This is a genomic window from Streptomyces sp. NPDC020898 (assembly GCF_044333925.1).
Classification (GTDB): domain Bacteria; phylum Actinomycetota; class Actinomycetes; order Streptomycetales; family Streptomycetaceae; genus Streptomyces.
Genome location: NZ_JBIRRV010000017.1, coordinates 57,672 through 115,342 on the forward strand (window position 1 = coordinate 57,672; position 57,671 = coordinate 115,342).

The following is a 57,671-nucleotide window of genomic DNA, read 5'->3' on the forward strand; positions in this document are numbered from 1 at the left end:
GGAGACGATCAGGGCGACGATGACGCCGGTCCACACGTTCATCGACAGCTGGAAGCTGAGGATCGCCGCCGTGAGCGCCGAGGTGGTGACCGCGACACCGGCGGACAGGTCGAACTCGCCGCCGATCATCAGCAGAGCCACCGGCAGCGCCATGATGCCCATGACGGACGCCTGGTAGAGGACGGTGGACATCGCGCTGGTCTCGCGGAAGGCGGGAGCCGCCGCGAAGAAGAACAGGTACACGCCGATCGCCGCGATGAGCGCACCGACCTCGGGGCGGGCCAGCAGCCTGCGCCCCAGGGACCGCTGGTTGGTGCGGCCGTCCTTCTGAGCGACCGGCGGAGCCGGCGGCGAGGAACTCGCCGCCGGTGCCGTTGTCTGACTCATCGACATCACCGAGTGCCCTTCGCGGCGAACTCGGCGATCTTCTCGACGTTGGACTTGTCGACGAACGCCGGACCGGTCAGCACGGGCTGCTCACCGCCACCGCTGTAGTTGCCGTTGCTGTTGAAGAGCCACAGGGAATCCACCGAGAGGTAGCCCTGGAGGTAGGGCTGCTGGTCGACCGCGAACTGGATGTCGCCCGACTCGATGGCGGAGATCAGGTCCTTGTTGAGGTCGAACGTCGCGACCTTCGCCTTGCTCCCGGCCTCGGACACGGCCTGCACCGCGGTGAGCGCGAACGGGGCGCCGAGCGTGACGACTTCGTCGATGGACTTGTCCTGGTTGAGCTTCGCGGTGATCGTCGACTTCACGGACGGCATGTCGGTGCCGTTGACGTTGAGGATCTCCGTCTTGCCGCTGAAGTTCTTCTTCACGCCGGCGCAGCGCTCTTCGAGGTTGACGTCGCCCTGGGTCTGGATGACGCACACGACATGCTTGGCGCCGGTGGAGTTGAGCTGGCTGCCGAGTGCCTGGCCGGAGACGGACTCGTCCTGGCCGAAGAAGGACAGCAGGCCCTGCTCCTTCCACACGCCCAGACCTGCGTTGAAGCCGACGACGGGGATACCGGCCGCCACCGCCTTGGCGACGACGTCCTTCATGGCGTCCTGCTTGGCGAGGGTGACCGCGATGCCGTCGACCTTCTGGTCGATCGCGTTCTGCACCAGGTTGGCCTGGTCACCGGCGTTCTCGTCGTTCGAGTAGATGAGTTCGACGTTGTCCTTGGCCGCGGCGGCCTGGGCTCCCTTGCGGATGGTGTCCCAGAAGGTGTCGCCGGAGGGCGCGTGGGTGACCATCGCGATCTTCATACGAGGGGTACTGGCCTTGCCCGCCGAGGCCTCGGCGGCGCCCTCCTCGGACTTCTTGCCGCCGGAGCCGCTGGAACAGCCGGCGAGAACCAGGGCGGCTGCCGCGGCGGTGGCGACGACCGGAGCGATTCTGCGGGAGCGGGGAAGGAACGTGCGGTTCATGGTTCATGCACCTCGCTGTGCAATGGGAGAAAAGGGGCGGGGGAAGACGAATTGGGGGGAGGTGGGGGATGGGAGGAGAGAGCGATCCGCGGCTGCTGGATGGGGCCGGGTCACCGCGACGGCCCGGGTCAGGATCGCGGTGAGAACATCAGGACAATTTAAAGCGCTTTAAGTCCTGGTAATATCGGCTTGTTTCGCGAACGTGTCAAGGGCGTGGCGCAAGGAGATCCGACGGGAGTCGCAAGTGGACGAGGCTGGTTCCGTGCGGGGCGGGGACGGTGCGAGCAGGCGCCGCCCCCGCCTGGAGGACGTGGCCGCCCGGGTGGGTGTGTCCACCGCGTCCGTCTCCCTGGTGCTGCGCGGTGTGGCCGGCCCCAGCGAGCGCACCCGTCGGCGCGTCCTGAAGGCCGCCGCCGACCTCGGCTACCAGGTCGACCGCACCGCCAGCATGCTGGCCAGCAGGCGGACCCGGCTGCTCGGCGTCATGGTCGACATCCACAGCCCGTTCCACGCCGAGCTGGTCGAGCATCTGCACACGGCGGCCGAGGATGTGGGCTACGACCTGGTCCTCAGCACCCAGACCCGCACCCGCGACGAGCACACCGCCGTCGAGACCCTGCTCGCCTTCCGGAGCGAGGCCCTGATCCTGCTCGGTCCGACCGCCCCCGCCGACACCCTTGCCGCCCTCGACCGCAAGGCCCCCGTCATCGCCGTCGGCCGCCGGATCGCCGACGCCGACCTGGACGTCGTACGCACCGCCGACGAGGACGGAGTCGGCCAGATAGTCGACCACCTGGTGTCACTCGGCCACCGCGCCATCACGTACGTCGACGGCGGCAAGGGCGTGATCGCCACCGACCGGCGCCGCGGCTATCGCACCGCCATGCGCCGCCATGGCCTGGACGCGCACATCGCGATCCTGCGCGGCGACCACACCGAAGCGGCGGGTGAACGCGCGGCCCGTCACCTCATCGACGGCGGTGATCTGCCCACCGCCGTCGTCGCCTTCAACGACCAGGCCGCCATCGGCGTCCTGGCCGCCCTCTCCCGCGCGGGTGTCGACGTCCCGGGCGAGGTGTCGGTGGTCGGCTACGACGACGACGTCCTCTCCCGGCTGAGCTGCTTCAATCTGACCACCGTCAGCCAGAGCGCCCGAGAACAGGCCCGGCACGCGGTGACCGCGGCCGTCGAACGCCTCGACCAGGGCCGTACCGAGTCCCGCGAGGTCGTCCTGACCCCACGGCTCGTCCTGCGGGGGACCACCGCCGAACGCGGATGACATGTTCGGGACCTGGCACTTCCTGCGGGACCTCGACCGCGGGGGCGACGAAGAGGTGACGTAGTGGGTGGGGGACGGGGATCCGGCACGCCTTGCCCGCGCTCCGCGCCTGACGCACGCTGGTCCCATGGGTGCGGACGAAGGTCCCACGCTCATCACCTCCGTCCAGCGGGCCTTTCGCCTGCTGGAGGCGGTGAGCGCGCACGAGAACGGCGCGCCGGCCAAGCAGCTGGCACGGGAGACCGGGCTGCCTCTGGCCACCGCCTATCACCTGCTGCGGACCCTGGTCCACGACGGTTACCTGCGGAAACTGGACGACGGCGGGTTCATCCTCGGGGACAAGGTCCAGGCCCTGCGGACCACTGGCCGGGGGCAGGAGCTGCTCAGCCGGGTCCGGCCGACGCTCGCCGCGCTGCGGGACGAACTGGCGACCGCCGCCTACCTCACCTTCTACGAGGAGGGCGAGATCCGGGTGGCCGAGATCGTCGACGGCCCCCGGGCGCCCCGCGTCGACCTCTGGGTGGGATTCGAGGACGCGGGACACGCCACCGCGCTGGGCAAGTCCGTGCTGCGTGAACTGGACGAGGGCGCCCGCAGCGACTACCTCTCCCGCCACCACCTGAACGACCTCACGCCGAGGACGATCACCAGCCGGCTGGAACTGCTCCGGCGTATCGATTCCTCACCGGTGGCCCCGGCCGTCACGGACCTGGAGGAGTACGCCCTCGGCACGGTCTGTGTCGCCGTCCCCGTCTACCGGGGCGACACGCTCGGCTCGCTCGGCGTGTCCATGCCGGTGGACCGCCGCTCCCGACTGCCGGAGATCCGGGAACGGCTGATCCCGATCGCCGACCGCGTGACCAGGAGCCTCTCGCTCACTATCTGAAAATCTTCTTCTTGTTGCCGACCCGTCCGATCCCGTTTCCTGGATACCAGGATCAAACAGGCATTTCGGGGGCTCCCCCCCCATACACAGGTGAGGACTGCGGACAGAACATGAGTCAGGCCCGACACCATGGTGGCGACCACTCGCCGATACGGCCGTTCAGGAACCGCGTGGCCGTGCTGCCCGTCCTGCCCGTGCTGGTCGTCGCGGTCGTCGTGCTCGTCGACCTCTCCGGCGGAGCCGGGATCAGCTGGCTGCCGCTGCTCGCCGTCGGCCCCGCGCTGGCCGCCACCACCAACGGGCCGCGCGGCGTCCTCTGCGTCGGCCTCCTCGCCGTGGCGCTCGGCGCGACCCTCGGCGTCCACGACGGCGTGCCGGGCCGCGAGCTGGCAGCCGTACTGGCCGCCCTGGTGGCCGTCGCCCTGGCGGGCGGCCTGGCCAGCGCGCTGCGCGGGCGCCGGGAACGGGTCCTCGCCGCCGTCCGCTCGGTCGCGGAGACCGCTCAGCACGCGCTGCTCAAGCCCGTACCGGCGACGGTGGGCCCCTTCCAGGTGGCCGTCCGCTACAGCGCCGCGGCGGCCGAGGCCCGGATAGGAGGGGATCTGTACGCGCTGATCCCCACGCCGTACGGGGTGCGGCTGATCGTCGGCGATGTGCGCGGCAAGGGGTTGCCGGCCGTGGGGACCGCCGCGCTGGTGCTCGGGGTGTTCCGGGAGGCCGCCTACGACGAGCCCGACCTCCTCTCCGTCGTCGACCGGATCGAGCGCAGCCTGGCCCGCAACCTCGGCCCCGACGACTTCGTCACCGCCGTGGTCGCCGGGTACCCGCGGACAGGGCACCTGGAGATGGTGAACTGCGGACACGCGCCCCCGCTGCTCGTCCGCGCGGCCGGCGGTGTCGTGCCGGTGGAGCCCGCGCACCCGGCCCCGCCCCTCGGGCTGCGCACCCTCACCGGGCACACCCCCGACCTCCAGGTGCTGCCCTTCGGCGACGGGGACCAGCTCCTGCTGTACACCGACGGGGTCACCGAGGCCCGCGACCGGGGCCGCGCCTTCTACCCGCTCGACGAGGGACTCGCCCGCCATGTCTGCGACGAGCCGTCCCGCACCCTCGGGGCGCTCCACGACGAACTGCTGTCCCATGTCGGCGGCCGGCTGCACGACGACGCGGCGCTGCTCCTGATCCGCAAACCGACGGTCCGGGAAGTGGTGGTTCCCGAACCGGCGGTCTGCGGAGCGGCCGGTACCCGCCCGGCTACTCGCCCGACGGCGCGGTCAGTGTGACGCCGAGGGCCACCGGGGTGCCGAAGTTCGGGGTGCCGTCGGCGTTCCAGGTGAACTTCTGCGCCCTGGTGGAGCGGTTCATGTCGCAGCCGCCGGAGGCGGAGTTGTTGGCGTGGTAGACGATCCAGTCCTCCGTCCCGTCGGGCGACTTGAAGAAGCCGTTGTGGCCCGGTCCGTACACACCGTTGGCGTTGGACCGCTGGAAGACCGGGTTCGGGGACTTGACCCAGGACGCGGAGTTGAGCGGATCGCCCCCGTTGTACGTCAGCATCCCCAGCTTGTAGTCGGGCGTGGAGCAGTGGCTCGCCGAGTAGACGATGAACGTCTTCCCGCCCCGTTGCAGAACCTCGCCGCCCTCGTTGACCGCGCCGCCGACCGTCTCCCAGCTGTAGGTCGGCGTGGACAGCACCCTGCGCGTGCCGCTCGCCGTCCACGGGTTGGACAGCGGCCGGATGAACATGGGCTGCGAGCCGTTGTAGAACGTGCCCAGCAGGTACAGCTGGCCGTTCAACTGGAGGATGCCCGGGTCCAGTTCCCAGGTGTTGTCCTGGGTCGGGTCGAGCAGGTCGGCCTTGAAGCTGTAGGGGCCCATGGGGTCGAGGCCCGCGCTCTCCAGCACATGGATGCGCTGGGTGCCCAGGTCGTACGGCTCCCGTCCGGCCGTGTAGTAGAAGTACCACCGCTTCCCGCTGGGCCCGTCGAGCAGATGGAACTCCGGGGCCCACATCGTGCCCGCCCCGTTGGGCCGCGTCAGGTTGAAGATCACCTGGTCGGTGGCCGTGGCGAGCCCGGCGAGGGTGCTCGCCTTGCGCATGGTGACCGTCGAGTTCCAGGTGGTCGTGGCGAGGTAGTAGGAGCCGTCGTGGTACGTCAGCCAGGGGTCCGGGCCGCGCTGGGAGAGCGGGTTGGTGAAGGTGCGCGTGCCCGTGCCGTCGCTGACGAAGCCGGGCAGCCGCCACACCCTGCCGTTCGCGGTGGCGCACGGCAGTTGCACCAGGCCGGTGTTCGAGGCCGACGAACCGCCGCTCGGCGTCACGCACTTGCCCGAGCTGACGGAGACCAGGTTGAAGGTCTTGTCGGTTCCGGAGACCGTCGCCGGAACGAGCCGCCACTGCTGGTTCGTCCCGCTGTGGCAGGGCCACTGGATGATCGTGGCGTTGTCGGCCGTGGACGCCCCGAAGACGTCGACGCACTGCCCGGACTGCGTGGTGATCGTGTACGTGTCGGACGTCCCGGCGACCGGGGTGTAGCCGAAGTTCTGGTTGGAGCCCGAGCTGCACGTGAACGCGCGGAGCTGCGTGGCGTTGGTCGTCGAACCGCCGGGCAGGTCAAGGCAGTTGCCGCCGTTCTGGTTCACCCCCGTCGACGAGAAGGTGACGGCGGCGGACGCGGGCGGCGCCACCAGGAGGGCGACCACCATGGCGAGCACGGCGACGAGTACGGCCGTACATCTGGAGCGGGTCACTTCGGGCACATCCCTTCAGGGTCCGTACGCCTTGACTTCGAGGAGTCCGACGGAGCTGCTGCCGGTGCCGGTGAGCAGCACCCGTAGCCGGGTGGTGCTGGTGGCGGTGAAGGAGACGGGGTTGTACTGGTTCTTGGCCAGCGAGTAGGCGCCGGCGCCCGGTACGTCCACGTAGGCGCTGCCGTTCCAGTACTGGAGCTTCCACGAGGCGGGCATGTCGATGCCCTGGTCGTCGTCGAAGAAGTACACATCGGCCTTGTTGAGGGTCTTCGCGGTCGGCCAGGTCAGCTCGGCCCACTGCTGGCCCGTCTCCGGCCAGGTCCCCCAGCGCGGGTTCACCGTGTCGTTGGACGAGGGCGGGTCGACGCCGTCGTTGACCGCGGCGGCGCTCTCCCACGGGGAGGTGTAGGAGGCGGAGGCGGTCGCGGAGGACGCCTGGTTGACGGGTGGCTGCGGAGGCTGCACACCGCCCCGGTTGAAGACCTTCACCTCGGTGAGACCCGTCTTCGCGCCGGAGGTATTGGTGGCCAGGACGCGGACGCGCTGGGCGGTGATCGCCGGGAACTGCACGACGTTGTAGTTGGCCCGTGGTGCCGCCGGGTTCTTGGTCTGGCTCGGGGCGTCCACCCACGAACTGCCGTTGTGGTACTGGATGGTGTACGCCGACGGCGCCCTGTACGTCGTACTGGCCGGGCGGCTGTCCTTGAAGTGCAGGCGCACCTCGTTGAGTGTGCGGGGGGCGCCGAAGTTCAGCTCGTACCAGTCCTGGCTGTTGGCGGAGCCGCCGGCGCCCCAGAACGGTTCGTTGGTCGGGTGGCCGTCGACCGCGCCCGACACCGAGCTGCCGGCCCCCGTGTGGGAGGCCGAGACCGTCGCCCCGGAGGCGATGTTGGCCAGGTCGGCGGTGAGGTCGACGCCGGCCTTGGCGAGCATGTCGACCATACGCGGGCTGCTCTGGACCACCTGGTTCGGTGCCTGGAGTCCGGCGACCGCCACGTGGTGGGTGACCGTGCCGCTCGTCGTCACCTCACCGGTGGCCGGGTCCCAGGTGAAGGGCACCAGGGAGTTGACGGTGGCGGCCCGGTTGCCGTTGACGTAGATCGAGTAGCCCTCCGGGACACCCGGGTAACGCACCACGCCGTCGGCGGGGTCGTCCCAGACGACGCTCAGATCGGCGTTGCGGTAGCGGAGGTTGTTGACGGTGAAGTGGCTCCAGCCGATGTCGATCGGGGAGAGCTCGACCTTGGCGTCGCTGCGCGGACGCAGACCGGCGACGTCCTCGATCACCGTCCAGTTGCTGCTGCCCAGGATGTTGTGGTGGATCCAGGAACGGTAGTTGATGCTGCTGCCGTTCCAGTCGGCCCAGAACTCGTTGGCGTCCGGCCACTGGGTGTTGCCGCCGACGTACTGCGCCCAGGTGTTCCAGTAGAGGAGCTTCTTGTAGTCGGTCGCGGTCATCCAGGAGTTGGAGTAGTTGCGCAACACCGAGGAGTACAGCCGGAGCTGGACTGTCGAGTTGATCGTCGAGAAGTTGTTGGAGCCTGGCTCCCCGGCGTCGGCCGCCGCCTTCTTGTCGACCTGGTTGGCCGTGTAGAAGGGGAAGATCGGATACTGGGCCGGGTCGTCGTACAGGCGCAACGCCTGCTTGTAGGCAGTGGTGTTGGGGACGGCTCCGACGGAGAACGGGTAGTAGTTGTTGATCTCCTTCCAGGGCACCCACTCGTTCGTCGACTTCAACCGGTGTTCGAACAACTGCCGGTTGGGGTTCCACAGCACATTGACGATGGCGTCCTTGATCTGCGTCGCGAGCGTGCGCATCTCGGTCGCCTTGGCCGTGTTGCCGGTCGCCTCGTAGGCCTGCGCGGCGGCCAGCGCACCGCTGTACTGGTAGGCGGACTCGGCGCGGTCCATGGTGCCGGGCTTCCAGTGGAAGGAGACCGCGTCGGCGTCGTTGCCGGTCAGCGCGCCCCAGTCGTACTCGATGAGCTTGTTGTTGTCGTGGTCGTAGTGGGCGAGTTGACCCTTGACGTCGCCCTCCGCGTAGCGTGCCAGGCTGGCGGCGATGCCCGGCTGGCCGCCATGGAGCTGGTAGCTCTTCCAGGCCGCCTCGGCGATGTACTGGGTGTAGCTGTTGGACCAGTTCTCCGGGTCACCCGGGTTGTCGAGGAAGCGTCCGCCCTTGGAGGTCTGGCCGACGCTGAGCCAATCCCCGTACGCGTAGGCCGGGTTGCGCAGATACTTCAGGTCGTCGATGTGCATGGGCTGGGTGAGCGCGATCGCGTTGTTGTAGCCGAGGACGCCCTCGGTCGACGTCGGGAACTGGAAGGTCTGCCCGGGGATGTCGGCGTCCAGGTTGTTGAAGCGCATCAGCCACCAGCGGTAGTAGACGCTCTTCTTGATCGCCGGTTCGGGTACGTCGATGTAGGGCACGTTCTGCGCCCACCACAGGTTGTAGGCCCTGACGTGCGTCGCGAAGGCGGTCGCGTTCGAGTAGCCCGCGTAGGCGTTGTACTCGGTGAGCGACTGGGGGATCTCGTCGGTGACGAAGCCCATCACCACCTTGGCGGTCACGGTGGCCCCGGCCGCGACTGTCACCGAGCGGTTGAGGCCGCCGCCGGACACCGTGAAACCGTCGCCGGTGAGGCGGGGGCGAAGGGTCGTGAGGTTGTTGTACGCGTTCACCTGGCCGGTCAGTTCGCTGCCGGTGCCTGTGGTGGCGTACGGCGAAGTCGCCCGTAGTTGCAGGGTGGTTGAGCTGCTGCCGTTGTTCCTGATCGACAGGTTGGTCACGGCCACGTTGTTGTCGGTGATGAACTTGGTCTGGTTCACCGTGACCGCGCCGCCGGTGTGCACGCTGTTCCAGTGGCTGGGCATCTGCCGGCGCTGGGAGACCTGCTCGGTGAAGGTGCCCGGGGTGATCGCGACCGTGTAGGCGTTGTTGTTGCTGATGCTCTCCCAGTAGGCGGCCTGGCCGCCGAAACCGAGCACCGCCGGGTCGTGGGTCTTCATGAAGAGCGCACGGCCACGGCTCATCAGCCAGGGGCCGGCCGGGTCGTCGCCGGAGCGGGCGAGGAGACGGTCCATCCAGAAGTCGGTCCCCGAACTCTCCGCGTCGTAGATGCTCCGCATCATGTCGCCGGGTGTGTACGCGACGGGCGGGGCCGGGATCGCGGGGCCGCTGAAGGTGGGGAACCCGATGGTCTGCGCGGCGGCGGCCGGCGGCGCGGTGACGACGGAACAGACGCTGAGCAGCAGGGCGACGAGGAGATACCTCGTACGCAGGTGGCGTAACAGTTGGGCGTGCGGTCTTCTCATCGGTTGCTCCTTGTCCCGTTGACAACAAGCGTTCGCTCACGATGGCGCCGACGTGCATGGATCCGAAGCGCATGATCCGGCGTGCGCTGAAAACGACCTGAAAGGTTTTCGCAACGTAGAAGCGAGCTGATGAAGTGTCAAGAGAGGTGGATGAGAGCCCAGTTGACCGACCGAGTGGTTCAGGACAGCGGTTCAGGACGACGGCGCCGTCGATCCCCTGAGCACCACCCGGCAGCGCACCGTCTCGATCCCCGAGCGCCGGGCCCCGCCGATCGCGGTGAACAGGGCGTGTGCCGCCGCCCGCCCGACCTGCTCCAGATTCATGTCGACGCTCGTCAGCGGTGGGCGCGAGGAGGTGGTCAGCACCTGCCAGTTGTCGAACCCCAGCACCGCCACGTCCTCCGGCACCCGGTGGCCGCGTTCGCGCAGTCCGTCCATGACACCGCGGGCGATCTGATCGCTGCCGCACAGCACCGCGTCGACGTCCGGGTGCCGGTCGAGCAGCAGCGCGGTGGCCGCCCGCCCCCAGCCCTCCGACCAGGCCCCGAACCGCGGTTCCCCGACCGGGGCGAGACCGGCGTCGGTGAGCGCGGCCAGCGCCCCCTCGGCCCTCTCCCGCGCCGCGAGATACCCCGGGTCGCCGGTGATGTGCGCGATCCGGGTACGGCCGCACGCGATCAGGTGCTCCACGGCGATCCGGCCGGCGTCGACGCTGTCCGGGACGATGGACAGATCGGCCGGATCGTCCGACGGCGCGTACGCGTACACCACCGGGACCGGTAGCTCACGGCCCAGGGACGGACGCGGATCGGTCCGGCTGCCCACCACGATCAGACCGTCGACCCGGCGCCCGAGCAGCGCGCGGACATGGTGCTGTTCGCGGATCGCGTCACCGCGCGCGTCACACAGGAAGACCGCGACCTCGCCCGCGCCGAAGGCGTCCTCGGCGCCCATGAGTATCGGGATGCTGAACCGGCCCTCCAGGTCGCTGGTGAGCAGCCCGACGGTGCCCGTGCGCCCGGCGAGCAGGCCACGGGCCAGCTGGTTGGGCCTGAACGACAGCCGCTCGGCCGCGTCGACCACTCGCTGCCGTGTCTCGGCGCGCACCTGGCTGCGGCCGTTGAGCGCCTTGGACGCGGTGGCGATGGACACACCGGCCAGCCGGGCGACGTCGCTGAGGGTGGCGGGTCGCGAACGAGAGGGGCCGGTGGCCTGTGCCATGGGTGTACTCCTGTCTCGCCTTGCGTGCGTAAACCGTACGCGAGTTGTTTCGGTCGAGGTGGGTCCTGCGTCTTTTCACAGGTTGCGGTGAGTCTCCCATCGGCTCTCCGACTTCCCTTCTGTGCAAGGGGATTGACGGACAGTGAGCCGCGTCCTAGCTTTCAGAAAGCCTTTTCGGTTTCTTTCCGGCGCAGAACCCACACGAGGGGGATCGTTATGGGGAGCACGACCGGACCACGTGGACACCGACGCCGACTTGCCACCGGCGCCGTCGCGCTCCTGACCACCGCGAGCCTGATCACGGCCTGCGGCTCCGGGAACGACGGCTCGGGCGGCGGAGGCGGTGGGGGAGCGGTGGGCGTCACGGGCGCCGACGACGGCGCCACGCTGACGATGTGGACGCGCGCGGCGACCAGACCCCAGAGCGAGGCGCTGGTCAAGGCGTACAACGCGAGCCACAAGAACAAGATCGAGCTGACCGTCGTCCCCACCGACGACTACCAGGCCAAGGTCGGCGCGGCAGCAGGCTCCAAGGACCTGCCCGACCTCTTCGCCTCCGACGTGGTGTTCGTCCCGAACTACACCTCCAGCGGGCTGTTCGCCGACCTCACCGAACGCATCGACGCCCTGCCCTTCGCAGCGAGCCTCGCCCAGTCCCACATCAAGGCCGGCACGTACGAGGACAAGAAGTACGTCGTGCCGCACACCCTCGACCTGTCGGTGCTCTTCTACAACAAGGAGCTGTACCGGCGCGCCAAGCTCGACCCGGAGAAGCCGCCCACCACCCTCGGCGAGTGGGACCGGCAGGCACGCGCCGTGGACGCGCTGGGCGGAGGCGTCAACGGCACCTTCTTCGGCGGCAACTGCGGCGGCTGCGGTGTCTTCACCTGGTGGCCGTCCATCTGGGCGGCGGGGGAGGAGGTGCTGGACAAGGAGGGCACCGGGGCATCGCTCGACTCCGCCACCGCGAAGAAGGTCTACGACACCTACCGGGGCTGGGTCGAGGACGACATCGTCGCCCCCGGCGCCCGCGACGAGACCGGCGCAACCTGGACCGGGGTCTTCCCGAAGGGCGAGGTCGGCGTCATGCCGATGCCCTCGACGACCCTCGGGCTGATGCCCAAGGACCTGGACCTCGGTGTCGCGCCCATCCCCGGACCCGACGGCGGCAGGTCCACCTTCGTCGGCGGTGACGCCATCGGCATCGCCGCCACCAGCAAGTCGGCCGACCAGGCCTGGAACTTCCTCGCCTGGTCACTGGGCGACAAGGCACAGGTCGACGTGGTCGCCGCCCACAAGGACGTGGTGGCACGCACCGACCTCGCGTCCAACACGTACTCCCAGGCGGACCCGCGACTGGTGGCCATCAACGAACTGGTGGCGGACGGCCGTACCCCGTACGCCCTCAAGTTCGGCCAGACCTTCAACGACCCCAACGGCCCCTGGCTGAGCCTGATGCGCGACGCCGTCTTCGGCGACGGGTCGGACATCGACAAGGACAACGACGCGGTGAGCGCTTCCCTGGCCGACTGATCGCCCCTGAGAGACAGGGGCGAAGCCTCGTCTCTCAGGGGCGCGGGGAACTGCGCGACCAGCCCCCACCCACCCGCAGCGCACGGCAGAGGAGAGCCATGCAGGTGAAGGCGGCCGATCGGCCACCCGCGCGCCGGTGGACGTCCCGCAAGGCTCAGGGTCTCGCCTACGCCGCCCCCACGGCCGTGTTCGTCACCGTGTTCTTCCTGCTGCCGCTGCTGCTCGTCGGGCAGATGTCCCTCAGCGACTGGCCGCTCCTCGCCGGCGACCGGGGCGTCAACGCGCCCGAGAACTTCACCGACGCCATCGACAGCACCCTGTTCTGGCCCGCGGTCCGCTTCACCCTTCTCTACACGGTGATCGTCACGGTCGTCCTCCTCGGCCTGGCACTCCTTCTCGCGCTGCTGGTACAGGAGTTCCGGCCGGGGGCGGGGTTCTTCCGGACGGTCTACTTCCTGCCCAGCGCCCTCGGGCTGGCCTCCGCGTCCCTGCTCTTCTGGGGGCTGTACAGCCCGACCACGGGCCCGCTCAGCAGCATCCTCGAAACCCTGGGCCTCGTCGACGAACCGGTGTCCTTCCTCGGCACGCCGACCTCGGCCCTCCTCTCGACGGTCTTCCTGATCGTCTGGAAGTTCGCCGGCTTCTACATGCTGATCCTTCTCGTGGGCCTCCAGCGCATCCCCCACGAGGTGTTCGAGGCGGCCCGTATGGACGGCGCGAGCCGTGGCCAGATCTTCCGTTCCATCACCCTGCCGCTGCTGCGTCCGTCCCTCGCGCTGACCCTGCTGCTCTGCGTGACCGGATCGCTGCTCGCCTTCGACCAGTTCTTCGTCCTGACCAAGGGCGGACCGGACAACAGCACGGTCACCGTCGTCCAGTTGATCTACCGCGAGGCCTTCCAGCGGATGAACCTCGGTACGGCGGCGGCCCTTTCGGCCATCGTGCTCGGCGTGCTGCTCCTGCTCAACGCCCTCCAGTTCCGCGGCCTGCGCCGCGCCGACGAGTCATGAGAGGGACCCCGACCGTGCTGGCCCGCACCCTCGGCCGAACGCCCTACTACGTCGTCGCCGGAGGACTGGCCGTCATCTTCCTCTTCCCCCTGGTGTGGAACGCCTGGGCCTCGGTCAGCGGACAGCCCGGCACCGCACAGGAGTCCGGCTACGGCCTCGGCAACTACCGCACCCTGCTCGACTACGACGCGGGCCTGTGGCGCTACCTCCTCAACAGCACCGTCGTCTCGGCGCTCACCGTCGCCCTGACCCTCGGGGTGTCCCTGCTGGGCGGCTACGCCTTCGCCCGCTTCGACTTCCCCGGAAAGAACCTGCTGTTCCTGCTCACCCTGGCCATCCTCATGGTCCCGTACGCCACCCTGCTCATCCCCCTCTACGTCCTGCTCGGCCGGCTCCACCTCCAGAACTCGCTGATCGGGCTGAGCCTCGTCCTGGCCATGTTCCAGCTGCCGTTCGCCACCTTCATGATGCGGATCTCCTTCGAGGCGGTACCGCGCGAACTGGAGGAGTCGGCGCTCGTCGACGGCTGCGGCACGGCCGGCGCACTGCGCCGGGTGCTTCTGCCCGCCGTACGACCGGGGCTGATCACCGTCGGTCTGTTCGCGTTCCTCGCCGCCTGGAACGACTTCATCGCCCCGCTGATCCTCATCTCCGACAGCGAGAAGGCACCCCTGCCGCTGGCCGTGGCCAACCTGCGCCAGCAGAGCATGGGCGCCGTCGACTACGGCGCCACCGAGGCGGGTGTGGTGGTCCTCGCCGTGCCGTGTCTCCTCCTCTTCCTGCTGCTCCAACGGCACTACGTACGGGGTTTCATGTCGGGCGCGCTCAAGGGCTGACGAACCGGATGAAAGGCATCAATTGGTGAGCGATAACCGAGAGTTGTCGACCGTGCTGCCCGTGGCACCGACCCGGGGACGGCTGCGTCCGCTGGGTCTGGACGAGGTCAGGATCACCGGCGGCTTCTGGGCCCGGCGCCGGGAGACCAACGCCAACGCCACACTCGCCCACAGCCGCGACTGGATGGAACGCGTCGGCTGGACCGGCAACTTCCGGGCCGTCGCCGAGGGCCGCGTCCAACGGGACCGGCGGGGAAGGGAGTTCGCGGACTCCGAGCTCTACAAACTCCTCGAAGCGATGGCCTGGCAGACGGGCACGGGCACCGGTGCCGCGTTCGACCCGGACATCGCCGCGCTCACCGAGGCCGTCGCATCCGCCCAGGAACCGGACGGCTACCTGAACACCGCCTTCGGCCACCCCGGACAGCAGCCCCGCTACAGCGACCTCGAATGGGGTCACGAACTGTACTGCTACGGGTTCCTGATCCAGGCGGGCATCGCCCAGGCCAGGACCCGCGGCGAGGGCGAACTCACGAAGGTCGCCCGACGCGCCGCCGACCACATCTGCGCCACCTTCGGCCGCGGCGGCATCGAGCGCGTCTGCGGCCACCCGGAGATCGAGACCGCCCTGGTCGAACTGGCCAGGCTGACCGGCGAGCAGCGCTACCTCGACCAGGCCGCGCTGTTCATCGACCGCCGAGGCCACGGCACCCTCGCCGACAGCGAGTTCGGCCGCGTCTACTACCAGGACGACCTGCCCGTACGGGAGGCCACGGTGCTGCGCGGCCACGCCGTCCGCGCCCTCTACCTCGCCGCCGGCGCCGTCGACGTGGCCATGGAGACCGGGGACGACGAGCTCCTCGCCGCAGTCGTACGGCAGTGGGAGGCCGCGATCGCCCGGCGCACCTATCTGACCGGCGGCATGGGCTCGCACCACCGGGACGAGTCCTTCGGCGACGACTTCGTCCTCCCGCCGGACCGCGCCTACTCGGAGACCTGCGCCGGCGTCGCCTCCGTCCAGCTCGGCTGGCGGCTGCTCCTGGCCACCGGCGACCCGCGCTACGCCGACCTCGCCGAACGGACCCTCTTCAACGTGGTCGCCACCTCCCCGTCCGAGGACGGCCGGTCCTTCTTCTACGCCAACACCCTGCACCGCCGACACCGGGGCGCCGCGCCCGCCACGGACGCCGTGAGCCCGCGCGCCGAATCCGGCCTGCGCGCCCCCTGGTTCGCGGTGTCGTGCTGCCCGACCAACGTGGCGCGCACACTGGCCGCGCTGCCCGCGTATGTGGCGACGGCGGACGACCAGGGCATCCAGCTCCACCAGTACGCCGACGCGGAGATCGCCACCTCCCTCACCGGCGGCCACGGCGTCGCGCTCCGCGTCCGCACCGACTACCCGTCCGGCGGAACCGTGACGGTACGGATCGACCGCTCGTCCCCGGCCCGCCCCTGGACGCTGTCGCTGCGCGTCCCCGCCTGGACGGCGGGCGCCACGGCCTGCCTGGTCGACCCGGACGGGATCCGCCGCACGGTCGCCCCGGGCACGGCGGAGGTCACCCGGGTCTTCCTTCCCGGCGACGAGATACGGCTCGAACTGCCCGTGACGCCACGGTGGATCGCCCCGGACCCGCGCATCGACGCCGTACGCGGCACAGTCGCCGTCCAGCGCGGCCCGCTGGTGTACTGCGCCGAGTCCGTGGACCTGCCGGACGGGCGTGAGGTCGACGCCGTACGGGTGGACCCCTCCGCCGAGCCGGAGGACGGGCCGGACGACACCGTGGTCGCACCGGGCGAACTCGTCGATCAGACCGACCCGGGCGACGCCCCCTGGCCGTACCGGGCGCTGGACCGAACCCCCGCTTCCACCACTGCTCCCACCGCCGAACGCACCGGCGTCGTCCTCGTCCCGTACAACTCCTGGGCGAACCGCGGCCCTTCGACGATGCGCGTGTGGCTGCCGACGACAGAACCGTAGACCAGACCCGCCGAACCCCACGATCGGAGTCCGAGCATGTCTCAACCCCCCACCCGCCGCCGTCTGTTGAGACTCGCCGCAGGGACCGCTGCGGCCACCCCGCTGGCGTACGCCGTCCCTGCGGCACACGCGGCCCCGGCCCTCCCCGCCGCACCCGGCGAAGGCGCAGCCCTCCCCGTGCAAGCCCCGTCCACCTGGGCCGTACAGCCCTTCCCCCTGGACCAAGTCACCCTGGGCGACGGCGTGTTCCGTCGCAAGCGCGACCTGATGCTCGAATACGCCAGGGCCTACCCGGCCGACCGCATCCTCGCCGTCTTCCGGGCCAACGCCGGGCTCGACACCCGTGGCGCACAGCCGCCCGGCGGCTGGGAGACCTCCGACGGGAACCTGCGCGGCCACTTCGGCGGCCACTTCCTCACGCTCGTCGCCCAGGCGTACGCCGACACGCGTGAGGCCGCGCTGAAGACCAAGCTCGACTACCTGGTCGGCGCGCTGGGTGAGTGCCAACAGGCCCTGGCGGACCACGGATCCCCGCGACCCAGCCACCCCGGGTACCTGGCCGCGTACCCGGAGACGCAGTTCATCCTCCTGGAGAGCTACACGACCTACCCCACCATCTGGGCGCCCTACTACACCTGCCACAAGATCATGCGCGGCCTCCTCGACGCCCACACCCTCACAGGGAACCAGCAGGCCCTGACGATCGCCTCGAAGATGGGCGACTGGGTGCACAGCAGGCTCAGCCGCCTGCCCCAGGCCCAGTTGGAGCGCATGTGGTCGATCTACATCGCCGGTGAGTACGGCGGCATGAACGAGGTGCTGGCCGACCTGTATGCCTTCACCGGCCGGGCGGAACACCTCGCCGCCGCCCGCTGCTTCGACAACACCGCGCTGCTGGAGGCCTGTTCGGAGAACCGCGACATTCTGGATGGCAGGCACGCTAACCAGCACATTCCTCAATTCACCGGCTACCTGCGGTTGTTCGACCACACGGGGGAGCAGGAGTACGCCGCTGCCGCCCGCAACTTCTGGGGCATGGTCGTGGGTTCGCGGACGTACAGCCTGGGCGGTACCGGCCAGGGTGAGATGTTCCGGGCGCGGAACGCGATCGCGGCGACCCTCGCGGACAACAACGCCGAGACGTGTGCGACGTACAACATGCTGAAGCTGAGCCGGCAGTTGTTCTTCCACACCCCCGACGCCGCCTACATGGACCACTACGAGCGGGGCCTGACCAACCACATCCTCGCCTCCCGCCGGGACGTCCGGAGCACGGGCAGCCCGGAGGTCACGTACTTCGTCGGGATGGGCCCGGGGGTCGTGCGGGAGTACGGCAACACCGGTACGTGCTGCGGCGGTACCGGGATGGAGAACCACACCAAGTACCAGGACTCGGTGTACTTCCGCTCCGCCGACGGCAACGCGCTCTACGTCAACCTGTACCTCGCCTCCACCCTGCGCTGGCCGGAGCGCGGCCTCGTCGTCGATCAGACGAGCGACTACCCGGCCGAGGGCGTGCGCACCCTGACGTTCCGTGAGGGTGGGGGCAGTCTCGACCTGAAGCTGCGGGTCCCGTCCTGGGCGACGGGAGGCGTCACCGTCACCGTCAACGGGGTTCCGCAGCCGACCGGTGCCGTACCGGGCAGCTACCTCACCCTGAGCAGGAACTGGCAGCGCGGCGACCGGGTCGCCGTCTCCGCTCCCTACCGCCTGCGCGTGGAACGGGCGTTGGACGATCCCACCGTCCAGTCGGTGTTCTACGGACCGGTCCTGCTGGTCGCCCGGAGCCAGGCCACCGGGCTCCGCACGTTCTCCTTCTACAAGGACTTCACGCTACGGGGCGACCTCGCCGCCTCGGTCAGACCGGAGGGCCGCCCGCTGCACTTCACCACGCACGGTCTGACCCTGGCCCCGTTCCACATCGCCGACGACGCCCGCTACCACGCCTACTTCAGGCGCTCCGAGCCCGTCGTCGTGTTCGGCACGGCAACCTCCGGCGTACCGAACCGCGCCCGCGCGGACGGCCTGACCTTCCTCGACGTGCTCTGGGCACAGGCGCCCTTCGCCTCCCAGAGCGGCTTCCTGGACGCGGTACGCGTCCTCGCCGACGGCTGGCTGTCCCAGGGGCTGTTCACCCGCGCCGAGCGGGACGCGGTCGTCGCCGCGGCGGTGCGGGCGAACCTGCGGCGCTGAACGCCGGAGGGGAGGGGACCCGCGAACAGCGGGTCCCCTCCCCTCCGGACGGGCACTCAGCGTCGTACGAGTGTGATCCGGTACGTCGTCGTCCGGGTTCCGTCCTCACCGGTCACCGTGACGACGGCCTGCGTGCGGCCGTGCTCGCGGACCTTCTCGACCGTGACGGTCGCGTAGGGATCGCGAGCCGTCGCCGTGATCACGGCCCGGGCCGGGTCCCTCGTCGCGACCCGGTAGTCGGTCGTGCCGGCGTCGAAGCCCGCGACCGGAACACCGGCCACCTCGATCGCCGCGGCGGCCGAATCCGAGGCGACGGCAGGGGACTTGGCGTACACCTCGATCTCGCCCATGGTGACGTAACCGCCCGGACGTGCCGTCATGACCACCCGCACCCCGGTCGTCGGCCCCGCCGTCAGCGGTACGTCGACCACCGGTGTGCCCTCGGTCCCGACCGCGACGGCGCCGCTCGCGTCGACCCACGTGCCGTCGGCCGCCCGTACCTGAACCTTCAGGCTCTCGGGGAAGGACGCGCTGGACCCGTCCCGGTGGAAGTGCGCGACGATCCGGTCCAGGCCGCGGGCCTTCGGCAGCGTGAACGTGACGGTGTCGGAGGGGTTCTTGGTGTTCCCCGGCTTCCAGTTGGACCACGCCTTCTCGGCCAGGGTGCCGTTGCGCAGCCGCTCGGCGGAGTACCCGCTCTCCGTGAACGTGGCGGCGACGGCTACATCCTGGTCGGGCGCGATGTTGGCCGACACCGGTTCCGTGACCTGGACGCGTACGGTCGCGTCGGCCGTACCGCTGCCGACGATCCGGGCGACGCCGTGCAGGGTCACGACCCCGGTCGCGTCGAACGCCCCGTCGGGCGCCGGGTCCCAGGTGACCGGAAGGTCGGTCCGGCCGCCGTGCGCGCCGACGCCGACGACCGTGGCCGGCAGCTCCGGTTGCCCGCCCACGTACGTCTTGGCACGTCCGGGCACCGTCGAGGCGATCGTGTCGATGGTGACGACCGCCTTCGCGGGGATCTTCCGCCCGAGCGCGTCGGTCGCCTCACCCTTCACCCGCACCGTCCCGGGATCGCGCCAGGCCCGGTCCGACGGCAGGTCCCACACCACGGGAAGGGCGCCCCGGGCACCGTCGCGGAACACCGGTGTCACCGTTTCGGGCAGCTCGGGCCGCAGCCGGGGGACGGTGAACGCCGTGGCCGGCTCGGTCCGCAGGACCGTCTCGTCGGTCACGGCCCAGCGCTGGTTCGCCGCCGAGGTCGGGGTGTACGTCGACACCTTCGCGCCGTCCGTGGAGGACTGCCCGGTGACGTCGAGGAGGCGGCCGGTGGCGGCGTTGACGAACGTCCAGGTGCCGTCGCCGGTCGTCGACAGGATCCACTGGGCGCCGGTGTCGGGCTCCGTGCCCGCCGGGTCCTCCAGGACGGCCTGGTTGTCGCGCACGGCGAGCCGTTTGCCGGTGGTGACGCTGGTGAGGGCGTAGCGCTCGCGGTGGCTCGTCCCGTCGGTCAGCTGCTCCGCGGACCACAACTGCTGCGCGCTGCCCGCGTCGGTCGTGCGGATGACGATGCCGCTGCCGTCGTCCGACGGGGCCAGCGACTTGCCGCTCTGGGCGCCCTGGAACCGGTAGACATGCCCGGACTGTACGAGGGCGGCATCCTTCGCGACGCCGCTGACACCCTCGACCAGGAAGGTGGTCACCGACTGCGCGGGGACGGTGAGTGTGGCTGTCCGGTCGGTCACCCGCACCGGTGCGCCCTTCACGAGTGCGCCGTCGGTGCTCGTCACCACGGGCGTGACGGAGGCCTGCCGCGCGACCTTGCCGAAGCGCGCCAGGTCGAGGGTCACGGAGCGCGCGGACGTACCGCTGTTCACGTGCACGACCGTCGCCGCCCGGCCGGACTCCTTCACCGCGGCGACGCTGGAGGGATCGTCGGTCTTCACGAAGTGATCGCCGGGGCGGATGTAGTGGGTGAAGTTCCGGATGGTGTGGAACTTGGAGTTGGCCTTGATCGGGCAGGTCTCCAGGGTGTCCGTGGCCGTGCAGTTGAACGGGACATGGATGCTGCCCCAGTTCTTGCCGGCCGCGGCCTGCGGGATCGAGTCCTCGATCGGCTGCCAGAACACCCAGGCGGAGGGCTCCAGTTCACGCATGTCGTCGACCATCCGGGTGGCGATGCCGAGCCCCGGTTCCATGCTCGTGAAGTCGGTGCCCGTACCCCAGTTGCCCTCGACCTCGCTCATCCACAGCTTCTTGTCCGCGCCCTTGGCGATGTCCCGGGCGCTGGTGCGCATGCCGGTGCCGTAGGTGTGCACGTTGAGCTGCTCGACGGCGGCTCGGGCTTCGGCGCTGTAGGCGTTCCAGTTCTGGGTGAAGATGCCCGGGTTGGTCTCGTCCATCGCGGAGATCGCGGCGTCGGTCTTCGCCCCGGCGAGTGCCTTGTCGAGGGCCAGGATGACCTTCTGCTGGAGCCCCGGCCCGGCGTGCGCGCCTTCCTGACGGCCGCCGGTGGGCTGGCCGTTGGCGCCCAACTGGGTACCCCAGTAGTTGGTGTTGGGCTCGTTCAGCGGATCGATGGTGTCGAACGTGATGCCGTGCCGCTGCTCCATCTCCTCGGTCACCCGCACCAGGTACTCGGCGAACTCGTCGACACGGTCCGCGCGGATCTGGTCCGTGTTCGCGTCGAAGCCCCCGGAGACGTAACCGCTGACGGTCTGGAACCAGGGCGGCGAGTTGCTGAACGCCTCCCAGGTGGTGATCTTGTCCTTGATCTGGTCCACCCACCAGCGCTGGCCCGCGTCGGCGTCCCAGTCCCAGTGGTCCGGGTTGTTCGGATCCCACCAGTCCATGTCCTTCTGGGTGGTGCCCTCAGGGGCCTTCCAGAAGCCGTCCATGGTCGCGCCGGCCTTCATGTAGTCCTTGCGGACGTCCGGGGCGTTGCCGCCGCCGATGTTGTAGCGCGCGATGTTGAGGTCGAGCCCGTCCTCGCCGAACAGCATGTCCACGAGCTGTCTTCGGACGGGTTCCGGATAGCCGCCCGTCGCGTTGGCGAACCAGACGAGACTTGTTCCCCAGCCTTCGAACTCCTGTTGCTGGTAGGACGGGTCGACCCGCACGGTGACCGAGCTCAGCGCCGCCGCGTCCGCGCCCGCAGCGGGCTGTGGGACCAGAAGACCCGCGCCGAGAACCAGGGGGACCGTCGGGGCCAGGGCCCGGGCGATGCGTTGGCGGTGCCGAGGGGACACGGCACTCCCTTCCACAGACAAGGAGGTGAACAGAACCGAACAGAAGGAATCGCGCTGACGGCATGCTTGATGACAAAAATGAACACGTCAAGATGGTGCGCACGTTCCGTCAAGTTCCGCTGCGAGGGCTGGGCTTGGTGCAGTTCATTGACGTGCCCGAAACATCTGGCTAGCCTCCCGGCAACCTGGGAAAGCGCTTTCAGGACACCGTCGTCCCCACGCGACGGCTCATCCCCCCACAGGAGCCCCCATGAGTTCACAGCGAGCCACCTGGCGCAACAAGGCGGTCGTGGCCGCCCTGGCAGCCGCGATGCTGGCAGGTCCCGGCATCGCCCAAGCAGCCCCGCAGACCGCCCCGGCCGGGGAGCGAGCCGCGGCAGCCACCATCACCTGGTCCCTCACCCGGGCGAGCAACCCCACGGCGGACCAGCAGAGTGCGTACGACCTCATCACCACGGCCATGAACGCCGCCGTCGCCCGCTACAACAACCTCAGCGACCTCGGGAAGACCATCACCGTCCGCTACGAGCCCGGCGTGCCCACCGCCGACGGCAACCTCAACGGGACCATCCGCTTCGGCAGCAACCGCAGTTACATGAAGGAGCGGACCGCTCTGCACGAGATCGCCCACACCATAGGCGTGGGCACCAGCTCGGGCTGGTCCACCCACGGCGGCAGCGGCACCTGGACGGGTGCCCAAGCCACGGCGCTGGTACGGCAGTTCGACGGTTCGAGCGCCAAACTGTCGACCGGCGGCGGACACTTCTGGCCCTACGGCCTGAACTACGACAACGAGTTCTCCGGCACGGCGGCCGACCGCCATGTCCGGATCGTCGCCGCCATGAAGAACGACGGGCTGTAGACGGCGGGAACGGTTGGTGCCTGATGACAAAGGCGTCACCGGGGGCTGCGTTCTTGTGAGCACCGCCTGATCGCGGGCACCCCGCGGTCCTACCGTCCCGCTATGAACACGAGTCGCAGGAGAGGGACCTCCGAGAAGAGGGTGGGCAGCACCGTGCTCGCGGTGCTGCTGACCACCGGAATGCTCACCGCCGTGGCCCCGGAAGCGCACGGAGAGAGCGTGCGCACCGAGGCCCCCGTCGTGTCGTCGAGCGCGGTCGCGGTCGCCGGGGTGACCGAGTCGGTGGTCCGGGTGAAGGCACCGCTGCCGGCGTCCTTCGGGGCACGGCCGGCGGCGTGCGACTGGCTGTCGTACCTGCGCTACCGCTCCTCAGAAGGGCCGGCGGAGTCGGCCGACGCCGACCGGATCCTCGTCGCCCAGCCGGGCATCCTGGAAGGCGCCGGAGCGTTCGACAGCACCGCCCGCAACACCGTGGCGCGCGCTGCCGAACGGGGCCTGCACATCGAGTTCTGGGCCCTGGACCGGCGCTCCAACTGCCTGGAGGACCACACCGGTATCGCCTCCGGCGACCAGCACACGGCCGTCGACTACTACTACCGGGGCAAGCAGGTCGAGGGCCGTACCTTCGCCGGGTTCCTCGGCAACGACAAGCTCGGCTGGATGGCGAAGCTCGGCATCGAGCAGACCGTCCGCGATCAATACACCCTGCTCACCGCCGAGTTGCCCGATCAGGGGTTGCGTGAGCGCAAGGTGCTGTGCGGCGGGCACTCCCTGGGCGGCGTGATCACCGGGTATTTCGCGGTCGCCGACTTCGACGGCAACCCCGCCACCACCGCCGACGCCGGACACCGTCAGTGCGCCGGGTACTTCGCCCTCGACACCACCGTCTCCACCTCGCTCGCCGACCTGAGCGGCAGCATCCCGGACGACACCAACCTGCCCGACATCGGCCTCGGTTACGGCGTCGTGCAGGCCGGGCTCGACAGCGGAGTGCTGCCGCGGTCGCTGTCCGCGCCGGTGCTGCTCAACGCCGAGACGATGACCCTGCTGGCCATCGCGGGCGTCGGCGCCGTACGGGATCCGGGCGGCGAGGCCGACCTGCCGTCCTATCTGCCCGCCAACGTCAACATCGAGGCCACGAACCGCTTCCTGTTCGCCAAGGACGCCGCCGCCTTTCTCACGGGCTCACCGGCCGTGAAGGACTTCCGGCTCACCAACGAGGCGGTGCTCGGCGCGCTGCTGGACGACAACTCCGTACCGCTGGCGTTCCTCCAGAGCAGCGTGGGGTTCTTCGACGGCGGGCCGATCGTGGACAAGACCTTCCCCGTCGCCAACGGCGGTGACCAGCAGCCGGGGCTGTTCGGCACCGCCTACAAGGCCATCCCGGACCGGCCGCACGGGCCGCTCTACAGCTGGCGCAACTACGACCGCGTCGGCGACCGCGACGACCCCGGGTACCGGTCGGCCGACGGGACGCCGTTCACCGGCGCGGGCAAGGAGGTCACCGACATCCAGGAACTGGCCCGGAGCCTGGCCGAGCAGCCGCTCGACTTCACGGAGCACTACTTCCCGACCAAGCTGGTCACGGACCTCCAACTGGCCACCTCCCCGCAGGTGAAGCGCCTGATCGTGCACCCCGAGGGGCTCGCCGCCGACCCGACGCTCACCGTGCTCGCGGGCGACGGACTGCTGGCGGGCCGGGTCCCGGCGGACCTGCACCCCGTGGTCGCCGACGGCTACCAGCACCTCGACGTGCTGACCGCCGCACCCGAACAGAACAACGGCCGGCCCGAGCCGGTGTCCACAGCTCTCACGGAGTTCGCCCGAGAGCCCAAGTAGCAACGCCCACACCAGCCACGCCCCCATGGAAGAAGGGCCCGGGAGGAAAACCTCCCGGGCCCTTCGCTGTCCGTGTGAGCTGTCGGTGCGAGCCGTCCGTGTGACTACGGGCTCAGACCTTGCCCGCGGCGAACGTGGCCGCCGCGTCGGCGTTCCTCGTGTAGCCGAGGTGGGCGCCCACGTCGCCGCCGCCGTTCTCGCAGATGGGGTCGCCCTCGGCGCAGAAGTCGATGGTGCGGCTCTGGTAGACGCCGGTGACGCTCTTGCCGAGGGCCCGGATCGGGTTGCCGAACAGCAGCACGGCGGCGACCCTCGGTTCCCGCGCGGCGGGAATGGTGGCCACGATCGGACTGCCGACGACCGCGCCGGCGCTGCTGATTCCGATGGAGTTGTCGACGACGTTCGCGCCCTGCGAATAGCCGACGAGAATGAACCGCTGATTCGGACAGGAACTCGCCTGGCTGTTGACGTGGTTCACCAGATCCGAGTTGCCCCGCGCGGCCGAGGTGAGGGAGAGGTCCGCAGGATAGTTCACCTTGTAGCTGGAAAGGCTTTTGCCCGTCAGCTTCCGCTGGAGAGCGGAATACACCGGGTCGCCGACGATCGCGCCGAGGTTGCCCGGCTCGAACGTGCCACGAGCCGAGACGACGTCGATGTCGGTGCAGGCGGCGGCCGACGCTGCAGGTGCCGAGACGGTGGCCAGACCGGTCCCGCCGGCCAGTGAGAGCACGGCGAGACACAGGCGGATACGCATTCGCTTACGCATGGGAATCCTTTGAGGGTGAGGCGCCTGTGGCGCCTGGTGAAAAGGACGTCCCGAACGTATTCGCTGTGTCGTGCCCGGTGTTATGGACGGGAATTCAGGAATTCCTCGCCTTTTTGTGCCGACGTGAGTGCCAGGATCAGGTTCAGGCGGGCATCCGGATCGTGCAGGGCCTCGCCGAAGACCTTCTCCAGCTGGCGCAGGCGATAGCGCACCGTCTGCGGGTGGATATGGAGACGGGCGGCGACGTCCGGCACGTTGCTGCCGTTGAGCAGCCACGCCAGCAGTGTCTCCGCGAGCCGGCCGCGCTGCTGCTCCGAGACCGTGTCGAGGGGCGCGAGGGCGCGTGAGCGAAGGTGGTCGAGCATGGGTTCGTCGCTGTGCAGCAGCAGGGTCGACAAGTGGTCGTCGCAGCGCACCACACCCTGCCGGGGGAGGACCCCGCGCCCCATCAGCCCCAAAGCCCGGCAGGCCCAGCGCAGCGACCTGGCGGCCTCGGTGAGCGGGACCGTCGGCCCGATCGCCGCCGGCCGCCCCCGCAGCGCGAGGGTGAACGCCCGGCCGCCGAAGCTCCCGGAGCCGTCCGTGCCGGGCACCAGCATCCGGGGCGGCCGGGACTCCATGTCCACCAGCGCCCCCGCCGCCACCAGGGGCTGTTCCTCGTCCCGCTGGTCCGGCGTGGCCGCGAGGACGACGACCGTGACATGCCGGGGCACCGACCACCGGGCGCCGTGCGCCAGGTCCCGTACTGCCTCCGGGGACACCGGCCCCTCGCCCAGCAGCAGGGCGAGCAGGCGCCCCCGGCGCCGTTCCAGCTCGTCCGTGCTGTGGAGCTGCCCCTCCGCGTAGCCCGCCGCCGCGGCCTCGGCGACCTCGTGCACGGTCCGGAACGCCAGCTCACCCAGCCCGGCCATCACCGCGGAGTCCAGCCCGAGTTCCTCCGTCGTACGGCCCAGCAGCCGCCAGGCGTGGATCCCCCCGACCCGTAACGCGGACTGCAACGTGTCGAGGCTGTGGCCCGCCAGCGCCTCGGCGCGCCCCAGCTCGTGGTAGATCGCGGTGATCGACTCCCCCTGGCTGCGCGGATCGGCGATGTGGTCGACGAACAGGGTCAGCGCCTGGACGACCCCTGATCTGAGGTGTGCGCGGTCCGTTCCGTCGGACGACCGGGCGCCGTACTCCGGGACCTCTCTGCACACCTCCTCCTCCACCTCGTCGGCGACGGACTCCAGCTGGTCGCGCAGCAGTTTGGCCAGTTCGGGCGGTACGGGGGCGGCACCGGGGCCGTCCGATACACCGTGCGGGGCGGGGGTGGCCACGGCGGGCCCTCCTTTCACCCGGAGGCGGCTCACCCGCGGGCTGGTGCCCGTGGGGCGGGGGACAAGTCCGGGGTTGGACGGACGTCCCCTCCGCTCCGTTCCGTGCCCCGACGGCACCGGCCTCACTCCGGCACCCCGAGCGCACGGGCGAGCATCGGCCACGACGCGCTGAACTCCCCCTTCCAGTAGGCCCAGCTGTGTCCTCCTCCCGAGTAGTAGTGGGTCGTGACGGGGACGCGGAGCAGGGAGAGGGTGTCGGTGAAGGCGTGCGCGGAGAGCCACAGGGCGCTTTCCAGCACCTCGGGCAGCCAGTCACCGCTGCCGCCGACGACTCCGCTGCCGCTGGAGACATAGAGGGGGGTGCCGCGTAGCCCCGCGGCGCGGGACCGCGGGTTGAAGTCGCGCCAGGTGAGGAGGTTCAGGAACGGGCTGCCCCAGAGGGAGCGGGGAGCCAGGTTCTCGCGGGCCACGATGGCGTCCACGAGCGGGGGCACACCGGGTGCCATGGTGTCGAGGATGCCGCTGTAGGAGGCCGCCGCGGCGAACGTCCCCGGATGGCGAGCCGCGTGCGCCATGGCGCCGTATCCGCCGGTGGAGACCCCGGCGACGGCCCGGACGGTGGAGGCCCGGTAGTCGCGGGCGAGCAGCGCCGGGACCTCTGTGAGCTGGAAGGTCTCGTAGTCGGGGCCGCCGCGCCAGGCGGTGGGAATACCGGTGGGCCCCGCGTCCGGCATCGCCACGATCAGGTTCCGGCCCGCGGTGAAGGCCTCGATGTCCGTCTCCCGGGTCCACGACGTGTAGTCGTCGTGGGCGCCGTGCAGCAGATACAGCACGGGGTAGGTCCGCCCCGGCTGTGAGTCGAACCCCGACGGCAGGATCAGCCGCACCGGCGCGCTGCGGCCCAGGGCGCGGGACGGCACGGACACGTCCAGGGTGCGCGGTCCGATCCGGGTCGCGGCGTGGGCGATGGCGGCTGAGGCGCCGAACAGCGCGCTCAGACCGACGGCCGTCGCCGCTCTGGTGACGGTGCGTCGGGACACTCCGGCGGTGGGGTGGAAGGGGGACATGGCGGCTCCTCGTCGTTCGGTTCAGCGGCTCTGCTCGTCGAGTGCGTGCCGCAGACGGTCGGCGATCTCGTCGACGTACGGCGGGTCGAGCAGCGACAGATGGTGCCCCGCGACCCGGACGACCGTCAGACGCGGGCACACCTCGTCCCAGCCGAGCGCCTCGTCGTCCCGTTCGTACGCGGGATCGCGCACGGTGTGCGGAGCGGGCTCGGTGGCCCGGTACAGAACCACCCGCCCCTCGTACTGCCCCGGCTCATGGGCCTCGCCGGTCCGCAGGTCCACGTAGGAGGAGCGCTGGTGCTCCAGCACGGCAGGCGGTACGGGGGCGGCCTCGCGCAGGGCCCGCAGCACGGCGTCGATGCGCTCCCCGTCGTCGGCCGTCGCCACCAACTCGTCGTACGGCAGCTCCAGTCGGACCCCGTAGGTGTCGGCGACATGACGGGCGAAGCCGGTGAGGTGGGCGCGGACGCGGTCGGCCGGGGAGAGGCCGGGCCGGGGAAGGGGGCGCACGGAGTCGATGAGCACCACCAGCTCCACGTCCCGCCCGACGGCGGCGAGTTGCCGTGCGGTCTCCTGGGCGACGAAGCCACCGAAGGACCAACCACCCAGAAGAAGCGGCCCGTTGGGGTGTGCGGCGGCGACGGCCTCGGCGTAGCGACGCGCCTTCCCGGTCACCGTACGGGCGTCCGGGAGGCGTTCCAGTCCGTACACCGGCCGTTCCTCACCGAGCCGTTCGGCGAGCGCCCGGTAGACGTCGGTCGTGCCGCCGGCGGCGTGGACGAGGAAGAGCGGGGCCCGGGAGCCGGTGGCCCGCAGGGTGCGCAGCGGGGAGGCCGTCTCCCTTGTGGGGAGCGCCTGTTGGAGGTGTGCGGCCACCGCCTCGACCGTCGTGGCGCCGAGCAGTTCGCGCAGGGGCAGCTCGATCCCGAACTCGCCTTGCAGGGCGGTGCGGATACGGACGGCCATGAGGGAGTCGAGGCCGAGGTCGTCCAGAGCGGTGGTCGGCGTGATGCGGGTCACCGGGTGGCCGGTCACGGCGGCGATGTGGTGGCGCAGCCGGCCGGAGACGGACGTGTCGGCCACGCCGGACACGTCGGCGGCCTTCTCGGAAACCGGTACCGCCGAGGCTGCCGGACGCCCGTCCGTCCACCAGTGGCGGACGTGCCGCCAGCGTGGTGCGGGCAGGTCGACGACGCGGCCCGGCGGCAACGGCAGGCGTCCGCCCGCGCAGTACAGGGCGCCCACCTGGGCGAGGAACTCGGCCGAGCCGTCGGCGTCGCGGCGCAGGGTGCCGATGGCCAGGGCGCCGGGGGCGATGTCGGTGACGGCCCGGGTGAGGACCGGGTGGGGCGAGATCTCGACGAAGGCGGTGTGACCGTCGGCGGCAGCCGCCGCGACGGCCCGGTCCAGGCGGACGGGTCGCCGCAGGTTCGCGGCCCAGTGGGCGGCGTCGAAGACACAGTCGCCGCGCGGGTCGTCCAGGACGGTGGAGTAGACGGGGACACCGGGCCGTCCGCCCCGGATGTCGGCCAGCGCCTCGGTCAACTCCGGCAGCAGCGGCTCGACCTGGGGCGAGTGCCCGGCGCCGACGACCCGCAGGGCGCGAGCGGTCCGCCCCTGCTGCTCCAGCCGCCGCACGAGCCGCGCCACCGCCAACTCCTCACCGGTGACGACCTTCTGGCCCGGCGAGGAGTGCACGGCGACCTGCACACCGGGGAAATCCCGTGCCAGGACGTCGAGTTCACTGTCGTCGAGGTCGACGACAGCCATCGCGCCACCGCGCAGCCCGCTCAGCAGCCGGGCTCGTACGGCGACCACCCGGGCAGCGTCCGACACGTCCAGCGTGCCCGCGCACACCGCGGCGGCCACCTCGCCCACGGAATGGCCGATGACGGCGACGGGTTCGACACCGTACGAGCGCCACAGCTCGGCGAGCGCCAACTGAAGCCCGAACAGCACGGGTTGGGCCACCTCAAGGCGGTCGAGGGTGCCGCCGGACGCCAGGTGGTCGTACAGGGACAGCCCGCACACCGGGGCGATCTGCGCGTCGAGTTTCTCCACGGCGGCGGCGAAGGCGGGCTCCTCGGCCAGCAGCCGCCGCCCCATGCCGGCCCACTGGCTGCCGTACCCGGAGAACACCAGCACCGGACCGCGTCCGACGAGATCACGCTCACCCGTCACGACCCGTGCGTGCGGGCGGCCTTGCCCCAACTCGGCTAACACGTCGGCCAGTTCGGCGCGGTCATGGGCGACGACCGCCGCGCGCACGGGCCCTCGTCCCGCGCGCCCGGCGAGCGTGCGTGCCACGTCGGTGGGGTGCACGGCGCTCCCCTCGGGCGTCCGGAGCCAGTCGGCGAGCCGGGCCGCGGTGTCCTGGAGGCGTGCGGTGTCGACGTCGGAGAGGAAGTGGAGACGGGCGGCCGGGTGCTCTTCCCGGGGCGGCGGCAGGGCAGCCGGCCGCCATTCCTCCAGTACCGCATGGGCGTTGGTGCCGCCGAACCCGAAGCCGGAGACCCCGGCGGTGGCCGTACCGCCGTAACGCGGCCACGGCTCGCACTCGGTGACCACCCGCAGCCGTACGTCGTCCAGGGCGCTCCCGTCCGCGCAGTGCAGGGACGGCGGGATGACGTCGTGGTGCAGCGCGAGGACCGTCTTCACCAGCCCGGCGATGCCCGCGGCGGACTCCAGATGCCCGAGGTTGCCCTTGACGGAACCGAGGAGCAGCGGCTGGTCGGGGTCGCGGCCCGCACCGAGCACCCCGCCGAGCGCGCCCGCCTCGATCGGGTCGCCCAGCGGGGTACCGGTGCCGTGTGCCTCGACGTGGTCGACAGACGCCGGGGTGAGCCCGGCCCGCGCGTAGGACGTCGTCAACAGGGCTTGCTGGGCAGCGGGGTTGGGCGCCAGGAGACCGTTCGAGCGGCCGTCGGAGTTGACGGCGGTGGCGCGGATGACGGCGAGGACGCGGTCGCCGTCCCGCTCGGCGTCGGACAGCCGCTTCAGCAGCACGGCCGCGCAGCCCTCGGCGCGTCCGATGCCGTCGGCCGCCGCCGAGAACGGCTTGCACCGCCCGTCCGGCGCGAGAGCCCCCGCCCGGCGGAACGCCACGCTGACGGTCGGCGAGAGCAGCAGGTTGACGCCGGCGGCGATCGCCGTGTCGCTCTCGCCGGTCCGCAGGCTGACACAGGCGTGGTGCACGGCGACCAGGGAGGAGGAGCAGGCGGTGTCGACGGCCATGCTCGGCCCCCGGGTGTCCAGCACGTACGACAGCCGCCCCGCCGTCACGCTCAGCGCGCCGCCGGCCGGCGCCCAGGGATCGACGGCCGCCGGGTCGGCGCCGGTGAGCGAGCCGTACTCCGGGGCGGACACTCCGACGAAGACACCGGTGGTGCTGCCGGCGAGGGCTGCGGCCGGGACGGCGGCGTGGTCGAGGGTCTCGTGGACGACTTCCAGGAGGATGCGCTGCTGCGGGTCCATCACCGCGGCCTCGCGCGGCGAGATGCGGAAGAAGTCCGCGTCGAACCCGGCGATGTCGTCGAGATAGCCGCCGTACAAGGGCGCGTCGGCGGGCGGGAAGGCGGCGAAGTCACGCCACCGGTCCTCCGGGACCCGCCGGATCCCGTCGCCGCCCTCGGTCAGCAGCCGCCAGTAGTCGCCCGGTCCGTGCACACCCCCGGGCAGCCGGCAGCCGACCCCGATGACCGCGACCGGCTCGCCGGGCGCGGCAGACAGAGGCGCCGGACCGCCTGCCGGAACGGCCTGCGTCGCCTCTGTCTCGCACAGACGCGCCACCAGGGCATGGCCGGTGGGCGCCTCCCACAGCAGCGTCGCCGGCAGGTCACGACCCGTTGCCCGGGAGAGCTCCCCGGCCAGGACGACGGCGTCCCGCGAGGACATGCCCAGGTCCGCCAGCGGCCGGTCCATCGGCACGTCCTCGGCAGCCGTGCCGTTCCAGGCGGCCACCCGCTCGGCGATCAGCCGGCGCAGCGCGCGCTCCTCGGCGCCGCTCATTCCGCCGTCTCCGCTGTCCTGGATATCTCGGATGTCTCGGATGTCCCGGACGGATAGGCGCCCTCCAGATAGCGCCGCCGGGTCAGCGCCCGCGACACCTTGCCACTGGACGTACGGGGCACGGTGCCCGGCGGCACGAGGACGACATCGGCGAGCCGCAGCCCGTGCCGCGCCGAGACGGCCGCGCGCACGGCACGCACCAGCCCCGGTACGTCGATCGCCGCGAGGCCGGTGCTCCGTACATGCTCGGCCACGACGACCACCCGCTCGCCTGTGTCACCCGGCACACCGAACGCGGCGAGCCGGTCGCGTCGCACGACGGGGTCCGCGTCCTGGGCCGTCGCCTCCACGTCCTGCGGATAGTGGTTGCGGCCGTCGACGACGATGAGGTCCTTCAGCCGCCCGGTGACGATCAGTTGCCCGTCCAGAACCGTCCCCAGGTCACCGGTGCGCAACCAACTGCCGCCGCCGGCCGTCCCGTCGGCGAACGTGGCGTCGAAGACACGCCGGGTCTGCCGCTCCTGATTCCGGTATCCGCGCCCCACGTTGGGACCCTGCACCCAGATCTCGCCGACCTCTCCCTCGGCCAGGGCGGCGCGGGACACCGGATCGGCGATACGGACCCGCTGGCCCGCCGGAGTACCGCAGCCGGCCAGCAGCACGGCATGGGGATCTCCGTCCGGCGCGGGCAGGGCCTTCCCGGCGGCGAGGGCGTCACGGTCGAGCGCGAACCGGCTGAGCGGCTCCCCGGGCCGGGCGGCACTGACGAAGACGGTCGCCTCGGCGAGCCCGTACGACGGACAGTGGGTGTCCGGCGCCAGGCCCTGGGCGGCGAACGCGGCGTGGAAGCGGTCGGCGGTGCCGGGGCGGACCGGTTCGCTGCCGTTGATCAGCGCGGTGACACCGTCCAGCCGCAGCCCTGCCTTCTGGGCGTCGGTGACGGCCGAGGAACAGTAGTCGTAGGCGAAGTTGGGCGCCGCGCTGAGCGCGTGCGGATGCGCGGCGAGCAGCCGCAGCCAGCGCACCGGTTCGTGCAGGAACGCGACCGGATCCATGAGCACCGACAGCTGCCCCCTCACGACCGGAGCGGCGACACTCAGCACCAGCCCCATGTCGTGGTAGAGCGGCAGCCACCCCACAAGGGTCACCGGACGGTCGTCGACGCCATAAGCAGCCAGCGCCTGACGGGCGTTGGCGACGACGTTGGCGTGACTGATCTCCACACCGGCCGGGGTACGGGTCGAACCGGAGGTGTACTGGAGGTAGGCGACCTCGGTGTCGTCCGGCGCAACCGGCGGCAAGTCACTGTCGGCCTCAGGGACTTGATCCACGGCGACGATCGGTACCGGCATGTCAGCACAGAAGTCCCGTACCTCACCCACGACATGACTGGTCGTCAGAACAACCGCAGGACGCGCGTCGGCCAGTACGGCCGCGAGCCGGTCGCCGTGGCCGGGCAGGCCGGGCGGATAGAGGGGCACGGCGACCAGCCCGGCCGTGAGCGCGGCCAGGAAGGCGGTGACGTACTCCGTCCCCTGGGGGCACAGCAGCGCGACCCGCGCTCCGGGCTCGGCCTCCTCGGCGAGGCGGGCGGCCACCGCCCGGACACGCAGGTCCAGACGGCGCCAGGTCAGGGTGCGGTGGACGCCGCGCGACTGCGGGGCGGGATGGTCGACGAAGGTGAACGCCCGTCGGTCGGGGGCGACTTGGGCCCAGTGCCGCACGTACTCCGGCAGACTCCGGTACGCGGGGGCGAGCGGGGGGCGTCGGCTGTCCATCGGGCATGGCTCCTCACATCGCGGGACGGCTTGCGGGTCAGAGCGGTCGGACCGGGCGGACCGGTCAGAGGGGGATGTTGCCGTGCCGGCGCGTCGGCATCGGGGCACGCTTGCCGCGCAGCGCGCGCAGGGCACGGCAGATGTGGGTGCGGGTGTCGCGCGGGGCGATGACGGCGTCGACGTATCCGCGTTCGGCGGCGAGGTAGGGCGTCCCGTGGGTGCCCTCGTACGCGGCGACGAGCTGGGCCCGCAGCGCCTCCGGGTCCTCGGCGGCGGCCAGTTCACGCCGGTGCAGGACACCCACCGCGCCCTCGGCGCCCATGACGGCGATACGGGCGGTGGGCCAGGCGAAGTTGAGGTCGGCGCCCAGGTGCTTGGAGCCCATCACCGCGTACCCGCCGCCGTACGCCTTGCGCACCACCACCGTGACCTTCGGGACGGTCGCCTCGGCGTACGCGTACAGCAGTTTGGCACCGCGCCGGATGATCCCGGCCTGCTCCTGACGGACGCCGGAGAGATAACCGGGGACGTCGGCGAAGGTCAGCAGCGGGATGCCGAACGCGTCGCAGAAGCGCACGAACCGCGCGGCCTTCTCCGAGGCGTCGATGTCGAGCACACCGGCGCTGTGCAGCGGCTGGTTGGCGACGACACCCACGGATGAGCCCTCGACGAGGGCCAGCGCACAGATGATGTTCGGCGCGAACAGCTCCTGGATCTCCAGCAGTTCACCCCCGTCGACGACCGCCCGCAGGATGTCCCGCATGTCGTAGACCTGCCCCAGCCGGTCCGGCACGACCTCGTCGAGACACACCCCCTCGGGCGCCGCCGCGGGCTCGTACTGCGGAGGCCGCTCCAGGTTGTTGGCGGGCAGGTACGACAGCAGGTCCCGTACGGTGTCCAGGGCCTCCACCTCGTCGGCGGCGAGGAAGTGGGCGTTGCCGTTGACGGAGTTGCTGGTGCGGGCGCCGCCCAGCTCCTCGGCGCTGGTGCGCTCCCCGGTGACCGCCTCGATGACGTCGGGCCCGGTGACGAACATGTGCGAGGCGCCGTCCACCATCACGGTGAAGTCGGTGATCGCCGGCGAGTACGCGGCCCCGCCGGCGCACGGCCCCAGGACCACCGACAGCTGGGGGATGACCCCGGACGCCTGCACGTTGCGGCGCACCAGCTCGGCGTAGAGGGCGAGCGAGGCGACCCCCTCCTGGATACGGGCGCCCCCGCCGTCGTTGAGCCCGATCACCGGGCAGCCGGTCTTCAGCGCGAGGTCCATCAGAGCGATCGTCTTCTCTCCGAAGGCCTCGCCCATGCTGCCGCCGAACACCGTGGAATCCTGCGCGAACACACAGACGGCCCGCCCGTCGATCGTGCCGAGCCCCGTCACCACCCCGTCTCCGTACGGGCGCCGGGCCCCGTCCCCGGTGGGCCGCGCCCGGACGAACAGGCCGGTCTCGGTGAACGAGCCCGCGTCCAGCAGCAGATCGATCCGCTCCCGGGCGCCGAACTCCCCACGTCTCCTCGGCCCGCCCTCCGCCAGCGCCCGCGCCCGCCGGCTCTCCAGAACGGTGATGCGGTCCACGGTGCGGTCGGGCAGACGCGTAGCCCAGGAAGTTGTCGCCTCTAGCGTCACAGCCACCTCCGAAGTGGCTTTCGAATATGGCAGCGAGTCAGGAAGGGACCGGATCGATTGCCGTTCTCTGTGCGCGAGGTGAGTCCCACGGGGACGGAGTTCGTCCGTGCGTGACAAGTGCCGGTGCGAGACGGACCGGGGTGGGACGGGCCGGTGTGGGAGGGGTGCGGGTCAGGCGGGCAGCGGGACGATCCTCCGGTCTCCGATCCGCCGGGTGCGGTAGGCGCCGCCGAGGCGGCAGACGGCGTAGATCGTGAACGAGATCGTCGTGACGTACGGGCTGATGGGGATGGAGCTGCCCAGCGCGAGCAGGATGCCGCCCTCGATGGACACGACGGCGAACACCACACTGAGCAGCGGCAGCAGCACCGGCGAGGCGGTGACGCGGGCGGCGGCCGCGGCGGGTGTGACGACGAGCGTGAGGACCAGCAGCGCACCGACGACCTGTACCGACAGGGCGACGGCGAGTCCCAGCACGATCATGAAGACGAAGGACAGCCCGCGCACCGGCACACCACGCGCCGCGGCGACATCGGGGTCGGCACTGGCGAACGTCAACGGCCGCCAGATGACGGCCAGGGCGACCAGCACCACGGCGGAGGTGCCGAGGAGCCACGTCATCTGCGGGGTGTCGACGGCGACGATCTGCCCGGTGAGCAGGCCGAACTTGTTGGCCGCCCGGCCCTTGTAGAGGGCGAGGAAGAGCACGCCGAGCCCGAGACCGAACGGCATGATGATGCCGATCACCGAGTTGCGGTCGCGGGCCCGTGCGCCCAGGACGCCGATCACGCCGGCCGCGAGCAGCGAGCCGACGATCGAGCCCCCCACGATGTTCACCCCCAGCAGCAGTGCCGCCGACGCGCCCGCGAAGGACAGCTCGCTGATGCCGTGCACCGCGAAGGGCAGGTCGCGCATGATGACGAAGACCCCGGCCAGCCCGCCGACGAGGCCGAGCGCGACGCCGGCGATCAGGGAGTTGCGGACCAGGGCCAGGAGTTCGCCGTAGTTCTCGAAGCTGAAGATCTGGTGCCAGACCCCGTCGGCGAATGTCATGGGCGTATGTCCTCGGTCTCACGGACGTTCCCGTGGGCGGGCTCGTGGGCGGTCTCATGGGCGTGGTGCGGGGGTGCTGCCGTCTCGTCGGGGGCGCCGACGACCACGACACGCCCCTGGACGCGGACGACGTCGACCCGCGTGCCGTACAGCTGCGACAGCGACTCGGAGGTCAGCACCTCCTCCGGCGTACCGATGCGGTGGCCGCCGCGCGCCAGGTACAGCACCCGGTCGACCAGGCCGAGCACCGGGTTGATCTCGTGGGTCACGAAGACCACGGACGTGCCGTGGGACCGGCGGCGGGCGTCCACGAGTTCGGTGACGGCCCGCTGGTGGTTGAGGTCCAGGGAGAGCAGCGGCTCGTCGCAGAGCAGGATGCTCGGATCGGTCGCCAGGGCCTGTCCGATGCGGACGCGCTGCCGTTCCCCGCCGGACAGCATGCCGAGGGGAACATCGGCGTACGCCGAGGCTCCGACCGAGGCGAGGATCTCGTCCACCCTGCGGCGGACGGCGCCCGTGCGCAGCCGGGGTCCGAAACGGTGCCCGTCGATGCCGAAGCGCACGAGATCACGGGCGCGCAGCATCGCCTGTGCGGACAGCTCCGCCTGCTGGGGGACGTACCCGAGATGCCGGCCGGCCTCGCGCGGAGGGCCGCCCAGGACGGTCAGGGTCCCGGCGGACAGGGACTGCCGGCCCAGCAGGGCCCGTACGAAACTGGTCTTGCCCGAGCCGTTCGGCCCGAGCACCGCCAGGAACTCCCCGGGCCGCACGTCCAGATCGAGGCCCTGCCACACCACCCGCGCGCCGTACGACAGAGCGGCACCGCGCAGGCTGACCACCGCGCCAAAGGCGCCGCGGCCGGCCGGGCCCCCGCCCTCGCGGGCGTGGGGCACGGCGGTGGGGTCCGGCTGCCTCACTTGGCGAGGGCGCTCGCGAGCGCGTCGACGTTGGAGGTCATCCAGCCGAGGTAGTCCTTGCCGGCCGGCAGGGTCTCGGTCACCGGCACGACGGGAATGCCGGCCGCCTCGGCCGCGGCCTTGGACTTCTCGGTCTGCGGGCCGGAGGTCTGCTCGTTGTAGACCAGCGCCGCGACCTGCTTGTCGCTGAACACCGCCAGCGTGGCCTGAAGGACCCTGGGCGAGACGTCGTCGCCCTCCTCGATGGCCTCGCTGAACGCCGCGGGCGTCTTGTTGACCAGGCCGCTCGCGGTGGTCAGGTAGAGCGGCACGGGCTCGGTGATGGCGATGCCCTCACCGGCGTGGTCCTTCTTGATCGCTGCTTCCTTCGTCTCCAGCGCCTGGAGCTTCACCTTGAAGGCGTCGGCGTTCTTGGTGAAGACGGCGGCGTCGGCGGAGTCGGCCTTGCCCAGCGAGGCGGCGATGCTGTCGGCGATCTTCGCGACGGTGGGGAAGTCGTACCAGACGTGCTCGTTGAGCTCGCCGCCCTTCGGGGCGGTCTTGCCGGACACCTTGACGGCGTTGATGACCTCGGCGGAGGAACCGCTGGTCTTCAGCATGCGGTCGACGAAGTCGTCGTAACCGCCGCCGTTCTCGACGACGACCTTCGCCTTGGACAGCGCCAGCTGGTTCTGGGTGTTGGCCTCGTAGGAGTGTGGGTCCTGGTCGGGGTCGCTGATGATCGAGGTGACGTCGACCTTCGTCCCGCCTATCTGCTCGACGATGTCGCCCCAGACGTTGGTGGAGGCGACCACGGCGATCTTGGAGGAGGCGACCGGTGCCTGCGCCGCGCTCCCGTCACCACCGGAGTCCGACGAGCTGCCGCACCCCGTCAAAAGGGCCAGCGAGGCGCCGGTGATCAGGGCGAGGCGCCGGGACTGGGACGGGGACATGGATCCTCCACGACAGGGGCTCAGAAAGGGTGTGCCCGCCACAGTAGATGGAAATGAATGTCAAAAACCTGGCCGAATCCGTTCCATATGGAAACCATTGCCAATACTTGACGCGTCGCGCCGCCCGGCGCCGCATCCGTCCACGGGCGGCGGCCACCGTCACAGGTCGAGGACCAGGCGAGGCCCGCACGAGCGGGAGACGCAGATGAGCATGGTGTCGCCGACGGCCCGTTCGTCCTCGGTGAGCAGCGAGTCGCGGTGGTCGGGCCTGCCGTCGAGCACGTCGGTCTCGCAGGTGCCGCAGGTGCCTTCCCGGCAGGAGAAGTCGACGGCGATGCCGGCCGCCTCCACCGTTTCGAGCACCGAGCGGCCCGCCGGCACGGTGAGGGTGACCCCTGAACGGGCGAGCTCCACCTCGAACGCCTCGGCCGGGGCATCGGACCCGGCCGTCCGGACCGGGGTGAACCGCTCCACGCCCAGCGTGCCCGAGGGCCAGTCCACGCACTGCTCCTGCACCGCCCGCAGCAGGGGTTCGGGACCGCAGGCATGCACCAGGGTGCCCTCCTTCGGCACGCCGAGGTGGGTCGCGAGGTCCAGCAGGCCGTATTCGTCCTGCGGACGGACGAGCACCCGGTCCCCGTGCGGGGCGAGGCGGTCCAGGAACGCCATGGAGGTCCGGGTGCGCCCGCCGTACAGCAGCCGCCAGTCGGCCCCCGCGGCCTCGGCGGCCTCGACCATGGGAAGGATGGGCGTGATCCCGACGCCCCCGGCGATGAACAGATGACGGGCGGCAGGCCGCAACGGGAAGTTGTTCCGCGGCCCGCGGACCCGCACGGTCGCGCCTTCGCGCAGTCGGTCATGGACGTACGCCGAGCCACCGCGGCCCTGCGGCTCACGCAGCACGGCGAACTGCCAGGCCTCGCGGTCGGCCGGATCGCCGCACAGGGAGTACTGCCGGATCAGCCCACCGTCATCGCCGTTCTCGCTGTTCAGCAGTACGTCGATATGGGCGCCCGGTGTCCACGCGGGCAGCGCACCGCCGTCCGGGCGGCGCAGGGTGAGGGAGACGACGCCGTCCGCGGCGAGGGCGCGGGCGGCCACCGTGAGGGTCGTCGGGGCCGGGGGCAACTGGTCGTTCATGGTGGTTCAGCTCCGGGGTTCAGGCCTGCGTCGGTACGTGCAGCAACAGCGCGTCGCCCTGGCCGCCGCCCCCGCACAGGGCAGCCGCGCCGCTGCCGCCTCCGCGCCGGCGCAGTTCGGCCGCGAGGGTCAGCACCAGCCTGGCTCCGGTCATGCCGACCGGATGCCCGAGCGCGATCGCCCCGCCGTTGACGTTCACCCTGTCCAGGGAGAGGTCCAGCTCTCGCACGGACGCCAGTGCCACTCCGGCGAACGCCTCGTTGATCTCGAACAGGTCCAGGTCGGCGGCCTTGAGCCGGCCGTCCCGGGACAGGGCGTCGCGGACCGCGCCGGCCGGCTGGACGAGCAGCGAGGGATCGGGGCCGGCGACCGTGCCGTAGGCGCCGATCTCGGCGAGCGGTGTCAGGCCCTCCCGTCGGGCGCGCTCCGCGCTCATCACGACGACGGCCGCGGCTCCGTCGGACAGCTGTGACGAGTTGCCGGCGGTGATGGTGCCCGTGCCGGAGAACGCCGGTTTCAGGCGCCCCAGGCTCTCGGCGGTGCTCCCCGGCCGTACGCCCTCGTCGGTGTCGACCACCGTCTCGCCCCGCCGCCCGGCCACGGTGACGGGGGTGATCTCCCCCGACAGCGCCCCCGACTCCTGGGCGCGGGCGGCCCGTTGATGGGACAGCGCGCTGTACTCGTCCTGCTCCTCGCGGGTCAGGGCGAACGGCTGCTGGTAGCGCTCGGTGGCCGCGCCCATGGAGACGCCGTCGAAGGCGCAGATGAGGGCGTCGCGGTCGAGGGCGTCCTCCACCGCCGCCGGACCGTACTTCCACCCGGCGCGTGAGCCACGCAGCAGGTGCGGGGCGCCCGACATGGACTCCATGCCCCCGGCGACGACCACCTCATGGCGGCCGGAGGTGATCATGAGGTCGGCCAGGGCGATGGCGTGCAGACCGGACAGGCAGAGCTTGTTGACGGTGCTCGCCGGGACGGAGAACGGAATGCCGGCCCCGATCGCGGCCTGCCGGGCCGGGTTGGGGCCGGCCCCGGCCTGCACGACATGGCCCATGACGACGGCTTCCACGGCCGCCGGGTCCAGGCGTGCGGCGGCCAGGGCGGCGCCGATGGCGTGGGCGCCGAGGTCGACCGCGGACAGGGTGCTCAAGGCGCCCATCAGTTTGCCGATGGGCGTCCTGGTGCCGGCGACGATGACGGATCCGGGCATGACCGGGACCTCCTGGGTGGGTGTGGATCGAGGATCAGGCGACCGCGTCGACCGCGTCGACGGCGCGTTCGGCGATCATGTGGGCCGTCTCGTTCACCGAGTGCAGAACGATCCGCCCGCCGGGCATGCGCCGCACCCGGCTGACCGACGTGTAGCCGGGGTGGAACCAGAACATCGTGGGCAGACCGAGCACCGTCGCCAGATAGGTGTTCGTGATGCCGCCGTGGCACACGACCGCCACCCGTCCACCGGGATGGGCGGCGAAGACGGTGTCCATGGCCCGCGCGGCACGCGCCCGGAAGGCGTCCCAGTCGAGATCGGGCACGAAGTCCTCGTAGCGGCCCTCGGAGAGCGCCGTCGCCCGGGGATCGTCCGCGCCGATCTGCTCGGGCGGCGTGTAGGGCTGGGACACGTCCGTGTCCCACTCGCGCAGGTCGTCGAGGACGGTGGCGGTCATGCCGGTGAGGCGCTCCAGGGGCGCCACCGTCTCACGGGCCCGCTGGTACGGGCTCACGTACAGGGCGTCGAGGTCCTCGTGCACGAGCCAGGCGGCGAGGCGCTCGGCCTGAGCGGTGCCTTCCGGCGACAGCCCCGGGTCGAACACGCCCGCCATGGGGAGGCCGTGCCGGATGAGCAGGAGTTCGGTCATGGACGATCCTTCGTGCACAGGAAGCGAGAGCGGGGAACAGGAGGGAGAGACGGGAAGGAGAGCCGGCTCAGCCGGCGATGGTCCGTTCCGAGCTCCAGTAGGGGCGGCGCATCGCGCGCTTGTCGAGCTTGCCCATCGCGTTGCGCAGGAGTTCGGGAACGAACTCGTACGACTTCGGGCACTTGTAGGCGGCGAGGCGCTCACGGCAGAACCGGTCCAGCTCGTCGGCCGGCGGCTCGGCCCCCGTCACCACGACCAGCGCCCGCAGGGCCTCGCCGAAGTCCGGGTCGGGCACGCCGATCACCGCGAGCTCGACGACCGCCGGGTGCTGCCGCAGGACCGCCTCGCTCTCGGCCGGGTACAGGTTCACGCCGCCGGAGACCACGACGTCCGCGGCCCGGTCGGTGATGAAGATGTAGCCGTCCGCGTCGACATAGCCGATGTCACCGAGGGTGAAGACGCCGGGGGAGAGATAGGCGGCCTTGGTCTTGTCCGGATCCGCGTGATAGCGGACACCCTGGTCGTCGGGCGCCCGGAAGGCCAGCAACCCGCGTTCCCCGGACGGCAGTTGCCCGCCCTCGTCGTCCGTGACGAGCACCTCGAACGGGGGCCGGACGCGCCCGACCGAGCCCGGGTGGGCCAGCCACTCGTCGCTGTCGATGCGGGCCACGGTGCCTGCCTCGCTGGCGCCGTACGACTCGGTCAGCACCGGACCGAACCAGTCGATCATGGCTCGCTTCACGTCCGGCGGACATGCGGAACCGGTGTGGGACACCTGCCGCAGGCTGGAGACGTCGTACCGGGCGCGGATCTCGTCCGGGAGGGCGAGCAGCCGTTGGAAGTGGGTGGGCACCATCACCGTCGAGGAGACCTGCCACCGCTGTACCCGGCTGAGGAACGTCTCCGCGTCGTATCTGCCGAGGACGATCACCGGCTGCCCGGCCGCCAGATGTCGCAGCGAGGTCAGCGACGCGTTGTGCTGCAGGGGGCCGCACACCAGGTGCGCTCCCGGGGGGAATCCGGGCCGGGCGGACATCGCGGCGAGGTAGGCCGAGCTGTCGGCGACGGGGCCGCTCACCCAGCGCACCTCGGTGCCGCGTGCCCGTCCGGTGGTGCCCGAGGTGTAGACGAGCGGAGGCCGGGCGGGCCGGTCCGTGGGGAGGGGGCGTCCGGCGGGCGCGGAGGCCAGCCACAGGTCCCAGTCGAAGGCGTGCCCGGTCTCCGGCGTTCCGTGCGTCACGACCGGCAGCCCCAGTTCCCGGGCCGCGTCGAGAGCGGCGCCCGCGCCGACGGGTCCGGCGATGATCCCGGTCACGCCCGCGTCGATGATCTGGTCGACCAGCTCGCCCGAGGTGAGGTTCCGGGACGAGGCCACGGTCCCCACGCCGGCGCGCAGGCCCGCCAGATGGGCCACCAGTGTCGGAATCGCGTTGTCACCGAGGACGGCGATCCGGTCGTCGGGGCCGGGCGCGAACTCCAGCAGCCGGACCGCCGCCCGCGCCACCTGGTCGGCGAGGACGGACCAGGACAGCACGCCCAGGTCGTCCGCCAGGGCGGGTTCGTCAGGTGTCTCCTGGGCGCGACGGTCGAGTGGCAGCAGCGACATGGCTCCTCCGGCGGCTCCGCGGACCTCTCCCGATGCGAGGGGAGAGGAGATGCCGAGACTGTAGCGTTTATCAAGAAAGTACGGAACACTCTGGTCCCAGACGGAGGCATTCCCGCATGTTTCAGCGGGATGGGCACAGTTCACCGTTCACCGTTACTGAATCTGTCGTCTGGTAAGTGACCGAGGAGGAGCCATGTCCCAGCCCGATCCGGACGCATGGCGCACACAGGTCCGGCAGTGGCTGGCCGGCGTGCTCGAACCGGCGCGAGCGCCGACGGCCGCCGCGGAGTCCGCCGACCTCGCCGTGTTCCACAACCTCCCCGAGGACGAGGAACGCCTGCTGCTGGAACGCTGCCGCGTCTATCAGCGGGCCCGGTTCGACGCGGGCTACCAGGCGCTGACCCTCCCCGTGGACAAGGGCGGCGCGGGCCTGACCGCCGCCCACGTGGCCGCCTTCGCCCAGGAGGAGTCCGCCTTCGAGGTGCCGCCGTCCACCGAACTGATCAGCGTCACCGTGCGGCTCGTCGCGATGGCCGTCTCCCTGTTCGGCACAACCGGTCAACTCCGGGACCACGCCCGCGCGTTCCTGCGCACCGACCTGCTGGCCTGCCAGCTCTTCAGCGAACCCGGTGCCGGATCCGACCTCGCGGCCGTGCGCACCCGCGCCCGGCAGGAGAAGGACGGCGACGACTGGGTGATCGACGGTCAGAAGGTGTGGACCTCGGGCGCCCAGTTCGCCGACTACGGCCTGCTGCTCGCCCGTACCGACCCGGACGTCGTCAAACAGGCCGGCATCACCGCCTTCCTGGTCCCGATGGACGCCCCCGGAGTGGAGGTGCGCCCCATCCGTCAGATGAGCGGCGGCGCCTCCTTCAACGAGGTGTTCCTCAGCGGCGTACGCGTCCCGGACAGCCTCCGGATCGGGCGCCCGGGCCAGGGCTGGGAGGTCGCCACCACCACCCTCGCCTTCGAACGGACCGCCTCCGGAAGCGGCAACCGCCGCAAGGGCGGCACCTTCACGGACGTACTGGCGCTCGCCCGCTCCCTCGGCCGCACCGCGGACCCCCTGGTCCGCCAGCGCCTCGCCGACCTCTACGTACGCGCCGCCCTGCGCACGGCCACTGTCGACCGCGTCGCCAGGACGACCGCAGCCGGCGGCAGGCCGGGTCCGGAGGCGTCGTTGACCAAGCTCATGGCCTCCGACCTGCTCACCCGTACGGGACAGGCAGCCGCCGAGCTGATGGGAGCGCGGATCAGCGCCGACACCGGGGAATCCGGCACCTTCGCCTGGACCCAGCATCTGCTCGGCGCCCCCGGCTACCGGCTGGCAGGAGGCACCGACCAGATCCAGCGCAACCTGATCGGCGAGCGGGTGCTGAAACTGCCCCCGGAGCCGCGCGTGGACCGGGCGCCCTTCTCGCAGCTTCCCGGCAACTGAGGACCGGGACCGGTTCACCTCACACCGGGACCGTTTCGGCAATCACAAAGGAGTGACATCGATGGATCTGGGACTGACAGGCGCGAAGGCGCTGGTGACCGGCGCGAGCCGGGGCATCGGCCGGGCGATCGCCGGAACACTGGCGGCCGAGGGCTGCGCACTGGCCTTGTGTGCCCGGGGCGAGGAAGGGCTGGCCAAGGCAGCCGCCGAACTGCGCGGCGAGGGGGCCACCGTCTTCGCGGAAGCGGTCGACGTCACCGACCCGGCCGCGCTCGCGGCCTTCGTGGAGCGGGCGGCCGGTGAACTCGGCGGCCTCGACCTGCTGGTGTCCAACGTGTCGGCGGGCAACGTGAAGGGCCCCGAGTCGTGGGAGGCCAGCCTGCGCGGCGACCTGATCCCGTTCGCGGGGCTCGTCGAGGCGGCCCTTCCCCACCTGGAGGCCTCGGACCGGGCCGCCGTCGTGGCCATCGGCACGACCAACGCCTCCGACACCGCGCGTCCGGCCGGCGCGAACTCGTACTCCGCGCTCAAGGCGGCCGTCGTCCAGCACGCCTCGGCCCTCGCACACTCCCTCGCGCCCAAGGGCATCCGCGTCAACACCGTCTCGCCCGGCCCGATCGACTTCCCCGGCGGCGCCTGGGAGACCATCCGCACCAGCCGCCCGGAGGTGTACGAGGAGGTGCTCGCCAAGCTGCCCATCGGCCGCTACGGCACCGCGGAGGACGTGGCCGCCGCGGTCGCGTTCCTGCTCGGGCGCACCGGCTCCTTCGTCGTCGGAGTCAACCTCGTGGTGGACGGCGGGCTGCTCACCCGCGTCCAGTACTGAGCCGTGGCGGGCCCGGCCGGCCGCCTGGACGCCGTGCTCGTCTGCGGCGGGCGCTGGCACGACTTCGACCACGCGCGGCTGCGGCTGCTGGAACTGCTCGGTGAGCATCCGCGCGTACGCACCTCGGTGTACCAGGACTACGACTGTGTGGCCGACCTCGACCGGGCCGACCTGCTGGTCACCTACACCTGTGACGTCCGGCCCGGTTCGGAACAGCGGGCCGCGCTCGCCCGGTTCGTCGAGCGGGGCGGGCGCTGGCTCGCCCTGCACGGCACCAACTCGGTGATCGAGCCGTCGACGACGGGTGAGGGGTCGCGGGTGTTCACGACTCCGCGGCTTCTGGGGGAACTGGCCCAGGTGCTCGGCAGCCAGTTCGTCGCCCACCCGCCGATCGAGCCGTACGAGGTGCTGGTGACCCGGCCCGGCCATCCGCTGGTCGCCGGGATCGGACCGTTCACGGTCACCGACGAGCTGTACGTGTGCGAGCTGCACGGGGAGCTGGAGGTGCTGCTGCACGCCGAGTACACGGGGCCGTGCAGGGGGTTCGCCGAGGGGGAGACGGCGGCTGTCGACAGTGCGGTGCGACCGGTGCTGTATCTCAAGCGGCATGGGCTTGGCGAGGTCTGCTACTTCACCCTCGGGCACTGCCGGGGGCGTTACGACGTGCAGGATCTCGGGGTGGACGACACGGGGCGCGTCGACTTGGGGCCCTGGGAGACACCGGAGTTCCTGACGGTGCTGCGGCGGTGTGTGGAGCGGGTGGTGGACGCGGGCGGGCCGGCCGGAGATCCGGCCGGCCGCTGAGCGTCACCAGGGGGCTCTGCCCCCTGGACCCCCTCTCCTCAAACGCCGGAGGGGCTGATTTTGTGCGGCAGCACCACCCCACGGCCGTTGATCTCCCCGGCGTGCAGGCGCTCGTACGCCGCCGGGGCCTCCTCGATCGAGAACGTCTCGACGTGAGACGAGAGGAGACCCTGCCGCGCGAGCCCGACGACGTCGACGAGTTCCACGCGGCTGCCCCAGTACGGGGCCGAGGCGGACACCCCGAAGGGCAGACCGCCGCCGAAGCCGACCGCCAGGGTCCCGCCACCGATGCCGACGACCGTCACATCGCCCGCCACCGCCACCGACGCGGCGGCCACCGCCAAGGTCGCCTCGGCCCCGACGAAGTCCAGCACCACCTCCGCTCCGGTGCCGCCGGTGAGTTCCCGGACGCGTGCCGCCGCCTCGCCGTCGGAGAGCAGCGTCTCGTGGGCGCCGACGGAGCGGGCCAGCTCCAGTTTCTCCTTGCTCACGTCGAGCGCGACCACTCGGGCCGAGGTCAGGGCGCGCAGCAGCTGTACGGCGAGATGGCCCAGCCCACCGACGCCGATCACCACCGCCGTGCTGCCGGGCACGAGCTTCGGCAGGGAGGCGCGGATGGCGTGATATGGCGTCAGTCCGGCGTCGGTGAGCGGTGCCGCCTGCACCGGGTCCAGGCCGTGCAGCGGCACCAGGTGGCGGGGCGAGTCCACCACCATGTACTCCGCCAGGGCACCGGGAGAGCCGAGTCCGGGCGGCATGATGCCGAGACCGGCGGCGTGCGGGCAGTAGTTCTCCCTGCCCTCGGCGCAGGTGCGGCAGCGGCCGCAGCCCCACGGGCCGTACACCGCCACCTCGTCGCCCTCCGCCACCTCGGTGACACCGCTGCCCAGAGCCGCGACGGTGCCGACACCCTCGTGGCCGAGCGTCATCGGCAGCGGATAGGGGAACTGTTCCGCCGGCCAGCTCATGACCGCCAGGTCCGAGTGGCACAGCCCCGCGGCCGTCACCTTCAGCAGCACTTGGCCCGGGCCCGGCTCCGGTACGGGCACCTCCACGACTTCCGGCGCGCTTCCCACGGTCAGGTACTGGACGGCCTTCATCCGCTGGCCTCCTTGTCGGCGTCGGGTACCGCACCAGCCTCTGCGGGAACCGCCGGGTCTGCCTCCGGACCGGGCGACTTCCGGCGGCGCATGATGGCCGGAAGGGCGATCCGTCCGCCCGTGAGGACCAGCGCGATGATCAGCACCGAGCCGGTGAACAGGCTCGTGGCCCACTGCGCGCTGGTGGCGAGCCCGAGCCCGGTGATGCCGGTGCCGAGCAGCAGGACCGCGATCACCGTGCCCCAGGCGTTGAAACGGCCGGCACGCAGCTGGGTCGCTCCGACGAAGGCCGCAGCGTAGGCGGACAGCAGATACGGCGTACCGGCGGTCGGCGACCCGGACCCGACGGAGGACGCGAAGACGACTCCGGCGAAACCGGACAGCAGCGCGGACGTGACCAGGGTCATGAAGCGCAGCCGGTCGGTGCGCACACCCTGCAGACGTGCCGCGTTCTCGTTGAACCCGGTCGCGTACAGACGGCGCCCGGTGGCAGTGTGTTCCAGCAGGAACCAGATGGCCACCGCGGCGAGGAGCAGATACAGCACCGGCAGCGTGACGCCGCCCACGTCCAGTTGGGCGATGCTCGAAAACGGCTCGGCCAACAGCTGGACCCCGGTGATGGAGCTGTCGTTGGTCACCATGGTGATGAGGGACTGGATCAGCGCGCCGGTGGCCAGCGTGGCGATGAACGAGTCGACCCGCAGCATCACCACCACGACCCCGTTGATCACCCCGACGAGCAGGGCCGCCGTCATCGCCAGCGCGATCGAGGTCGCCGGGCCGAAGCCCGAGGAGACCAGGAAGTGGGCGGTCAGCACGCTGGTGAGCGACATGGTGAAGGCGACCGACAGATCGAAGACCCGCGCGGCCAGCGGAGGCACCACACTGAGCGCCACCAGCCCTGCCACGGAGTTGCCGTTCAGGACCTGCTTGACCGTGGTGACGGTCGGGAAGGTGTCCGGCACCCATACGGAGAAGAGCACGACGATCAGCAGCCACACATAGACGGCGCCGACGTTGCGGAATGAGAGGGCGGCCGTCACGCTTCGGCCGAGCGTGCCCCATGCGCTGACGGCGGACACCGCGGGCAGGTCCGGTGAAGTGGTCCGCGGCTCGGCGGCCCGGGTCGGGGTGGATGTCATTTCACTCGGTTCCTTCCAAGGACCACTCGGTCCCTTCCATGGCATGCACCAGCGCGGACTCGGTGATGTCCCGCCCGCTGATCTCCTTCACGATCCGGCCGTCCCGCACCACCAGGACGCGGGTGCACAGCGCGAGCAGGTCCTCCGTGTCGGAGGAGGACACGATCACGCCCATGCCGTCAGCGGCCTGACGCTCGATCAGGTCATAGAGCTGGAGGCGGGTCGCGATGTCGACGCCCGCCGTGGGCTCGCACAGCACCAGTACCGGCGGCTGCTGGGCCAGGCAGCGGGCCATGACGACCTTCTGCTGGTTGCCGCCGCTCAGTGTGGTGATCCGTGCGCCGCGTCCCGCCGTGCGCACGCCCACCCGTTGGATCCATTCCTCGGCGAGCGAGGATTCGCGGCGCCGGTGCAGCCGTCCGGCCCGGGCGCGGAGCCGGTCCAGCAGGGGCAGGGTGAGGTTCTCCGCGACCGAGAAGTCGCCGATCACGCCCTCGCCGGCCCGGTCCGCGGGGACCAGCGGGATGGCCAGCCCGGCGGCGTCCTTCACGTCGGTCCAGCTCCCGGAGCGCTCCGGGAGCCGCACCGTTCCGCGCACCGGGCCCGGATACGCTCCGCACACCGCGTACGGCACGATCTCGTGGCCGGAGCCGACCAGGCCGGTGATGCCCAGCCGCTCGCCCCGCGCCAGGTCGAAACCGACCCCGCGCAGGGGTCCGGCGCACAGGTCGCGGACCTCCATCACGGCCTCGGCCGGACCGGAGGGTTCCTGCGGCCGGTGCTCGGTCTCCATCTCCTCGCCCGCCATCAGCTCCGCCAGCGACCGGGGAGTGAGCTCGGAGACGGCGCGCGTGGCGATCCGGCGTCCACCGCGGATCACGGTGACCCGATCGGCCAGGGCGAAGATCTCGTCCATGCGGTGGGAGACGTACAGGACGCTGGCACCGGCGTCCCGGATCTCCCGCACGATGTCGAAGAGGCGGGCTACCTCCCCGGGCGGCAGTACGGCGGTCGGCTCGTCGAGCACCAGGACGCCGCGGCGCCCCTCCCAGCCCTGCAGGGCGGCGGCGATGGCCACCACCGCGCGCTGGACGGGGGTGGCCGCGGCCAGCGGCCGGCGCACGTCGATGCCGAGGCCGAACCGCTCGACGAGTTCGGTGGTCCGGCGCTCCATCTCCGACCAGCGGATGTTGCCGAACGCCGTACGGGCGAAGCCCCGGTTGAGCGCGAGATTGTCCGTCGCGCTCAGCTCGTTCACGAGCCCCAGCTCCTGGTGGACGAAGCGGAGCCGGTCGTGCCGTGAGCCGGTGACCTGACCCAGGTCGAAAGGTTCGCCGTCGAGTTCGGCGACCGCTCCCGGCTCGGCGTGGTGGTATCCGGCGAGGATCTTGATGAGGGTGGATTTACCGGAACCGTTGGGCCCGATCAGCGCATGGATCTCGCCGTGGGCGAGGTCGAGATCCACATCCGTCAGCGCCTGAGTCCCGCCGAATCGTTTCGACAGCCCGGATACCCGCAGCACCGGCCGGTCCGCCTCGTTCGACGTCCCGTCCGCCCCGTGCCACGTCTCCATTGACGTATCAGCGTGCACCGCTACTCCTTCCATCCATCGAAAGGTGCCGCCGCCGGCATGGTGCCGGCGGCGGCCCGGTTCGGTCAGCTCTTGCCCCAGAGCGCCTTGAACTGCTTCTGGTAGTCGACGATGAGCGGGAAGTCCTCGTCGGCCGACGGGAGGTTCTCCTTGGTGACCAGCATGTTCGTCACCACCGCCTTCTGGGCGGTGTCCATGGGCTGGCCGGTGAAGTGGTGAGCCAGCGCGTCGACCATGATCCACGCCATTTCGTGGGAGTTCAGGGCCAGCGCTGCGTCGGTGAGGCCGCTGTCGATGTACTGGTAGTTCTGCGGGTCACCGACGTTGACGATGGTGCGTGTGGTGGTGATTCCGGCGGTCTTCAGCGCGGCGGGTACGCCCACGTTGAGCAGGCCGAGCGAGTAGACGACGTGGGTCACCTTCGGGTGCGAGCGGAGGTACGAGACCACCCGGTCCGGCATGTCCTTGCCGACCGCGGTGATGGGCACGTCGACGACATCCAGCGCGCAGCCGTCACACCATTCCTTGTACTTGCCTTCGAAGCCGTCCTGAACGGGCTTGAGGATGGTGTACGCGGGGAGGTTGAAATAGACGGTGTTCGCCTTGGCCTTGCTGTCCGACACCACCCACGACGCGAGGATCTCGCCGTTGGTCTTGACCTCCTCGGGGCCGTTCTTCAGCAGGGAGAGGCCGTCGCCCAGCACGTCGTCCGCGTTGGACTGGATGACGGGGATGTCGGCCTCCTTCAGCTTCGCGAGCTGCTTGGCGTAGACGGCGCGCGGGAATCCGGAGGAGATGACGGCGTCCGGCTTGTTGCGCAGGGACTGCTCGTAGGCGGCCTGGACGGACTCCGGGGTGCCCTGGGTGGCGATCTGGTTCACCTTCCAGCCGAGCTCCTCGGCGCCGGAGGTGAAGAAGTCGGCGAGGTCCTTGCAGGACTGGACGCCGCAGAGGATGTAGTCGATCGTCTTGCCCTTGGGGATCTGCTTGCCCACCGGATCGGTGAGGGGGATCTGTGTCGGGCGCTGGGAGTATTCTTCCGCCGCCTCTTCGGCCGCAGCCAGGCCGGGCGAGTCGGACACCGCCGCCTCGGACGAATCGGCGGCCGGTGTCGCGCCGGTGCCACAGGCTGCGAGGGCGAGCAGGGCGGTGATGGGGACGATCGCGGTGAGCGTGCGACGGACCGCGCGTCCGGGTGTGGAACTCATCGTTGAGTACTCCCAGTGGTGTGGGCCTGACTGCCGTGGTCCGCGTCGCTCACGCTTCCGCGGCGGTCGGCTCTGTGCAGGCTGATCCCGGTGCCGCCCGAGGACCGGGACGGCACGCGTAGGTGATCGAGTGGGTTGTATGGAGCGCCGTCGTGGGGGAGGGCGCGGGCCGCCGGGGTCAGCCGCGCGGCATGGTGGCGACGGGGAAAGCTACCCGTACCGAAGGAGAAACTTGTGAGGCACTACAGCCTCGGGTGCGACGGAGTGTGGCACGCCCCAGCGGGCTTGGGGAGGGGACAGTCATAACGAATTCAAGGTGGGCGGATGCGGCGCGCCGAAGCAGGGGGTGATCCAGCACCCGAACGACGTCCCGAGTCTTGCTCCTGACTGCGACTGCTAACTACACTCACTCTAAAGTTTCTGCCAGAGGAGAGATGATGGACGAAACGTCGGAGTTGGGCGCCGCACGGTGCCCCGGACCCAGCGTCCAGGACTACCTCGACCAGGACAGCCGTCCCGTTCCCGCCCCGCTCAGGTACGACAGGAACGACTACATCGGCAGCGAGGACATCGACTCCACGCGCTTCGTCTCCCGTGACTGGGCGGAACGCGAGATGCGCCAGGTATGGCGGCGCGTGTGGCAGTTCGCCTGCCTGGAGAGCGAGATTCCCGAGGTCGGCGACCACGAGGTCTACGAGATCGGCGACGACTCGCTGATCGTGGTGCGGACGGCCCCCGACGAGATCCGCGCGTACGTCAATGTGTGTCTGCACCGTGGCCGCAAACTGCGCACCGGCGGTGGGAACGTCGGCGAGTTCCGCTGCTCGTTCCACGGCTTCGCCTGGAACCTCGACGGAACCATGCAGACCCCGCCCTGCGCCTGGGACTTCCCGCATGTCACCCCGGAGAAGTTCTCACTTCCCGAGGCCCAGGTGGCCACCTGGCGCGGCTTCGTCTTCATCAACATGGACCCGTACGCGGAGTCTTTCGAGAGTTACCGCGGCACCTTCGACGAGCACTACATCTGGCCGCTGGAGAACCGCTACAAGTCGCTGCACATCGCCAAGGTGCTGCCCTGCAACTGGAAGGTCGCCCAGGACGCGTTCATCGAGTCCTTCCATGTGATCGCCACCCACCCGCAGATGCTGCCCTGGCTCGCCGACGCCAACTCCCAGTACGACGTCATGGCGGACCAGCCCAACTGGAACCGGATGATCAACATCCAGGGCGCACCCAGTCCTCACGTGGCGGACTCCGTCACGGAGGAGGACGTGCTGGAGACGTTCTACGGCTCGCGTTCCTTCTACGCCGCGGCCCAGGGCCGTGACCTGGTGATGGAGGAGGGGGACGAGATGCCCGCCATCCCGCCCGGCGGCACCGCCCGCCAGGTCCTCGCCGAGCGGATGCGCGCACAGCTGGCGGCCACCTCGGACCAGGACTTCTCCCAGGCCGCCGACACCGAACTGCTGGACGCCATCAACTACCTGCTGTTCCCCAACTTCAACCCCTGGGGCGGCGCCAAATCCAACATCATCTACCGGTTCAAGCCCAACGGACTCGACCCCGACTCCTGCACCGCCGAGATCATCTTCATGTCGGCCCCGAAGCAGCCCGGCGAGATGCCGCCCCCGGCGAAGATCCGCTGGGTGCCGGAGGACATGCTCTTCGCGGACATCCCCGAACTCGGTGTCCTCGGGCCCGTCTTCGACCAGGACTGCGAGAACCTTCCCTACGTCCAGCAGGGCCTGAAGGCGATGCGCAAGCCGGGCATCACCCTGGCCAACTACCAGGAGAGCCGCATCCGCCACTTCAACCAGACGCTCGACCGGTGGATGGACAAGTGACCCACCGGGTGGCCGTCCGGCCCTCCGGCGTCGAACTCGAGGTCCTCGACGGTGAGGACCTGTTCAGCGCCGCCCAGCGGCTCGGGTACCGCTGGCCCACCGTCTGCGGTGGCAAGGGAACCTGCCGTACCTGCTTCGTGGAGGTCGAGGAGGGCACCGAGAACTGTTCCCCTGTGGGCCCGCTGGAGCGAGAGGGCATCGAAGCCCTGCGCAAACCGGTGGACGGCCTGACCCGGCTTGCCTGCCGGCTCCGGGTCGAGGGCCCGGTGACCGTGACCAAGCGCGGCGTACGCCGCCGAGTGCAGGAGTGAGTCCCATGCCCAAGCAAGTGATCCATCCGCTGACCGGGCATGTGTACCGGCTCACCGAGGACGGGCTTGTCGAGGTGACCGACCCGAAGACCGGGGCGCGGGGCACCTTCGACTTCCAGGCCCGGTGGCAGTCGGGCGAGCTGCGCCACGCCGACCTTCAGATGGCCGGCTGGGTGGGCCGCCTCGCCCAGCGGCGCGTCACCCGGCAGACGGAGGAGTGACCCCGTGACACCCCGTACCACCCGGGTGGTCTGCCTGGTGCGCCGGCCCGACGGAGAACCGGTCCCCGGTGACTTCGCCGTCGAGGAGCGCCCGCTCCCCTCGCTCGGTGAGGGACAACTGCTCGTCCGCAACCTCTATATGAGCGTCGACCCGTCGATGCGCGGCCGGCTGGAGAGCACCGAGAAGCACTACACGCACAACTTCACGCCCGGATCGCCGCTCGACGGCCGGGCGCTCGGCGTCGTGGAGGAGAGCCGCTGCGCCGCGGTGCCGCCAGGCACGTACGTACGCCATCAGCTCGGCTGGCGGGAGCGGGCCGTGCTGGACGCGGCGGACACCGACGGCGCCGGTCGCATCGACCCGGGACTCGCCCCGCTGCCCACCTGGCTGGGGCTGCTCGGCCAGACCGGGTTCACCGCGTACGTGGGACTGACCCGCGTCGCGGAGCTGCGTGCGGGTGACACCGTCCTCGTCTCGGCGGCGGCCGGCGCCGTGGGTACGGCCGCCGGCCAGTTCGCGCGACTGCTGGGCGCGGACCGTGTCGTCGGGACCGCCGGAGGGCCGGACAAGTGCGCCCTGCTGGTGAAGGAGTTCGGCTACGACGCGGCCGCCGACTACCGCGCCGAGCCGGTGCGTGACGCACTGGCAAGGCTGGCACCCGACGGCGTCGACGTGTACTTCGACAACGTCGGCGGTGAGCAACTCGCCGCCGCCCTGCACGCGTTGCGCACCGGCGGGCGGGTCGCCCTGTGCGGCATGATGTCGCAGTTCGGCGGCGACCGACGGTCCGCCGACATCAACCAGTTGATCCAGGCGGTCCTCAAACGGCTGACCCTGCGCGGATTCATCGTCCGCGACCACGACGACCTGCGCCCGGAGTTCGAGGAGCGGGTCGCGGGCTGGCTCGCCGAGGGCCGGATCACGGCGCGCGAGACGGTCGTGGACGGCCTGGACAATGCGGCCGGGGCACTGCTGTCCCTGTTGCGCGGGGGCAACGTAGGCAAGATGCTGGTGCGGTTGGGCGACTGAAACTGACGCGGAAACGGCGCCCCCATTCGATGGGGGCGCCGTTTCCGCGTCAGTTTCAGCGCATGGGCCGGGACTCGGCGATCGTGTGGACCTCCAGCGAGACGCCCACCCGGGTCAGCCCGGCCGACGCCGCCCTGAACTCCTTGATGTGCGGGGTGCCGAAGTGCTCGTCGAGGGCCTGCTGCGAGACCCACCGCTCGTACACCCGGATGCGCCGCTCGTCGCCGGGGTCCGCCGTCATGGCGTAGTCGAGACAGCCCGGCTCCTCCTCGCGGGTCCGGTGACCCACTTCGACGAGATACCCCAGCATCGTGTCGCGGTCGCCGGGCTCGTAGTCCATCCAGCCGGCGACGATGATTTCCTCAGCCACGGGAGTCACGCGTTCCTTTTCGTTTCGTGACCAAGGGCCCGCCGCTGCTGGGGATCGCAGCGAGGGGCCCGCGGAGTGTCAGCGGAGGATCAACTGCCGAGCGGCACTGGAACACTGTCCACGGTGACCGTGCCCCGCTCGCCGTCCACCGTGATCACCATGCCGTCCCGCAGTCGCCGCGTACCGCCCTCGACGGAGATGACGGCGGGGATGCCGAGTTCGCGGCAGACCACGACTGCGTGGCTGTTGAGCGCGCCCACGTCCACGACGGCTGCCCCTGCCACGAGGAACAGCGGGGTCCAGGCCGCGTCCGTGATCGGCGCCACCAGCACCTCGCCCGGCTCCAGCGCCTCGCACGAGGCCGGGTCGGTGACCACCCGCACCCTGCCGGTGTACGTGCCGTGGCTTCCGCCGACGCCCGTCAGCACATCGCCCTCGTCGGCGGTCGCGACGCCCTCCTCGCTGCGCCGCGGCCAACCGTCGATCTCGGTCTGTGCGTCCTGTGCGACGAAGAACGGCGGTTCCAGCTCGCGCAGCCCCGCGTACTCCTGAAGCCGCTGGGCGATGACAGGCCCGAAGCTGCCCGGGTCGGCGACATAGTCGTCGAGCTCCGTCTCCAGCAGCATCATCACGTCCTCGGGCTCGGCGAAGCGTCCCGCCTCGACTCCGCGACGACCCAACTCCCTCACCGTCATGCGGATTTCGTTGATGACGGTCACACAGTTGGCCTTGGTCCGCTCACGTGCCGGGATCCACACCTGGGAAGCGTGCATGCCGGCGTCGAACATCGGCCGCGTGTCCTCGGGGAGGGTCGCTCGGATCTCCGTCGCGAGTTGTTCGCGGCGCTCGGTCAGCCTGCGGTGACGCGCGGCCGGGGAGTCGTCGTCGGAGCTGTGCCGGATCCGGTCGACCAGGGCCAGCGCCTGGACCGGCGCCGCCTCCCAGGACAGCGCGTGGATGTCCCACTCGTTGGGACCGCGGTCGCCGGACTCGGCCAGGAACTCGTCGAAGGAGTCACGGAACGCCTTGACGTCTCCGGTCGCCCCTTCGAGGGCCTGCTCCACCGCGGCCGGTCCCTGGTCGAACAGAGTCGTCAGCTCCGCCGAGGCCGCCACCTGGCGGGACAGCGTCCACAGGCCGGTCGACGGAGAGGCGGAGTCGACGCCGCCCAGCCCGCCGATGAGGTCGAGCATCGCACCGGGACGGTCGACGCTCGCGCACAGCGGGCCGAGGATCGCCGGTCCGACGGACGCGGGCAGCGAGGACTCGACATGCCGTTGGAAGGTCGTCTCCACGTCGGCCAGCAACGAGCGGGCGTAGGCCACCAACTCGACGTCGGACAGGGGCGCCAGGTCCGGTCGCTCGCGCCTGATACGGCGCAGCCGCTCATGGTCGGCATCGCCCTCCGGGTAGCCCGCCTGGCCGAGCATCCCCTGCAGCGTCGCTGTGGCCTTGGCCGTCAGTTCCGCGTCCTGGTCGTCGGGGTGCGGCAGGTACACCGGCGTGTCGGAGCGCTGGCCCACGAAGGCGGTGTCGATCTGGTCCGCCGTCTGCCCCATGCGGATGCCGAACAGTCGCAGGTGCGACAGGTTGAGGTAGAAGTAACCGCCGAAGATTCCGACGAACGGAGGGCGGGGACCGCTGATCTCGTCCCCGCGGTAGATGCCGAACTCGACGAAACCGCGACGCCAGCCCTGCAGGCCGCGCCCCCATACCAGGGTCCAGCCCAGCGGGCTGGCAGGCTCCGGCAGGGTTTCGCCCGCGTTGGCCCGGGTGTAGTGGGGCAGTCGCTCGCTGCGCTGCCAGTCGGTGATCCAGTGCTTCATGGCGAGGGGGATCCCGTCGTCCGTTCCGGCGCTCACCACTGCGACGTTCCGCCGTCGACGCTGATCAGCGTGCCCGTGATGCCCGCGCCGGCGTCACTCGCGAGCAGCGACGCGACGCCCGCGATCTGCTCCACGGTGGTGATCTTCTTGGTGGCGGCGTGCTCGGCGAACCGGCCCAGCCACTCCTCGTACGAGATGCCCTCGGCCTCGGCCGCGGCCGGCCCGGCGGCCCGCATCAGGTCGGTGTCGACGGCGCCGGGGCAGATCGCGTTGCAGGTGATGCCCATGGTGCCGTACTCGAAGGCGGTCGCCTTGGTCAGACCGTGGATGGCGTGCTTGTTGGTGATGTAGTGGCTGATCGCGGGCTTGTTGGCCTGTTTGCCCTCGACCGAGGAGATGTTGATGACCCGGCCCCAGCCACCGTCCAGCATGGGCTTCAGCGCACGGCGGGTGCCGTAGAAGTAGGCGTTGAGGTTGAGGTCGAGGGCCTTGTGCCACGCCTCGTCGCTCAGCTCGTGGACCGGGGCGAAGCCCTCGGTGCCTCCGACGTTGTTGACCATGACGTCCAGTCGACCGAAGCGCTCGACCGTCCAGTCGACCAGCGCCTCGATGTCCGACTGGCGGCTCGAGTCGCAGGGGTGGAAGACGGCCTTGTCGCCGGCCTGGAGTTCTTCCAGGGCCTGCTTGCCCTTGATCTCGGAGCGGCCGCTGAGCACGACCGTGGCTCCGTCGGCCAGGAAGGCCTCGGCGATGGCGCGGCCGATACTGCGCGTACTGCCCGTGATCACCGCGACACGTCCGTCGAGGCTGCCCGTAGCCACCATGTTGTTCTCCTGCGGTTTCTGAGGGTTCGTCATCTGGACGCTTCGTCCAGGAGGCGGTGGATGGTGCGGTGGAAGTGCTGCAGTCCGGGTTCGTTGCGTCCGAAGACGAAGTCGGTCCCGGCGAGGGCCTTCAGGCTCCGCTGCACTCCGTAGGTGGTCGCGTAGTCCTCGTCGCGGACCACCTCGTAGAACCACTCGCCGAACTGGTCGGCGGCGTGGCGCTCCTCCTCGGTGACGGCCGGTTCGCGCAGCAGGATGATCTGCTGGGTCACTGATTCCGTGGCCGTGCGGGGGATCACGATGGAGACGGCGATCTTGTTGCGCCAGGTGCCGGCGATGGCCAGGCCGGGGAAGAGCCAGTAGATGGCTCCGACGATGTCGCCGGGGTCACGCTGGTCCGCGGGCAGGTCCACCACGTCGGCGACGGGCCGCAGGGCCGCCGCGAGACGCTGGTGGGGGCCCCAGGTGTCGTGGGCCATCATGTTGGAGAAGTTCGTCTCGAAGACCGTCTTCGTGTGCAGCGAGGCGAAGTGGTACGTCTCCAGGTACCCGTCGAGGGTGACCTTCCAGTTAGGGCTGGTCAGCTCTCGGGTCGCGTAGTGGTGGCAGTCCGCGAAGCGGAGTCCCTCCAGCAGAGGCTGCAGATCTCCCAGCCAGGCGTCCAGGTCGTGCTCGGCGTTCGGATCGAGCGAGACGAAGACGATGCC

At 70.7% G+C, this 57,671-nt stretch carries 44 protein-coding genes (2 of these 44 cut by a window edge); 17 read left to right on the forward strand and 27 right to left on the reverse strand.

Translation table 11 applies throughout. From position 1 onward, the window contains the following. Positions 1-387: the 5' portion of an ABC transporter permease gene (locus ACH4TV_RS37980; RefSeq protein ID WP_398405876.1), read on the reverse strand. The gene continues 687 nt to the left of window position 1, outside the view; 387 of the gene's 1,074 nt are visible here — the first part of the coding sequence; it begins with the start codon at positions 385-387; its stop codon lies off the left edge, out of view. Positions 388-392: 5 nt separating this feature from the next. Next, positions 393-1,412 (reverse strand): sugar ABC transporter substrate-binding protein, encoded by a 1,020-nt coding sequence (locus ACH4TV_RS37985; RefSeq protein WP_398405877.1) that lies wholly within the window; start codon positions 1,410-1,412, stop codon positions 393-395. 244 nt (positions 1,413-1,656) lie between these two features. Here ACH4TV_RS37985 and ACH4TV_RS37990 point away from each other — a divergent pair, with 244 nt between their 5' ends. The 3 genes from ACH4TV_RS37990 (at position 1,657) to ACH4TV_RS38000 (ending at position 4,860) form a co-directional block, all read left to right on the forward strand. Further along, complete coding sequence (locus ACH4TV_RS37990) at positions 1,657-2,691, forward strand: LacI family DNA-binding transcriptional regulator (protein ID WP_398405878.1); 1,035 nt, start codon at positions 1,657-1,659, stop codon at positions 2,689-2,691. Between the two features lie 127 nt (positions 2,692-2,818). Then, positions 2,819-3,577, forward strand: coding sequence for an IclR family transcriptional regulator (locus ACH4TV_RS37995; protein ID WP_398405879.1), 759 nt, complete (start codon positions 2,819-2,821; stop codon positions 3,575-3,577). Positions 3,578-3,687: 110 nt separating this feature from the next. Next, on the forward strand, positions 3,688-4,860 hold the full coding sequence (locus ACH4TV_RS38000) for a PP2C family protein-serine/threonine phosphatase (RefSeq protein ID WP_398405880.1): 1,173 nt from the start codon (positions 3,688-3,690) through the stop codon (positions 4,858-4,860). Here ACH4TV_RS38000 and ACH4TV_RS38005 read toward each other — a convergent pair. From ACH4TV_RS38005 to ACH4TV_RS38015, 3 genes are all read right to left on the reverse strand, one after another. Next, complete coding sequence (locus ACH4TV_RS38005; RefSeq protein WP_398405881.1) at positions 4,832-6,325, reverse strand: family 43 glycosylhydrolase; 1,494 nt, start codon at positions 6,323-6,325, stop codon at positions 4,832-4,834. The two genes, ACH4TV_RS38000 and ACH4TV_RS38005, sit on opposite strands and share 29 nt — an antisense overlap. Before the next feature lie 15 nt (positions 6,326-6,340). Continuing rightward, positions 6,341-9,640 carry a discoidin domain-containing protein gene (locus ACH4TV_RS38010; protein WP_398405882.1) on the reverse strand — a complete coding sequence of 1,100 codons (3,300 nt, stop codon included), beginning with the start codon at positions 9,638-9,640 and terminating at the stop codon, positions 6,341-6,343. A gap of 192 nt (positions 9,641-9,832) precedes the next feature. Beyond that, entirely contained in the window at positions 9,833-10,861 is a 1,029-nt protein-coding gene (locus ACH4TV_RS38015) for a LacI family DNA-binding transcriptional regulator (RefSeq protein ID WP_398405883.1), read from the reverse strand. Between the two features lie 216 nt (positions 10,862-11,077). Here ACH4TV_RS38015 and ACH4TV_RS38020 point away from each other — a divergent pair, with 216 nt between their 5' ends. From ACH4TV_RS38020 to ACH4TV_RS38040, 5 genes are all read left to right on the forward strand, one after another. Continuing rightward, positions 11,078-12,394 carry an ABC transporter substrate-binding protein gene (locus ACH4TV_RS38020; protein ID WP_398405884.1) on the forward strand — a complete coding sequence of 439 codons (1,317 nt, stop codon included), beginning with the start codon at positions 11,078-11,080 and terminating at the stop codon, positions 12,392-12,394. A 98-nt stretch (positions 12,395-12,492) separates the two neighbouring features. Then, positions 12,493-13,404: a carbohydrate ABC transporter permease gene (locus ACH4TV_RS38025; RefSeq protein WP_398405885.1), complete on the forward strand. Its 912-nt coding sequence runs from the start codon at positions 12,493-12,495 to the stop codon at positions 13,402-13,404. 14 nt (positions 13,405-13,418) lie between these two features. Next, on the forward strand, positions 13,419-14,240 hold the full coding sequence (locus ACH4TV_RS38030; protein ID WP_398405976.1) for a carbohydrate ABC transporter permease: 822 nt from the start codon (positions 13,419-13,421) through the stop codon (positions 14,238-14,240). Positions 14,241-14,265: 25 nt separating this feature from the next. Further along, positions 14,266-16,218: a glycoside hydrolase family 127 protein gene (locus ACH4TV_RS38035; protein ID WP_398405886.1), complete on the forward strand. Its 1,953-nt coding sequence runs from the start codon at positions 14,266-14,268 to the stop codon at positions 16,216-16,218. A 36-nt stretch (positions 16,219-16,254) separates the two neighbouring features. Continuing rightward, positions 16,255-18,411, forward strand: coding sequence for a beta-L-arabinofuranosidase domain-containing protein (locus tag ACH4TV_RS38040; RefSeq protein ID WP_398405887.1), 2,157 nt, complete (start codon positions 16,255-16,257; stop codon positions 18,409-18,411). 56 nt (positions 18,412-18,467) lie between these two features. Here the strand turns inward: ACH4TV_RS38040 and ACH4TV_RS38045 are convergent, their stop codons facing one another. Beyond that, positions 18,468-21,659: a glycoside hydrolase gene (locus ACH4TV_RS38045; RefSeq protein ID WP_398405888.1), complete on the reverse strand. Its 3,192-nt coding sequence runs from the start codon at positions 21,657-21,659 to the stop codon at positions 18,468-18,470. A gap of 250 nt (positions 21,660-21,909) precedes the next feature. Here ACH4TV_RS38045 and ACH4TV_RS38050 point away from each other — a divergent pair, with 250 nt between their 5' ends. Further along, complete coding sequence (locus ACH4TV_RS38050) at positions 21,910-22,521, forward strand: hypothetical protein (protein WP_398405889.1); 612 nt, start codon at positions 21,910-21,912, stop codon at positions 22,519-22,521. Between the two features lie 102 nt (positions 22,522-22,623). After that, positions 22,624-24,360, forward strand: coding sequence for a hypothetical protein (locus tag ACH4TV_RS38055; RefSeq protein ID WP_398405890.1), 1,737 nt, complete (start codon positions 22,624-22,626; stop codon positions 24,358-24,360). A gap of 112 nt (positions 24,361-24,472) precedes the next feature. Here the strand turns inward: ACH4TV_RS38055 and ACH4TV_RS38060 are convergent, their stop codons facing one another. From ACH4TV_RS38060 to ACH4TV_RS38120, 13 genes are all read right to left on the reverse strand, one after another. Next, positions 24,473-25,114: a cutinase family protein gene (locus ACH4TV_RS38060; RefSeq protein ID WP_398405977.1), complete on the reverse strand. Its 642-nt coding sequence runs from the start codon at positions 25,112-25,114 to the stop codon at positions 24,473-24,475. 92 nt (positions 25,115-25,206) lie between these two features. Further along, on the reverse strand, positions 25,207-26,442 hold the full coding sequence (locus ACH4TV_RS38065; RefSeq protein WP_398405891.1) for a PucR family transcriptional regulator: 1,236 nt from the start codon (positions 26,440-26,442) through the stop codon (positions 25,207-25,209). A 122-nt stretch (positions 26,443-26,564) separates the two neighbouring features. Beyond that, positions 26,565-27,509: an alpha/beta hydrolase gene (locus ACH4TV_RS38070; RefSeq protein ID WP_398405892.1), complete on the reverse strand. Its 945-nt coding sequence runs from the start codon at positions 27,507-27,509 to the stop codon at positions 26,565-26,567. A 21-nt stretch (positions 27,510-27,530) separates the two neighbouring features. Continuing rightward, positions 27,531-31,517 carry a beta-ketoacyl synthase N-terminal-like domain-containing protein gene (locus tag ACH4TV_RS38075; protein WP_398405893.1) on the reverse strand — a complete coding sequence of 1,329 codons (3,987 nt, stop codon included), beginning with the start codon at positions 31,515-31,517 and terminating at the stop codon, positions 27,531-27,533. Further along, positions 31,514-33,295, reverse strand: coding sequence for a fatty acyl-AMP ligase (locus tag ACH4TV_RS38080; RefSeq protein ID WP_398405894.1), 1,782 nt, complete (start codon positions 33,293-33,295; stop codon positions 31,514-31,516). Before ACH4TV_RS38080 ends, ACH4TV_RS38075 begins: the two co-directional genes overlap by 4 nt. A gap of 64 nt (positions 33,296-33,359) precedes the next feature. Beyond that, the gene (locus ACH4TV_RS38085) at positions 33,360-34,928 is read right to left on the reverse strand and encodes an acyl-CoA carboxylase subunit beta (protein ID WP_398405895.1); all 1,569 of its coding nucleotides are present in this window, start codon (positions 34,926-34,928) and stop codon (positions 33,360-33,362) included. Positions 34,929-35,093: 165 nt separating this feature from the next. Next, positions 35,094-35,975, reverse strand: a complete 882-nt coding sequence (locus tag ACH4TV_RS38090; RefSeq protein WP_398405896.1) for a metal ABC transporter permease — start codon at positions 35,973-35,975, stop codon at positions 35,094-35,096. Continuing rightward, entirely contained in the window at positions 35,972-36,814 is an 843-nt protein-coding gene (locus tag ACH4TV_RS38095; RefSeq protein WP_398405978.1) for a metal ABC transporter ATP-binding protein, read from the reverse strand. The genes ACH4TV_RS38090 and ACH4TV_RS38095 overlap by 4 nt, the downstream gene beginning before the upstream one ends. Positions 36,815-36,888: 74 nt before the next feature. After that, entirely contained in the window at positions 36,889-37,824 is a 936-nt protein-coding gene (locus ACH4TV_RS38100) for a metal ABC transporter solute-binding protein, Zn/Mn family (RefSeq protein ID WP_398405897.1), read from the reverse strand. Positions 37,825-37,983: 159 nt separating this feature from the next. After that, the gene (locus ACH4TV_RS38105) at positions 37,984-38,964 is read right to left on the reverse strand and encodes a PDR/VanB family oxidoreductase (RefSeq protein WP_398405898.1); all 981 of its coding nucleotides are present in this window, start codon (positions 38,962-38,964) and stop codon (positions 37,984-37,986) included. Between the two features lie 19 nt (positions 38,965-38,983). Then, on the reverse strand, positions 38,984-40,174 hold the full coding sequence (locus ACH4TV_RS38110) for an acetyl-CoA C-acyltransferase (protein WP_398405899.1): 1,191 nt from the start codon (positions 40,172-40,174) through the stop codon (positions 38,984-38,986). Between the two features lie 34 nt (positions 40,175-40,208). Then, the gene (locus tag ACH4TV_RS38115; RefSeq protein WP_398405900.1) at positions 40,209-40,823 is read right to left on the reverse strand and encodes a histidine phosphatase family protein; all 615 of its coding nucleotides are present in this window, start codon (positions 40,821-40,823) and stop codon (positions 40,209-40,211) included. 67 nt (positions 40,824-40,890) lie between these two features. Beyond that, positions 40,891-42,429, reverse strand: coding sequence for an AMP-binding protein (locus tag ACH4TV_RS38120; RefSeq protein WP_398405901.1), 1,539 nt, complete (start codon positions 42,427-42,429; stop codon positions 40,891-40,893). Between the two features lie 193 nt (positions 42,430-42,622). Here ACH4TV_RS38120 and ACH4TV_RS38125 point away from each other — a divergent pair, with 193 nt between their 5' ends. The 3 genes from ACH4TV_RS38125 to ACH4TV_RS38135 all read left to right on the forward strand — a co-directional run bounded on the left by ACH4TV_RS38125 (position 42,623) and on the right by ACH4TV_RS38135 (position 45,497). After that, the gene (locus ACH4TV_RS38125; protein WP_398405902.1) at positions 42,623-43,867 is read left to right on the forward strand and encodes an acyl-CoA dehydrogenase family protein; all 1,245 of its coding nucleotides are present in this window, start codon (positions 42,623-42,625) and stop codon (positions 43,865-43,867) included. Between the two features lie 61 nt (positions 43,868-43,928). Then, the gene (locus ACH4TV_RS38130; RefSeq protein WP_398405903.1) at positions 43,929-44,693 is read left to right on the forward strand and encodes an SDR family NAD(P)-dependent oxidoreductase; all 765 of its coding nucleotides are present in this window, start codon (positions 43,929-43,931) and stop codon (positions 44,691-44,693) included. Between the two features lie 3 nt (positions 44,694-44,696). After that, positions 44,697-45,497 carry a ThuA domain-containing protein gene (locus ACH4TV_RS38135; RefSeq protein ID WP_398405904.1) on the forward strand — a complete coding sequence of 267 codons (801 nt, stop codon included), beginning with the start codon at positions 44,697-44,699 and terminating at the stop codon, positions 45,495-45,497. A gap of 38 nt (positions 45,498-45,535) precedes the next feature. On the opposite strand, the gene ACH4TV_RS38140 is transcribed toward ACH4TV_RS38135, so the two are convergent. The 4 genes from ACH4TV_RS38140 to ACH4TV_RS38155 form a co-directional block, all read right to left on the reverse strand. Continuing rightward, positions 45,536-46,597 (reverse strand): NAD(P)-dependent alcohol dehydrogenase, encoded by a 1,062-nt coding sequence (locus ACH4TV_RS38140; protein WP_398405905.1) that lies wholly within the window; start codon positions 46,595-46,597, stop codon positions 45,536-45,538. Continuing rightward, positions 46,594-47,739 carry an ABC transporter permease gene (locus ACH4TV_RS38145; protein WP_398405906.1) on the reverse strand — a complete coding sequence of 382 codons (1,146 nt, stop codon included), beginning with the start codon at positions 47,737-47,739 and terminating at the stop codon, positions 46,594-46,596. The genes ACH4TV_RS38140 and ACH4TV_RS38145 overlap by 4 nt, the downstream gene beginning before the upstream one ends. A gap of 1 nt (position 47,740) precedes the next feature. Then, positions 47,741-49,312 carry a sugar ABC transporter ATP-binding protein gene (locus ACH4TV_RS38150; protein ID WP_398405907.1) on the reverse strand — a complete coding sequence of 524 codons (1,572 nt, stop codon included), beginning with the start codon at positions 49,310-49,312 and terminating at the stop codon, positions 47,741-47,743. Between the two features lie 83 nt (positions 49,313-49,395). Beyond that, positions 49,396-50,538, reverse strand: a complete 1,143-nt coding sequence (locus ACH4TV_RS38155) for a sugar ABC transporter substrate-binding protein (protein ID WP_398405908.1) — start codon at positions 50,536-50,538, stop codon at positions 49,396-49,398. Positions 50,539-50,972: 434 nt separating this feature from the next. Between ACH4TV_RS38155 and ACH4TV_RS38160 the strand changes: the two genes are divergently transcribed. The 4 genes from ACH4TV_RS38160 to ACH4TV_RS38175 are packed head-to-tail and all read left to right on the forward strand — an operon-like array spanning position 50,973 to position 53,944. Beyond that, positions 50,973-52,382 (forward strand): SRPBCC family protein, encoded by a 1,410-nt coding sequence (locus tag ACH4TV_RS38160; protein WP_398405909.1) that lies wholly within the window; start codon positions 50,973-50,975, stop codon positions 52,380-52,382. Beyond that, positions 52,367-52,693 carry a 2Fe-2S iron-sulfur cluster-binding protein gene (locus tag ACH4TV_RS38165; protein WP_398405910.1) on the forward strand — a complete coding sequence of 109 codons (327 nt, stop codon included), beginning with the start codon at positions 52,367-52,369 and terminating at the stop codon, positions 52,691-52,693. Before ACH4TV_RS38160 ends, ACH4TV_RS38165 begins: the two co-directional genes overlap by 16 nt. Positions 52,694-52,698: 5 nt before the next feature. Next, the gene (locus ACH4TV_RS38170) at positions 52,699-52,914 is read left to right on the forward strand and encodes a transposase (protein ID WP_398405911.1); all 216 of its coding nucleotides are present in this window, start codon (positions 52,699-52,701) and stop codon (positions 52,912-52,914) included. 4 nt (positions 52,915-52,918) lie between these two features. Beyond that, complete coding sequence (locus tag ACH4TV_RS38175) at positions 52,919-53,944, forward strand: NADP-dependent oxidoreductase (protein ID WP_398405912.1); 1,026 nt, start codon at positions 52,919-52,921, stop codon at positions 53,942-53,944. A gap of 55 nt (positions 53,945-53,999) precedes the next feature. Here the strand turns inward: ACH4TV_RS38175 and ACH4TV_RS38180 are convergent, their stop codons facing one another. From ACH4TV_RS38180 to ACH4TV_RS38195, 4 genes are all read right to left on the reverse strand, one after another. Then, entirely contained in the window at positions 54,000-54,314 is a 315-nt protein-coding gene (locus ACH4TV_RS38180) for a putative quinol monooxygenase (protein WP_398405913.1), read from the reverse strand. An 89-nt stretch (positions 54,315-54,403) separates the two neighbouring features. Next, positions 54,404-56,176, reverse strand: a complete 1,773-nt coding sequence (locus ACH4TV_RS38185; RefSeq protein ID WP_398405914.1) for a PEP-utilizing enzyme — start codon at positions 56,174-56,176, stop codon at positions 54,404-54,406. Further along, positions 56,173-56,997, reverse strand: coding sequence for an SDR family NAD(P)-dependent oxidoreductase (locus ACH4TV_RS38190; RefSeq protein ID WP_398405915.1), 825 nt, complete (start codon positions 56,995-56,997; stop codon positions 56,173-56,175). Before ACH4TV_RS38190 ends, ACH4TV_RS38185 begins: the two co-directional genes overlap by 4 nt. Continuing rightward, a protein-coding gene (locus ACH4TV_RS38195) for an aromatic ring-hydroxylating dioxygenase subunit alpha (protein ID WP_398405916.1) crosses the window boundary here: on the reverse strand, positions 56,994-57,671 show its 3' portion. Its footprint extends 588 nt past the window's final position; 678 of the gene's 1,266 nt are visible here — the last part of the coding sequence; its start codon lies beyond the right edge, outside the window; its stop codon occupies positions 56,994-56,996. The genes ACH4TV_RS38190 and ACH4TV_RS38195 overlap by 4 nt, the downstream gene beginning before the upstream one ends.

Excerpts from the sequence above, each read along its gene's own strand:
- ACH4TV_RS37985 (WP_398405877.1), bottom strand. The coding sequence starts at position 1,412 with ATGAACCGCACGTTCCTTCCCCGCTCCCGCAGAATCGCTCCGGTCGTC.
- ACH4TV_RS37995 (WP_398405879.1), top strand. The coding sequence starts at position 2,819 with ATGGGTGCGGACGAAGGTCCCACGCTCATCACCTCCGTCCAGCGGGCC.
- ACH4TV_RS38000 (WP_398405880.1), top strand. The coding sequence starts at position 3,688 with ATGAGTCAGGCCCGACACCATGGTGGCGACCACTCGCCGATACGGCCG.
- ACH4TV_RS38010 (WP_398405882.1), bottom strand. The coding sequence starts at position 9,640 with ATGAGAAGACCGCACGCCCAACTGTTACGCCACCTGCGTACGAGGTAT.
- ACH4TV_RS38015 (WP_398405883.1), bottom strand. The coding sequence starts at position 10,861 with ATGGCACAGGCCACCGGCCCCTCTCGTTCGCGACCCGCCACCCTCAGC.
- ACH4TV_RS38020 (WP_398405884.1), top strand. The coding sequence starts at position 11,078 with ATGGGGAGCACGACCGGACCACGTGGACACCGACGCCGACTTGCCACC.
- ACH4TV_RS38025 (WP_398405885.1), top strand. The coding sequence starts at position 12,493 with ATGCAGGTGAAGGCGGCCGATCGGCCACCCGCGCGCCGGTGGACGTCC.
- ACH4TV_RS38040 (WP_398405887.1), top strand. The coding sequence starts at position 16,255 with ATGTCTCAACCCCCCACCCGCCGCCGTCTGTTGAGACTCGCCGCAGGG.
- ACH4TV_RS38050 (WP_398405889.1), top strand. The coding sequence starts at position 21,910 with ATGAGTTCACAGCGAGCCACCTGGCGCAACAAGGCGGTCGTGGCCGCC.
- ACH4TV_RS38055 (WP_398405890.1), top strand. The coding sequence starts at position 22,624 with ATGAACACGAGTCGCAGGAGAGGGACCTCCGAGAAGAGGGTGGGCAGC.
- ACH4TV_RS38060 (WP_398405977.1), bottom strand. The coding sequence starts at position 25,114 with ATGCGTATCCGCCTGTGTCTCGCCGTGCTCTCACTGGCCGGCGGGACC.
- ACH4TV_RS38070 (WP_398405892.1), bottom strand. The coding sequence starts at position 27,509 with ATGTCCCCCTTCCACCCCACCGCCGGAGTGTCCCGACGCACCGTCACC.
- ACH4TV_RS38075 (WP_398405893.1), bottom strand. The coding sequence starts at position 31,517 with ATGAGCGGCGCCGAGGAGCGCGCGCTGCGCCGGCTGATCGCCGAGCGG.
- ACH4TV_RS38080 (WP_398405894.1), bottom strand. The coding sequence starts at position 33,295 with ATGGACAGCCGACGCCCCCCGCTCGCCCCCGCGTACCGGAGTCTGCCG.
- ACH4TV_RS38090 (WP_398405896.1), bottom strand. The coding sequence starts at position 35,975 with ATGACATTCGCCGACGGGGTCTGGCACCAGATCTTCAGCTTCGAGAAC.
- ACH4TV_RS38100 (WP_398405897.1), bottom strand. The coding sequence starts at position 37,824 with ATGTCCCCGTCCCAGTCCCGGCGCCTCGCCCTGATCACCGGCGCCTCG.
- ACH4TV_RS38105 (WP_398405898.1), bottom strand. The coding sequence starts at position 38,964 with ATGAACGACCAGTTGCCCCCGGCCCCGACGACCCTCACGGTGGCCGCC.
- ACH4TV_RS38110 (WP_398405899.1), bottom strand. The coding sequence starts at position 40,174 with ATGCCCGGATCCGTCATCGTCGCCGGCACCAGGACGCCCATCGGCAAA.
- ACH4TV_RS38115 (WP_398405900.1), bottom strand. The coding sequence starts at position 40,823 with ATGACCGAACTCCTGCTCATCCGGCACGGCCTCCCCATGGCGGGCGTG.
- ACH4TV_RS38120 (WP_398405901.1), bottom strand. The coding sequence starts at position 42,429 with ATGTCGCTGCTGCCACTCGACCGTCGCGCCCAGGAGACACCTGACGAA.
- ACH4TV_RS38125 (WP_398405902.1), top strand. The coding sequence starts at position 42,623 with ATGTCCCAGCCCGATCCGGACGCATGGCGCACACAGGTCCGGCAGTGG.
- ACH4TV_RS38130 (WP_398405903.1), top strand. The coding sequence starts at position 43,929 with ATGGATCTGGGACTGACAGGCGCGAAGGCGCTGGTGACCGGCGCGAGC.
- ACH4TV_RS38140 (WP_398405905.1), bottom strand. The coding sequence starts at position 46,597 with ATGAAGGCCGTCCAGTACCTGACCGTGGGAAGCGCGCCGGAAGTCGTG.
- ACH4TV_RS38145 (WP_398405906.1), bottom strand. The coding sequence starts at position 47,739 with ATGACATCCACCCCGACCCGGGCCGCCGAGCCGCGGACCACTTCACCG.
- ACH4TV_RS38150 (WP_398405907.1), bottom strand. The coding sequence starts at position 49,312 with ATGGAGACGTGGCACGGGGCGGACGGGACGTCGAACGAGGCGGACCGG.
- ACH4TV_RS38155 (WP_398405908.1), bottom strand. The coding sequence starts at position 50,538 with ATGAGTTCCACACCCGGACGCGCGGTCCGTCGCACGCTCACCGCGATC.
- ACH4TV_RS38160 (WP_398405909.1), top strand. The coding sequence starts at position 50,973 with ATGATGGACGAAACGTCGGAGTTGGGCGCCGCACGGTGCCCCGGACCC.
- ACH4TV_RS38170 (WP_398405911.1), top strand. The coding sequence starts at position 52,699 with ATGCCCAAGCAAGTGATCCATCCGCTGACCGGGCATGTGTACCGGCTC.
- ACH4TV_RS38190 (WP_398405915.1), bottom strand. The coding sequence starts at position 56,997 with ATGACGAACCCTCAGAAACCGCAGGAGAACAACATGGTGGCTACGGGC.